This window comes from Planomonospora antibiotica, assembly GCF_014647955.1.
Taxonomy (GTDB): Bacteria; Actinomycetota; Actinomycetes; order Streptosporangiales; family Streptosporangiaceae; genus Planomonospora; species Planomonospora parontospora.
On record NZ_BMQE01000002.1, the window covers coordinates 113,871 to 171,541 of the forward strand.

The 57,671-nt window shown below is 72.5% G+C and carries 37 protein-coding genes and 1 pseudogene (2 of these 38 cut by a window edge); 13 read left to right on the forward strand and 25 right to left on the reverse strand.

From position 1 onward, the window contains the following. Together IEZ06_RS02365 and IEZ06_RS02370 are read left to right on the forward strand one after the other, a co-directional pair. Positions 1 to 2,420: the 3' portion of a bifunctional glycosyltransferase/CDP-glycerol:glycerophosphate glycerophosphotransferase gene (locus IEZ06_RS02365; protein WP_203871786.1), read on the forward strand. The gene continues 358 nt to the left of window position 1, outside the view; only the last 2,420 of its 2,778 coding nucleotides appear in the window; its start codon lies beyond the left edge, outside the window; its stop codon occupies positions 2,418 to 2,420. 97 nt (positions 2,421 to 2,517) lie between these two features. Then, positions 2,518 to 3,858, forward strand: coding sequence for a glycosyltransferase (locus IEZ06_RS02370; protein ID WP_229797727.1), 1,341 nt, complete (start codon positions 2,518 to 2,520; stop codon positions 3,856 to 3,858). Here IEZ06_RS02370 and IEZ06_RS02375 read toward each other — a convergent pair. From IEZ06_RS02375 to IEZ06_RS37440, 11 genes are all read right to left on the reverse strand, one after another. Continuing rightward, a complete protein-coding gene (locus IEZ06_RS02375) occupies positions 3,848 to 4,954 on the reverse strand; it encodes a sulfotransferase family protein (RefSeq protein WP_189234996.1) in 1,107 nt (368 codons plus the stop codon). The genes IEZ06_RS02370 and IEZ06_RS02375 overlap by 11 nt on opposite strands. Before the next feature lie 2 nt (positions 4,955 to 4,956). Next, entirely contained in the window at positions 4,957 to 5,964 is a 1,008-nt protein-coding gene (locus IEZ06_RS02380; protein WP_189234997.1) for a sulfotransferase family protein, read from the reverse strand. Positions 5,965 to 6,193: 229 nt separating this feature from the next. After that, entirely contained in the window at positions 6,194 to 7,252 is a 1,059-nt protein-coding gene (locus IEZ06_RS02385) for a sulfotransferase family protein (protein WP_189234998.1), read from the reverse strand. 64 nt (positions 7,253 to 7,316) lie between these two features. Beyond that, complete coding sequence (locus tag IEZ06_RS02390) at positions 7,317 to 8,198, reverse strand: CDP-alcohol phosphatidyltransferase family protein (protein ID WP_189234999.1); 882 nt, start codon at positions 8,196 to 8,198, stop codon at positions 7,317 to 7,319. 171 nt (positions 8,199 to 8,369) lie between these two features. Then, positions 8,370 to 11,909, reverse strand: coding sequence for a bifunctional glycosyltransferase/CDP-glycerol:glycerophosphate glycerophosphotransferase (locus IEZ06_RS02395; protein ID WP_189235000.1), 3,540 nt, complete (start codon positions 11,907 to 11,909; stop codon positions 8,370 to 8,372). A gap of 75 nt (positions 11,910 to 11,984) precedes the next feature. Continuing rightward, positions 11,985 to 14,012 carry a glycosyltransferase gene (locus tag IEZ06_RS02400; protein ID WP_189235001.1) on the reverse strand — a complete coding sequence of 676 codons (2,028 nt, stop codon included), beginning with the start codon at positions 14,010 to 14,012 and terminating at the stop codon, positions 11,985 to 11,987. Beyond that, a complete protein-coding gene (locus IEZ06_RS02405) occupies positions 14,009 to 15,004 on the reverse strand; it encodes a class I SAM-dependent methyltransferase (RefSeq protein WP_189235002.1) in 996 nt (331 codons plus the stop codon). The genes IEZ06_RS02400 and IEZ06_RS02405 overlap by 4 nt, the downstream gene beginning before the upstream one ends. 189 nt (positions 15,005 to 15,193) lie before the next feature. After that, a complete protein-coding gene (locus IEZ06_RS02410) occupies positions 15,194 to 16,723 on the reverse strand; it encodes a hypothetical protein (protein ID WP_189235003.1) in 1,530 nt (509 codons plus the stop codon). Continuing rightward, entirely contained in the window at positions 16,720 to 17,697 is a 978-nt protein-coding gene (rfbB, locus tag IEZ06_RS02415) for a dTDP-glucose 4,6-dehydratase (RefSeq protein ID WP_189235004.1), read from the reverse strand. The genes IEZ06_RS02410 and rfbB overlap by 4 nt, the downstream gene beginning before the upstream one ends. After that, positions 17,694 to 18,761, reverse strand: a complete 1,068-nt coding sequence (locus IEZ06_RS02420; RefSeq protein WP_189235005.1) for a glucose-1-phosphate thymidylyltransferase — start codon at positions 18,759 to 18,761, stop codon at positions 17,694 to 17,696. Before IEZ06_RS02420 ends, rfbB begins: the two co-directional genes overlap by 4 nt. A gap of 113 nt (positions 18,762 to 18,874) precedes the next feature. Next, a complete protein-coding gene (locus IEZ06_RS37440; protein ID WP_308427596.1) occupies positions 18,875 to 19,468 on the reverse strand; it encodes a GtrA family protein in 594 nt (197 codons plus the stop codon). Here IEZ06_RS37440 and IEZ06_RS02430 point away from each other — a divergent pair. After that, positions 19,449 to 20,414: a glycosyltransferase family 2 protein gene (locus IEZ06_RS02430; protein ID WP_189235007.1), complete on the forward strand. Its 966-nt coding sequence runs from the start codon at positions 19,449 to 19,451 to the stop codon at positions 20,412 to 20,414. The genes IEZ06_RS37440 and IEZ06_RS02430 overlap by 20 nt on opposite strands. A gap of 158 nt (positions 20,415 to 20,572) precedes the next feature. Here the strand turns inward: IEZ06_RS02430 and IEZ06_RS02435 are convergent, their stop codons facing one another. The 4 genes from IEZ06_RS02435 to IEZ06_RS02450 all read right to left on the reverse strand — a co-directional run bounded on the left by IEZ06_RS02435 (position 20,573) and on the right by IEZ06_RS02450 (position 25,914). Next, on the reverse strand, positions 20,573 to 21,340 hold the full coding sequence (locus IEZ06_RS02435; RefSeq protein ID WP_189235008.1) for a formyltransferase family protein: 768 nt from the start codon (positions 21,338 to 21,340) through the stop codon (positions 20,573 to 20,575). Between the two features lie 103 nt (positions 21,341 to 21,443). Continuing rightward, positions 21,444 to 22,598 carry a dTDP-4-amino-4,6-dideoxygalactose transaminase gene (gene rffA, locus IEZ06_RS02440; protein WP_229797728.1) on the reverse strand — a complete coding sequence of 385 codons (1,155 nt, stop codon included), beginning with the start codon at positions 22,596 to 22,598 and terminating at the stop codon, positions 21,444 to 21,446. A gap of 63 nt (positions 22,599 to 22,661) precedes the next feature. Continuing rightward, on the reverse strand, positions 22,662 to 24,902 hold the full coding sequence (locus IEZ06_RS02445) for a hypothetical protein (RefSeq protein WP_189235010.1): 2,241 nt from the start codon (positions 24,900 to 24,902) through the stop codon (positions 22,662 to 22,664). A 292-nt stretch (positions 24,903 to 25,194) separates the two neighbouring features. Next, positions 25,195 to 25,914 carry a class I SAM-dependent methyltransferase gene (locus tag IEZ06_RS02450; protein ID WP_189235011.1) on the reverse strand — a complete coding sequence of 240 codons (720 nt, stop codon included), beginning with the start codon at positions 25,912 to 25,914 and terminating at the stop codon, positions 25,195 to 25,197. Positions 25,915 to 26,197: 283 nt separating this feature from the next. On the opposite strand from IEZ06_RS02450, the gene IEZ06_RS02455 reads away from it, so the two are divergent. Then, positions 26,198 to 27,052 carry a polysaccharide deacetylase family protein gene (locus IEZ06_RS02455; RefSeq protein WP_189235012.1) on the forward strand — a complete coding sequence of 285 codons (855 nt, stop codon included), beginning with the start codon at positions 26,198 to 26,200 and terminating at the stop codon, positions 27,050 to 27,052. A gap of 148 nt (positions 27,053 to 27,200) precedes the next feature. On the opposite strand, the gene IEZ06_RS02460 is transcribed toward IEZ06_RS02455, so the two are convergent. Both IEZ06_RS02460 and guaA read right to left on the reverse strand, forming a co-directional pair. After that, positions 27,201 to 28,379, reverse strand: coding sequence for an acyltransferase family protein (locus IEZ06_RS02460; RefSeq protein ID WP_229797729.1), 1,179 nt, complete (start codon positions 28,377 to 28,379; stop codon positions 27,201 to 27,203). Between the two features lie 193 nt (positions 28,380 to 28,572). Next, positions 28,573 to 30,129 carry a glutamine-hydrolyzing GMP synthase gene (gene guaA / locus IEZ06_RS02465; protein ID WP_189235149.1) on the reverse strand — a complete coding sequence of 519 codons (1,557 nt, stop codon included), beginning with the start codon at positions 30,127 to 30,129 and terminating at the stop codon, positions 28,573 to 28,575. 383 nt (positions 30,130 to 30,512) lie between these two features. Here guaA and IEZ06_RS02470 point away from each other — a divergent pair, with 383 nt between their 5' ends. After that, positions 30,513 to 32,159 carry a glycosyltransferase family 2 protein gene (locus IEZ06_RS02470; RefSeq protein WP_189235014.1) on the forward strand — a complete coding sequence of 549 codons (1,647 nt, stop codon included), beginning with the start codon at positions 30,513 to 30,515 and terminating at the stop codon, positions 32,157 to 32,159. A gap of 141 nt (positions 32,160 to 32,300) precedes the next feature. Beyond that, positions 32,301 to 36,011: a response regulator gene (locus IEZ06_RS02475; RefSeq protein ID WP_189235015.1), complete on the forward strand. Its 3,711-nt coding sequence runs from the start codon at positions 32,301 to 32,303 to the stop codon at positions 36,009 to 36,011. 103 nt (positions 36,012 to 36,114) lie between these two features. Here IEZ06_RS02475 and IEZ06_RS02480 read toward each other — a convergent pair whose 3' ends face one another. Next, positions 36,115 to 37,632: a DUF885 family protein gene (locus tag IEZ06_RS02480; RefSeq protein WP_189235016.1), complete on the reverse strand. Its 1,518-nt coding sequence runs from the start codon at positions 37,630 to 37,632 to the stop codon at positions 36,115 to 36,117. A gap of 149 nt (positions 37,633 to 37,781) precedes the next feature. Between IEZ06_RS02480 and IEZ06_RS02485 the strand changes: the two are divergent. The 3 genes and pseudogenes from IEZ06_RS02485 to IEZ06_RS02495 all read left to right on the forward strand — a co-directional run bounded on the left by IEZ06_RS02485 (position 37,782) and on the right by IEZ06_RS02495 (position 41,486). Beyond that, a pseudogene (locus IEZ06_RS02485) lies at positions 37,782 to 39,055 on the forward strand (RNA-guided endonuclease InsQ/TnpB family protein). A gap of 121 nt (positions 39,056 to 39,176) precedes the next feature. Continuing rightward, on the forward strand, positions 39,177 to 40,247 hold the full coding sequence (locus IEZ06_RS02490; protein ID WP_189235018.1) for a DNA alkylation repair protein: 1,071 nt from the start codon (positions 39,177 to 39,179) through the stop codon (positions 40,245 to 40,247). Positions 40,248 to 40,733: 486 nt separating this feature from the next. Then, a complete protein-coding gene (locus IEZ06_RS02495) occupies positions 40,734 to 41,486 on the forward strand; it encodes an N-acetyltransferase (protein WP_189235019.1) in 753 nt (250 codons plus the stop codon). Positions 41,487 to 41,511: 25 nt separating this feature from the next. Here the strand turns inward: IEZ06_RS02495 and IEZ06_RS02500 are convergent, their stop codons facing one another. The 6 genes from IEZ06_RS02500 to IEZ06_RS02525 form a co-directional block, all read right to left on the reverse strand. Continuing rightward, complete coding sequence (locus IEZ06_RS02500) at positions 41,512 to 42,948, reverse strand: ATP-binding protein (protein ID WP_203871782.1); 1,437 nt, start codon at positions 42,946 to 42,948, stop codon at positions 41,512 to 41,514. Between the two features lie 112 nt (positions 42,949 to 43,060). Continuing rightward, on the reverse strand, positions 43,061 to 44,485 hold the full coding sequence (locus IEZ06_RS02505; RefSeq protein WP_189235020.1) for a pyridoxal phosphate-dependent decarboxylase family protein: 1,425 nt from the start codon (positions 44,483 to 44,485) through the stop codon (positions 43,061 to 43,063). A 178-nt stretch (positions 44,486 to 44,663) separates the two neighbouring features. After that, positions 44,664 to 45,848 carry an RNA-guided endonuclease InsQ/TnpB family protein gene (locus tag IEZ06_RS02510; protein ID WP_229797730.1) on the reverse strand — a complete coding sequence of 395 codons (1,185 nt, stop codon included), beginning with the start codon at positions 45,846 to 45,848 and terminating at the stop codon, positions 44,664 to 44,666. After that, the gene (tnpA, locus tag IEZ06_RS02515; protein WP_189235022.1) at positions 45,841 to 46,260 is read right to left on the reverse strand and encodes an IS200/IS605 family transposase; all 420 of its coding nucleotides are present in this window, start codon (positions 46,258 to 46,260) and stop codon (positions 45,841 to 45,843) included. The genes IEZ06_RS02510 and tnpA overlap by 8 nt, the downstream gene beginning before the upstream one ends. 123 nt (positions 46,261 to 46,383) lie before the next feature. Continuing rightward, on the reverse strand, positions 46,384 to 48,216 hold the full coding sequence (locus IEZ06_RS02520; RefSeq protein ID WP_189235023.1) for a GMC oxidoreductase: 1,833 nt from the start codon (positions 48,214 to 48,216) through the stop codon (positions 46,384 to 46,386). Between the two features lie 106 nt (positions 48,217 to 48,322). Then, positions 48,323 to 49,888 (reverse strand): succinic semialdehyde dehydrogenase, encoded by a 1,566-nt coding sequence (locus tag IEZ06_RS02525; RefSeq protein WP_189235024.1) that lies wholly within the window; start codon positions 49,886 to 49,888, stop codon positions 48,323 to 48,325. 109 nt (positions 49,889 to 49,997) lie between these two features. Here IEZ06_RS02525 and IEZ06_RS02530 point away from each other — a divergent pair, with 109 nt between their 5' ends. From IEZ06_RS02530 to IEZ06_RS36045, 4 genes are all read left to right on the forward strand, one after another. Continuing rightward, positions 49,998 to 52,088, forward strand: a complete 2,091-nt coding sequence (locus tag IEZ06_RS02530) for a beta-propeller domain-containing protein (protein ID WP_189235025.1) — start codon at positions 49,998 to 50,000, stop codon at positions 52,086 to 52,088. A gap of 284 nt (positions 52,089 to 52,372) precedes the next feature. Next, a complete protein-coding gene (locus IEZ06_RS02535; RefSeq protein ID WP_189235026.1) occupies positions 52,373 to 53,626 on the forward strand; it encodes an ATP-binding protein in 1,254 nt (417 codons plus the stop codon). 137 nt (positions 53,627 to 53,763) lie between these two features. Continuing rightward, positions 53,764 to 56,688 carry a M36 family metallopeptidase gene (locus IEZ06_RS02540; protein WP_229797731.1) on the forward strand — a complete coding sequence of 975 codons (2,925 nt, stop codon included), beginning with the start codon at positions 53,764 to 53,766 and terminating at the stop codon, positions 56,686 to 56,688. 161 nt (positions 56,689 to 56,849) lie between these two features. Next, complete coding sequence (locus tag IEZ06_RS36045; RefSeq protein WP_203871780.1) at positions 56,850 to 57,542, forward strand: thermonuclease family protein; 693 nt, start codon at positions 56,850 to 56,852, stop codon at positions 57,540 to 57,542. Between the two features lie 16 nt (positions 57,543 to 57,558). On the opposite strand, the gene IEZ06_RS02550 is transcribed toward IEZ06_RS36045, so the two are convergent. Further along, on the reverse strand, positions 57,559 to 57,671 hold the end of the coding sequence (locus tag IEZ06_RS02550; RefSeq protein WP_189235028.1) for a glycerol-3-phosphate dehydrogenase/oxidase. 1,630 nt of this gene lie beyond the right edge of the window; only the last 113 of its 1,743 coding nucleotides appear in the window; its start codon lies off the right edge, out of view — the gene reads right to left on this strand; the stop codon is at positions 57,559 to 57,561.

A 57,671-nucleotide genomic window follows, 5' to 3' on the forward strand; every position in this document is an offset into this window, starting at 1 on the left:
CCGGGCAGATCACCCGGTTCTACGAGGGGAGCCGGAAGAGCCGCCGCTACTACCCGGAGCTGTTCGCCCGGCGCAGGACCGTCGAGGGCATCGCCGCCGAGCCCGAGATGTTCCTCGACTCCTTCGCCACCAACAAGCTCTACCGGGCCGAGCTGCTCCGGCGGATCCCGTTCCGGGAGGACCTGCACTTCGAGGACCACGTCTTCACCGCCGAGCTGTACTGCGCCGCCCGCAGGTTCGCGGTGGTGCCGTGGACCGTCTACAACTGGCACCGGGCCCGCGCCTCCGCCGCGCCCGCCTCGATCTCGCTGCGCTACGCGGAGCTGGACAACGCCCGCCAGCGCGTCCGGGCGGCCCGCCTCAGCGACGAGGTGCTGCGCGCCCACGGCCACGACGCGCTGGTCCCCGAGCGGCACCGCCGCTTCCTCCGCCAGGACCTGCGCGTCTACCTCAACACGCTGCCCGCGCGGGACCCGGCCTGGATCGAGGAGTTCGTCTCCGTCGCCGGGCCGTACCTCGCGGAGATCGACCCGGCGGTGTTCGACCGGATCGACCCCGTGGCGCGGGTCTGCTGCTCGCTGATCCTCGACGGCCGCGCGGACGAGCTGGCCGTCGCCGCCCGCTCGCTCAACGGCCCGCAGGCCCCGCCGCGCGCCGCCGTACGGGAGGGCGGGCGGACCTACTGGGGCGCCGTCCCGTCCCCGGGGACGGACATCACCGCGCTGCGCCTGGCCGAGCTGCCGTTCACCGCGAGCCGGCTCCGGCACGAGGCGGCCCTCGCCGTGGACGGGACCCGGCTCACCCTGACCATCCGCACCTACGACCCGTTCGGGGTGCTGGCCGCCCACCCGGGCTGGACCGCGACGCTGAAGCTCTGGTCCGCCAGGGTACGGCTGGCGCCCCGCCGCCGGGCCGACGGCAGCCACGTCAGCTCGGCCACGGTCGACCTGGCCGCGCTGCGGCACGGCGGCCGGCCGGGCTTCGACGGCCGCTACGAGCCCAAGGTCGTCGTCGCCCGCCCCGACGGCCGGACCACCTCCGACGTGCTGCTGCTCGACCCGGCGGCCGGACCCGTCACGGTCGCCGTCCCCGGGCACACGGTGACGATCCGGCCGGACGGGCACGCGGGCGTCCTGAGGATGACCTGGCGGCGGCGGGGCGTGCTGCGCGCGGTGCCCCGGCTGGCGCGGGCGCGGGCCCGGCTCGTCAGGCGGCTGAGCACCCCGGAGCTGAAGCTCCGCGTCTACCGGGGACTGATCCGCGTCCTGCCGCAGCGCCGGGACCTGGCGCTGTTCGAGTCCGACGTCGGCGCGGGCTGCACCGGCAGCCCCCGCTACGTCTACGAGGAGCTGCGCCGGCGCGGGGCGCCGATCCGGGTGGTCTGGTCGGTCGCGCGCAACCGGCGGAACTTCCCGCCGGACGCCCGGCTGGTCCGCCGGATGAGCTGGCGCCACGTCTGGACGATGGCCAGGGCGGGTTACTGGGTGGACAGCCACGGCCTGCCGCTGGACTACCCCAAGCCGCCCCGGACCCGCTACCTGCAGACCTGGCACGGCCAGGGCATCAAGTCGATCGGCTTCAACTCGCCCGACCTGCGGGCCGACTTCCCGGGCCCGCGCGCGCGGTGGCGGGCGGCCGTGGCCCGCTGGGACGCGCTGGTCGCGCCGAGCGCGGAGTTCGAGCGCATCTTCGTGCCGTCCAACGAGTACGGCGGGCCGGTGCTCCGGTTCGGCTCGCCCCGCTGCGACGTGCTCGTCCACGGTGACCCGGCGGCGGTGGACCGGGTCCGGGACCGCCTGGAGCTCCCGCCGGACCGCCGGGTGCTGCTGTACGCGCCCACCTACCGGGACCAGGCCAAGTTCTCCGGCAGGTCGATCCGGGCCGACCTGGAGGCGATGGCCGAGGCGCTGGCCGACGAGTGGGTGGTGGTGCTCCGCCCCCACCCGGTCGAGCGCTACCGGGTCCCGCAGCGCCTGCGCCACTTCGTCCGTCCCGCCGGGTCGTATCCGGAGATCAACGACCTGATGCTGGCCTCCGACGCGCTGCTGACGGACTACTCCTCGGTGATGTGCGACTACGCGGTCACCGGCAGGCCCATGCTGTTCCTGATCGACGACTGGGACGAGTACCGCCGCGTGGAGCGGGGCGTCTACCACGACCTGCCGGCGATCGCCCCCGGACCGTGCCTGAACACCACCGGGGAGCTGATCTGCGCGCTGCGCGACCTGGACGCCGTCTCGGCCTCGTTCACCGCCAAGTACGCCGCGTTCCGCGAGCTGTGGTGCGCCGACGAGAAGGGCGAGGCGAGCGCCCGGGTGGTCGAGGCGTTCTTCGGCCTGCCCCCGGCCCCGGTGCGGACCCGCCCGCCCGCCTCCGCCCGGCCGCTGATCCGGGTGACCGTACCGGGACGGCTGCGATGAGCCCGGAGCGGACGCGGAGCGGGCCCGACGCGGTGAGCGCGGCGGCCGGCCGGGGAACGAGGCCGGCCGCGCAGCGGGTGAGGAGTGGTGAACGACCATGAGCACTGTCCTGTTCGCCTGCCTGGACGCCGACACGCTGGGCGGGATCCAGCGGGTCACGCACACCGTGGCGCAGGGCCTGGCCGAGCGCGGGCACGACGTGCACGTGGTCGGGCTGCACCGGGCCGAGCACCCGTTCCGCTACGTGGAGCGGCCCCGCTACCGGCGGCACGTGGTCCACCGCACACCGCCGGGGCCGCTCTCCCGTACGGCGGCCCGGCGCGAGCGGCGCCGGCTGGCCGAGCTGACCGGCGGGCTGGCGCCCGGCTTCGCGGTGCTGTCCTCGCCGAGCGTGGTGGCCCGGCTCAGGCCGCTGCTCCCGCGGCACCTGCTCCCGATCGGCCAGTACCACGGCTCCTACCAGCACGCCCGCGGCTCCTGGCACCTGCGCTCGGTCCGCGGCCACTACGGCCGCCTGGAGAGGGCGGTGTTCGTCAGCGAGGACGACGCCCGGCTGTTCTCCGAGCACGCGCTGCTGCCCAACACCTGGTCCGTCCCGAACCCGCTGCCCGCCTGGCCCGCCGGGACCGCCGACCTCACCGCCCGCCGGGTGCTCGGCGTCGGCCGGCTGGAGGGCGTGAAGCGGTTCGACCGGCTGATCTCGGCCTTCGCCATGGCGTGCGGGAGCGGGCCGGCCGGACGGGGTCCGGCCGGCGGGGTGCACGGCCGGGCCCCCGGGGACGGGGTGGACGGCCGGACCTCTGAGAGCGGGACGGACGGCCGGACGGCCGGAGGAGGAGTGGACGGCTGGGAGCTCCACCTGATCGGCGAGGGCGCCGAGGAGGAGCGGCTGCGGGCGCACGCCCGGGCGTGCGGGGTGGCGGACCGGGTGGTCTTCCGGGGCGCGGTGCCCGCGGCGGAGATGGGACGCGAGTACCTCGGCGGTTCCGTCCTCGGCCTCTCCAGCGAGCACGAGGGGCTGCCGCTGGTCGTCGCGGAGGCCGCGTCCTACGGCGTGCCCTCGGTGGCGTTCGACGTCTCGGGCGGCGTGCGGTCGCTGGTCCGCGACGGGGAGACCGGGATCCTGGTGCCCCCGGCCGACGTGGACGCCTTCGCCGCGGCGCTGGCCGGGCTGATGTTCCCGGCGGGAACCGCGGCTCCGCTGGGCACCGCCGGATCGGCGGACGGAACCGGCACGGCGGACCCGGCGGACGGAACCGGCACGGCGGACCCGGCGGACGGAACCGGCACGGCGGACCCGGCGGACGGAACCGGCACGGCGGACCCGGCGGGCGAGAGGCGGCGGCTGGGCGCCGCCGCCCGCGCGCGCGCCGAGGCGTACCGGCTGGAGCGGGTCCTGGACCGCTGGGAGGAGCTCTTCGAGCGCGTCACCCGGTGAGCCCGTCCTCCGGTGACGGCGGGGACGGCGGAGACGACAGGGACGGGGACGCGACCCGGCCGGCGAGGACGCGCTCGTCCTCCGGTCCCGGGAGCCCGGCCAGCCGCAGCTGGGCGGAGGTGAGCCGGGCCGCGACCGGGTTCGGCTCGCGGAGCCGTACCAGCCGGTCGAGGGCGGCCCGCTTGGTCCGGGCCAGCCTCCGCATGGTCGCGGTCCGCTCGTAGGCGAGCAGCTGCGTCCTCGACGCCTTGGCCGCCCCGCTGAGCTCGTAGCCGAGCCCCTCCAGCCGGTCGCCGAGCACGCTCTCGCACAGCGAGACCTCCCACGGCTCCAGCCGGTCCCGCCACGAGCCCGACCGCGCGGTGGTCACCTCGCCGTGGGTCCGCGCGTGCCAGGTCTTGTGCCCGGGTACGGCGATGCCCGCCACCCGCTTCGGCTCGCACATGACCGGGTCGAAGTCCTCACCGAGGAAGGCGCAGAGCCCGCGCAGCTGGGTCTCGGGGTCGCGCGTCAGATCCTCGTAGCGCAGCTCGTGGTAGCTGCCGGCGGGCAGCCTCGGCGCGCGGTTGCGGGAGAAGTCGACCGCCTCGGCCCAGACGGAGACCGAGCTGTGCACGGTCCCGGTGTGCCAGGGCATCTCCTTCAGCGACGCCACGCAGTCGCGGCCGTCCCGGATCAGGTGCACGAACTGCGCGTCCGGGAACAGCCGGAGCAGCACGTCGACGTTCTGGAAGTAGGAGGGCCGCTTGTCGCCCCAGCGCGGCTTGCCGAACCGGGCCGCGTAGGCGCGCAGCACGATGCCCAGCGCCGAGCCGAGCGTGCCCGGACCGTCGACGATCTCCCGGGTCGCCTCGGCCGCGTCCAGCCCCAGCACGTGGAAACGGGACTGGCGGCGGCCCACCAGCCACTCGGCGAACTCGCGGCGGCAGACGGGCGCGGCGAAGTCACCGAAGTGGAGCCGCCGCTGGTAGGCGGAGATCATGAAGCGGGTCTCCGGCGGCACCGCGATGCGCGGGTGCGCGTGCAGCATGAGCTGCAGCATCGTCGTCCCGGAACGCGGGCAGCCGATCACGAAAACCGGCCGGTCGGACTGCATGGTCACACCCTCGCCAACTCGCCCAGCTGCCGGACGGTGAGCTGCGCGGCCACCGGGCCCCGCTCACGGAACCGGTTGATCCGGTCCCGGACCTCCTGCCGCCGGCGGGCCCGCCGGCGGCGGGCGGCGAGCTCCTCCACCGCGGCGACGTGGGCCCGGTCCGCCGCGGGCGCGCCGGTCGGTTCGTACCCGAAGGCGGTCAGCCGCTCGCCGAGCACGGTCTCGCAGAGGGAGACCTCCCACGGCTCCAGTCGCGAGGTCCACGAACCGGGGCGCAGCGCGACCCCCTCGCCGCGGGCGTTCGGGTACGGGGACCTGGCCTGCGGGATCACCCCCCTCGCCACCAGGCACGGCTCGGCCATGGCCGGGTCGTAGTCCTCGCCGAGGAAGGCGCAGAGCTTGCCGAGCTCGATCTCCGGATCGGCCATCAGGTCCTCGTAGCGCAGCTCGTAGTAGCCGTCCGCCGGGAGCCTGCGGGCCCGGCGGCCGCAGTCGACCGCCTCGGCCCAGCTGTTCACCGCGTGGAAGACGTCCTTGGTGTACCAGGGCATCTCCTTCAGCGACGCCACGCAGTCGCGGCCGTCCCTGACCAGGTGCACGAACTGCGCGTCCGGGAACAGCCGCCGGATCACGTCCACCTGGTGGTGGTGGCCCGACCGCCGGTCGGCCCAGCGCGGCCTGCCGTGCCGCGCGGCGTAGGAGCGGAAGGCGATGCCGATCGCCGATCCCAGCGTGGGCGGCCCGACGACGACGTCCTCGACGAACCGGTCCCCGTCGAGACCGAGCTCCTCGAACCCGGTGTCGCCGTCCCGCACGATCCACCGGCCCAGCCGCCGCCGGTTGGGCTCCTCCCGCAGGTCGCCGAAGGCGAACCGGTAGTAGTAGGCGGGCACCGCGAAGCGGGTCTCCGGCGGCACCGCGATGCGCGGGTGCGCGTGCAGCATGAGCCGCAGCATCGTCGTCCCGGAACGCGGGCAGCCGATCACGAATATCGGACGGTCGGACTGCATCACAACGAACCCCCGTGAAAGTCGGCGGACGGCCCGGTCCCGCGGCGGATCCCCCGATCCGGCCGAGCAGGCCCTCGTCCTGCCAGCATGGCGACCCCGCGCCCGCCGGAACCGGTTCTCTGCGACTAGCGGAACATCTCCATACCTGCCCTTGACCTGCTTTACCCTCCGGCCCCGCGCCCTCCGGTCCCGAGCCCTCCCGCTCTGCTTCCCGCCGGCCCGCCGCGGGTCACCGGTCGACGAGAACGGGCTTGTCCTGGGCCTTCTCTGGGGCGAGGAGGGGCAGCCCGGCCAGCCGCAGCTGGGCGGAGGTGAGCCGGGCCGTGACCGGGTTCGGCTCACGGAGCCGTACCAGCCGGTCGTGAGCGGCGCGCTTGGCCCGGGTCAGCCTCCGCACGGCCGCGGCCTGCCGGTAGGCGAGCAGCTGCGTCTTCGACGGCTTCGGCGCCCCGCTGAGCTCGTAGCCGAACTCCTCCAGCCGGTCGCCGAGCACGCTCTCGCACAGCGAGGCCTCCCACGGCTTCAACCGGTCCCGCCACGAGCCCGACCGCGCGGTGGTGACCTGCTCGTGGGTGTTCACGTGCCAGGTCTTGTGCTCCGGAACGGCGACGCCCGCCACCCGGCTCGGCTCGCACATCGCCGGGTCGAAGTCCTCGCCCAGGAAGTCGCAGAGCCCGCGCAGCTCGGTCTCGGGGTCGCGCGTCAGCCGCTCGTAGCGCAGCTCGTGGTAGCTGCCGGCGGGCAGCTTCGGCGCCCGGTCGCGGGCGAAGTCCATCGCCTCGGCCCAGATCGCGATCGCGTGGGAGATGTCCTTGTTGTACCAGGGCATCTCCTTCAGCGACGCCACGCAGTCGCGGCCGTCCCTGATCAGGTGCACGAACTGCGCGTCCGGGAAGAGCCGGAGCAGCACGTCGACGCTCTTGAAGTACGACGGCCGCTTGTCGCCCCAGCGCGGCTTGCCGAACCGGGCCGCGTAGGCCCGCAGCACGATGCCCAGCGCCGAGCCGAGCGTGCCCGGACCGTCGACGATCTCCCGGGTCACCTCGGCCGCGTCCAGCCCCAGGTCCTGGAAGCGGTTCTGCCGGCGCTCGACCAGCCACTCGGCCAGCTCGTGGCGGCGCGTCGGATCGTCGAGGTCGCCGAAGTTGAGCCGGCGCTGGTAGGCGGCGAGCATGAAGCGGGTCTCCGGCGGCACCGCGATGCGCGGGTGCGCGTGCAGCATGAGCTGCAGCATCGTCGTCCCGGAACGCGGGCAGCCGATCACGAATATCGGACGGTCGGACTGCATCACAACGAACCCCCGTGAAAGATGTGGTCGAACAGGTGTGCCGGGCGGGTGCCGCCGCGGCCGGTCAGACGGGCAGGTGCTGCGGGTTGCGCGGAGCCGGTACGGCGGGCGCCGCCGTCCGGGTGAACCGCCACAGCCGGCAGATCAGATACGCCTCGTTCAGCAGGAGCATCCCGCCCGCCGCGGCCGGGATGGGCAGCAGCGCCCAGGGGCCGAGGAGCGGGGCCACCACGAAGACCGCGGCGTGGAACTCGATGCCGCTCATCAGGTGGGTGCGCACCCGGTGGCGGGCCAGGAACGGACCGATCAGGCGGTACCTCCCGATCGCCCGCCGGGCACCCCGGTACGGCCGCCGCGCGGAGGGCCGGCCGATCAGCGAGCCGGCCTCGTCCAGGACGGCGGTGATCTCCGCCCGCGGGACGGGCGCCTCCCCCTCGCCTCGGGACTCCCGGATCTCCCTGACCACCTCGCGCACCCGCCGCATCTGCGCCGCGTTCACGTAGCGGAAGAGGTCCAGCACCGTCACCCCGGCGCCGAGCAGGATGTAGGCCACCTCACCGGTCGCCGCGTACTGCCCGAACGCCAGCCCGGCCGCGCAGCAGACCTCCCGGATCCGGTCGCCCACGAAGTCGACCCAGAGCCCGAACGGCGTGCCCGTCCCCTTGAGCCGGGCGATCTTCCCGTCCATGCAGTCGACCAGGAAGCTCAGGTAGAACAGCGCGGCCCCCGCCGCGAGCCGCCCCGCCGCGAACGCGACCGCCGCACCCGCGCCGAGCACCAGCGAGAGGCCGGTGAGCCCGTTGGGCGTGACGTCCGTGCGGTTGGCGACGACCAGGGCCAGCCGGCACGCCAGCGGATCGACCAGGAAGACGGTCCACCAGGAGTCCTTCTGCTTGCACGTGGCACGGACGTCGTCCAGCGAGTAGACCCTCATGCAGATCAGCATGGCGACCTCCCGGTTACCGGAATTGACGGTCTGTAACCAACGGAAGGTCTCCATGCCACTTCTTGACCAACCCCCGGAAAGGGCATCGGCTGCTTTGACCTTCCGACAGCCGAGTGAGGAGCCGTCCGGGTACTCCCCGCCCGGGACCCCCTCCGTCACCCACCGTGCCGATCAGCGGCCGAAGACCGCCTCGACCACCCTGGCGGCGGCGCAACCGTCGTCGAGTCCGCAGTACTCCGCCGCGAAGGACGCACGGCGCTCCGCGTACTCCACGGCGACCGCGTCGAGCCCGCGCAGCGCGGCGGCCACCTCGTCGGTGGTGCGCAGCAGCGGCCCGGGGGCCTGCGCGAAGTCGAAGGAGCAGCCGGGGCCCCGGTCGCCGTGGCGCTCCAGGTCGTAGGTGTAGAAGAGGATCGGGCGGCCGGTCAGCGCGAAGTCGAAGACCGCCGAGGAGTAGTCCGTGACCAGGACGTCGGCGACCAGGTAGAGCTCCTGGACGTCCGGGTAGGCCGAGACGTCGGCGGCGAAGCCGTCACCGGCGCCGGGCACCCCGCCCACGGCGTCGGGATGCCTGCGGACCAGCACCACGTGGTCCGGCCCCAGCCGCTCCCGCATCCGCGCCAGGTCCAGCCGGAGGTCGAACCGGTAGCGGTCCCTGCCCCGGGGCCTGTCCTCGCGGAGGGCGGGGACGTAGAGGACGACCTTCCTCCCGGGCGGCAGGCCGATCCGGGTCCGGACCCGCGCGGCGAGCTCCTCCCGGCCGGGCCGCACCAGCACGTCGTTGCGCGGGCGGCCGGTCTCCAGCACCTCCCCGGTGAAGCCGGAGGCGCCGCGCAGGACGGGCGTGCACCAGGGACCCGGCGAGACCAGGTAGTCCCACTGGGCGGCCCGCCCCTGGTCGGCGGCCGCCCGTGACGGCCCCGCGGCGCCGGGACCCGGGCGCCCGGCCTCGCCGTCGTACCGGGTCTGCAGGACCGTCTGCCCGTCCCTGCGCTCGAACCACGGCGGCAGGTGCACGTCGGTGACGACGTAGCGGCAGCGGGCCAGCGCCTCGTAGTGGTCGGCGCCGCCCCTGCGGACCGGGGTCACGCCCGGCGGCAGCTCCACCTGCCCGTCGCGGACGACCCACAGCGGCTCCAGGTCGGTCCCCCGCCTCCGCATTTCCTCGTAGACGGCCTTCGGGTCGCCGGCGAACCGCCTGCCCTCCTGGCCGTCGAACAGTACGGCCTGCCGCAGCGGCTCCCCGCGCCAGGCCGGGTAGCGCCCGGTCCGCAGCCTGCGCTGGTTCTCCGCGCCCCGCTCGTCGTCGGCCAGGTCACCGTGCACCGTCAGCACGGCGTGCCCGGTGCCGTCGGCCTCGAACACGAAGCGCCGCCCCGCCCCGCCGTGCCCTGCCACTCCGTGCTCCGCCGTGCCGGGGTCCGTCTCCAAAGGCAGGTCCCGTCCGGCGGTGCGCAGGGCCAGGCCGTACCGTCCTTCGGGGAGCGGGAGCCTGCCCGCCAGGGATTCCGCCGCGGCGGGGGTGACGACGGCCTCGAAGCGGTCTCCCACGCAGCGGACCGGGAACGACCACTCGCCGTCGCGGTCGGCGGAGAGCACGACGAGCCGCTCCGGCGTCTCACCGGCGTCGGCGAAGCGCCCGGCGAGCAGCAGCCGCGCCCCCGCGGCTCCGGAGGACCATTCGGCGCGTTCCGCCGTGGCCGCCGGAGGCTGCACCCGCAGCGTGAGCTCCCCGGCCGGCGACGACCCCACGACGACCTCCCGGCCGCCCCGCACCCCGCGCCACGCGTCGAGGCCGTCCAGGACCGGCCAGGTCTCCCCCGCCTCCCCGTCGGCGATCCTGGCCCGCCACTCCACCTTCGTGTCCAGGGCCGCGGCCTCCGGACCGGCGGGGTCGAGCCGGGGCAGCCGCTCCGGGAGCACGTCCCGCAGGTCGAACTCGGCCCTGAAGGAACCACAGGAACCACAGGAACCGGAGGAACCGGAGGTGTCCGGAGCGCCGGGAGCGCCGGAGGGGCCGTCCCCGCCGAGGAGCGGGTAGGACAGGACCGTCCCACCGGGCTCCCTGACCAGCTCCAGGACGGGCGCGACCGGGGAGCCCGAGGAGCGCCCGGTCAGCCGGAGCCGGTCCCCGGACACCGTCCGGCCGGTGAGCCGGAAGCGCTCCGGTTCCAGCCGGATGGCGAAGGAGTCGTCCTCGGCCCGGCCGGTGACCATCCGCGTCCCCGGCGACACCTCGAAACCGAGCTCCGGGACGCTCTGCGGGGCGTCCCGCCTGACGTTCTCCGGCCCGCCGAAACGGAGCCGGTCGCGCCGCACCATGCCCCGGTGGACCACCAGCAGCTCGACGTGCCAGGTCGACGCCCCCGGACCGCCGGACAGCCTGCCCGGGTCGACCACGAGGCGGAAACCGCCCCAGTCGCGCCGCCGGGAACTGCCGCGCGGATGTTCGATCGGGGCGGCCCGCACCGCGGTGACCGGCACCCGGATCCGCCGGCCGTCGCCGGACCGGACCAGCGAGGCGAAGACCTGCTGGTGCACCCGCTGCTCCGGCCGGAGATACCGTACGGTGGCCCGCCCCTCGACGATCAGGCGGCCGCCCTCCCGGCGCACGTCGTCGACCCGCTGCAGCAGGGTGAGGTCGCCCCGCAGGCGGGTCACCTCGGCGGGGACGCCGTCCACCGGGGCCTGGAGGTGATAGCGACCCGCCCGGCGGACGGCGCGCGGCTCGCCCGTGCGCTCCCAGACGAGCGCTTCGAGGACGTCGGCCAGGCGGCCCTGCCGTACCAGGTGCCAGAGCACGCGGCGCGGCGCGGGCAGCGAGGCCGGCACCGCCGGACCGGCCTCGTCGAGGTAGGCCCCGGCCAGTTCCATGAAGCGCCGCCGGAAGTCGTCGCCGCCCCGGGGCAGGGCCTTCATGAAGAGGAACAGGTCACTGTCGAGGACGGTGCGGTCCCAGGCGGGCACGTGCTCGGCGAACCCCGAGGAGAGCAGGAAGCCGCGCACCGACCGCACCGCGGCGAAGCGGTCCTCGACCCCCTTGACCCGCGCGCGGTCCTGGGTGATCGACTGCTGCTCGCCCTCGCGGTCCCGCCACAGGTAGACGTCGGCGGTCAGCACGTCCACCGCCTTGGCGAGGAAGTGCGCCGGCAGCGCGACCCCGATGTCCTCGTAGAGCACCCCCTCGGGGAAGGCGAACCCCTGCTCGTCCCAGAAGGAGCGGCGCCAGAGCTTGTTGGTGACCAGCCTGTCCCGCAGCAGCGCCTCGTGCGAGGTGATGTGCGCGCGCCGCAGCGGGCGGGCGCAGACCGTCCGGTGCATCGCGGCCTGCCGCAGCCCCCGCCCGCTGAACCGCTTCACGTTCCCCGACACCAGGTCGGAGCCGGTCTCCAGCAGGCTGCCGGCCATGGTCTCCAGCGCGTGCAGGGGGAGCATGTCGTCGCCGTCGAGGAACGCCACGAACTCCCCCGAAGCCCGCCGCAGCCCCGCGTTGCGCGCGGCGCCGAGCCCGGCGTTGGGCTGGCGCAGCAGCCGGAAGCGGGGATCCCGCTCCCGGTACCCCTCGGCGATCCGGGCGCCGTCGTCGGTCGAGCCGTCGTCGACCACGACGACCTCCAGGTCGCGCCAGGTCTGCGCCGCGAGGGACTCCAGGCACGCGCCCAGGTAGGGCTCCACGTTGTAGACCGGCACTATGACGCTGAGCAGGGGCATGTCCCGTCCTTGTCCCGTCCTTGTCCGGGCCGCGGGGCGTTCGCTCCCGGCCGCTCCGCCTGCGAGCCCGCGGGGTCAGCGGCCCCCCGCGCCCGCGGCGGCGGCTCCGCCCGCGGCGAGGGGGCCCGTGACGAGGGCGTCGCCTTCCATCTCCATCAGTGCGTTCGCGTACAGCCCCCGCCACTGCTGGCGGTACTTCTGCAGGAACCTGCTGAGCGGCTCCTGCCACGTGTGCCCGGACAGGCTCCGCCGGCTGACGAGGTAGTTGAGGCCGTGGCAGCGGTAGATCCTTCCGCCCGCCGCCGAGACCGACTCCAGCAGCTGACCGTCCACGGTCCGGGAGATCGGCCGGAATCCCCCGACGCCGTCGAACACCCCCCTCGACACCAGGATGGAGCTGCCGGCCACGTGCTCGGAGTAGAGCTCCGTCCTGAACTCGCGGCGGACGGTGGTCCCGATGGGGGCCAGGTAGAAGAACTCCGGCGCGGCCCCCACCAGATCGGCGCCCGAATAGCTCTGGGCGAGCAGCAGGTCCGCCAGGTGGTCCGGGCCGTACCAGTCGTCGTCGTCCATCTTGGTGAGGTATTGGCCGGACGCGTACCGGGCCGCCCGGTTGAGCACGTCGCCGAACACGACGCCGGGGTCCTCCTCGATCACCGTGATCGCCCCCGGGTAGGACGACACGGCCTCCGCGACGCCGGACAGGTCCGCGGCGAACCCGTGCAGGGTGAGGACCACCTCGGTCTCCACCCCCCGCTGCCGTGCGATCTGTCCCAGCGCGAACCCCACCAGCTCGGGTCGGCGCGTGCACAGCAGCACGGAGACCGTCGGGGGGGCCGGCGGCCGCAGGCCCCTGGCCTCGGCGAGCCCGCGCCACCTGGCCGCCACGCTGTGCAGCCCGAGCGCCGACCGGCGCAGCCGGATGCTGAACTGCTCCCGGGTCAGCGGGTCGGACAGTCCCGCCGGATCGAACCCGTTCAGCAGCGCCGCCAGCTCCGCTCCGAGCACTCCGCTCCACCGGGGCCCCGGCCTGGCCACGACGGGCACCCCCGCCGCGGCCAGGCCGCAGACGATGCGCGCGACCCCGTACGGCTCGGCCCAGTCGCCGTCGAGGTCCACCGCGACGCCCGTGAGCTCGCGCACCCGGGCGACGTCCGGCTCCGTGAGCGCCCCGGACGGGGCGATCAGCGTGACGACCTCACCCTGGGCGGTTACCTCGTACGTCCCGCTCCCCTCGCGGAGCTCGCCGAGGGGCCCGTTCACCACGGCGGCGAACCCGATGGGGCACACGGAGAGCTCGTCCACCGGCGGGAGGTCGTCGACGGAGAGCAGCGGGCCGGGACCGCTCCGCTCGCGGACCTGCGGCGGAGTCTGCGGCGGGACCAGGTCCCGGGCCGGGCCCGGGAACGGGGTCGCGCCGAGCCCTCCGGGGCCTCCGCCGGGCACGGGCCGGTCGATCGGCGCCGGCCCCTCCTCCTCCTGCCAGTCCGGGGTCTCCGCTCCCGGCGTCCGCAGCACGAGGTCGCACCCCGGCGCGGCCCGTCTGGCGGGGACGGGACCCGTCACCGGGGCCGGCACGACGTTGGGGTCGCCCGGCCGCCAGTGGTGGGAGCCCACTCCCGCGAGGGAGACCACCGGCTTGTACAGCACGCCCCGCTGACCGCCGGCCAGGCCGCGCGAGAGCGCCTTCAGCACCCCTCCGGACGGCACCGGCCTGGCGAAGTCCGTCTCGATCCTCCAGGAGTCCCCCGGCCCTCTGCGGACCCGGAGGTCGAGGAGCCTGCGCCAGTACTGCGCGTTGTCGGCGACCGGCACGGGCGCCGGCCGCCAGCGCGGCGATTCGGAGACCACCGCGACGACCGTGCGCGCCTCGGGGAGCAGCGCCGCGAGGGGAACGGCCCGGCGCAGGTCGGCGGGCGTCCTCGCCAGGAGGACGAAGCGCTCCACCTCCGACTCCGTGATCGGGCGGTCCGTCGGTGCGCCGTCCAGATCCGTCCACACCGCGCCGACGCCCTCGCACAGCCGTGCCAGCGGCTCCGGATACCCCTCGAAGCCGATGTGGCATCCCAGGACGGGGATCGCCTTGCCCGGATCGGTGTTCACGTGCGGCTCCTCATGAATGTGTCCAGTCCCTTCTCACCCCGGTGCCGGGAACGGACGAGTTCGGGGAACTCGGCGGCCCACCGGTCGCTCACCGCCCGGTCCTGCTCCCTGGCCGCGTCGTCGAGGAAGACCGCGACCGTCTCCGCGCACAGGGGCAGGAGGAGGGGGAGGGCGGGGTACCGGGCGGTGGGTCCCGTGGCGCCGGGAGGACCGTCCACGAAGATCAGCCCGATCTCGGCCAGGCCCTCCAGGGCGTCCCGCGCGTACCACCGCCACGTCTCCCCGCCGCTCTCCCACTCCTCGAGGGGGGCGAGACGCACGTCGACGACGTCGGAGAGGCCGTGGGCGCGGACGAGCTCACGGGTCGCCCTCGCGTGGTCTGCGTCGTGTTCGAGCGCGACGACCGCCGAGCCCGTCCGTTCGGCGATGTAGCCCAGCCACACGCTGGACGATCCGCTGCCGCACTCCACGATCGTCTTGGGCCCGTTGTCGAGGATCCATCCGATCATCGGCCGCAGCACGCCGGCCGACGCGGCCCAGCCGCCCAGCGGCGGGAGGGGTGCGCGGGGCTGGACGAGCGCGCGCAGGTCGATGAACGCCTCGGTCTGCGCGTGGGTGGCGTGGACGGCGCGGTCCAGGGAGCAGAACCTCTTCTCGACGAGCCTGAACTCCTGCTCCATCCGGGCGCGGGAGTCGGACACGGCGCTGAGGTGCTCCTCGTGCCGGGCCTCCCCCGCTTCCTCCCACGAGCCCATCCTGTGCTCGACGCGGCACAGCTCCGTGTGCAGCCGCTGGATCCGGTCCGTGTTCCTGTCGATCCTTCGCAGGATCGCTCCCGTCCGGGCGAACACCGACAGCACAGCCGCTGTCGCCACCACGGAGAGCAGGGACAGGAACGGCCTCTCCTCGATGACGCCGAGGCCGTAGGCGGCGGCCAGAGCCGCCTGGACCGCACCGGCCGACAACAGGGCCGAACGGCTGGAACACCTCACCGGTGGAACTCGCACAGGGGTCTCCGAATGCCTTCAGAACGGCTCTGAAGCCGCTGCGTGCCTATTCGCTGGAGGTCGACAGGCGCCCGGGGTCCGCGACCCGGTTCTCCGACCGGGTCAGCCTGCCGCGGACCGGGTGCCTGCCGTTTCAGAAGTATCGAGACGCCGCCGGATGGATCCGGCGTCGGTTCACGGGGACGGATCGGCCCCACCGTCGCTCAGCCGGGCGTACCATCCGCTGGACGTCAGCCTGTGCTCCGGCCAGGTTGCGAGCTCGGGCGCGCTCAGGTCGGCGTCGTCCCGGTAGACCACCATGACCGAGTAGCCCTCCGCCGGTTTCGCCAGGACGGATTCCGGCGTCGCGGGCAGCGGGCTCCCGCCCGCCGTGCCCAGCGCCTCACAGCCCAGGGGGTGGGCGATCTGCGGGGCGTGCCACCCGTAGACGAGGCACGGGCGGCGGTGTCCGAGCCTGCCGAGCGCCTCCGCCACCAGGGCGTCCTGAGCACGGGAGGACGTCATCGGGCCGACGTTCACCGCCAGGTACGTCTTCTGCAGGTGGAGATGGCCGCCGACGACGAGGACGCAGAACGCCACCGCGGTCATGAGCCCGGCTCGTCGGCGGACCTCCCCGGCCAGGTACAGCAGGCCCTCCGCGGCGGCGATCGCCCACAGCCCCAGGACGGGCAGCATGTAGCGCGGTGCCGTGACGCCGCCGTAGTAGAGGTAGGCGACGGCGAAGCACGCTCCGACGGCGGCCGGGACGACGACCGCGGTCCGGTGCTCCTTCCGCCAGACCGTCAGGAGGCCCGCGACCCCCAGGAGGACGACGGCGGCCAGCCACACGGGCCCTCCGCCGGGAACCGGTCCGCAGCTCTCCGGAGCCCGGCAGAGCGTCGGCCCGTCCAGAGCCCGCAGATGGTGCTCGACGAGCCATCGGGGTGCGCCGAAGTTCTGGGTGGCTCCGTCGAGCCGCTGCGCGACGCCGCCGTATTCCAGCACCGCCTCCAGGAGCCACTGGCCCCACCCGGCGGCCAGGCCGGCGCCGAGCGCGGTGAGCGTGAGGAGCATCCGGCCCCACCGCCGTCCGCGGGCGAACAGGAGGACCGCCGCCGCCAGGGCCAGGGCGACGACCGTGGCGTCGGTGGGACGGAACAGGGTCATGGCCGCCGTGACGACCGCCACCGCGACCGGCAGTGCCCGGCCGAGCGGCCCCCCGGTGGTGGCCGCGCGGAGGACCAGCCCGGTGAGTGCGATGGAGCCGAACGCGGTGTAGAGGTTGGGCATGGCCGCGTTGCCGTAGAACACCGTCGACCAGCAGCCCGCGTAGAGCGCCGCCGCCAGGGGGACGGTGTAGCCGGGCCGTACCGCGAGCCAGATTCGGAACGAACCGAACAGCAGCAGGGCCGAGACGACCGTCAGGTAGACCCGGAGGACCGCGATCGAGTTCGTGACCATCACGACCGGCGCGACGACGAGCGATGTGCCCCAGCCCCGGGAGGGATGGAAGTCGAGCGGGGTGTCGTTGGCGGAGAACTGACTGAGGTATACCGCCTCGTCCCATCCGATCTGGAAGCCCGCCGACACCAGGACGAGCTGGGCTGCGGCGTAGCAGAGTGCGACGACCGCCAGGAGGGCCACCGGGCTGATCCGGCGCCGGCCCTCCGGTGCGGTCTCCTTCCCCGCCGGGGTTCCCCGCCCGAGTCTCTGCAGCCCGGTCATCGCACAGCCTCTCTGAGAGGGCGCCACCAGTCCTGGTGGCCCCGGTACCACCTGACGACCTCGGCCAGTCCTGCACCGAAGTCCACGCGGGGTTCGTAGCCGATCGCCCGGATCTTGCCGCTGTCCACGGAGTACCGCAGGTCGTGTCCGAGCCGGTCCGGGACGCGCACGACCATGTCCCATCCGAGGCCGAAGGCGGCGAGCAGCCGCTCGGTGAGCTCGACGTTGGTGAGCTCGACGCCTCCGCCGATGTTGTAGACCTCTCCGGGGCAGCCCTTCTCCAGCACGAGCTGGACGCCCCGGCAGTGGTCGTCCACGTGCAGCCACTCGCGGACGTTCCGGCCGTCCCCGTAGAGGGGCACCCGGCGGCCGTCGATCAGGTTGGTGACGAAGAGCGGGATGACCTTCTCGGGGTGCTGGTACGGGCCGTAGTTGTTGGAGCAGCGGGTGATCCGCACGTCGAGGCCGTGCGTCCGGTGGTACGCGCGGCACAGCAGGTCTCCGGAGGCCTTCGCCGCCGAGTAGGGCGAGTTGGGCAGGAGCGGCTCCGACTCGTCCCACGAGCCTTCGGCGATCGAGCCGTACACCTCGTCCGTGGAGATCTGCACGAAGGTGCCGACGCCGGCTTCGAGCGCGGCCTGCAGGAGCCGCTGGGTGCCGAGGACGTTCGTCGTCACGAAGTCGCCCGCTCCGGTGATCGACCGGTCGACGTGGGACTCCGCGGCGAAGTTCACCACCACGTCGTGGCCCGGCACGACGTCCGCGAGGAGCCGTGCGTCGGTGATGTCGCCCCGGACGAAGCGGTGGTTCCGGTGCTCGGCCACCGGGGCGAGGTTGGCGAGGTTGCCGGCGTAGGTGAGCTTGTCGAGGACCGTGACGCGGGCGTCCTCCCAGCCCGGGTAGGCGCCCCGCAGCAGGGACCTCACGTAGTGGGAGCCGATGAAGCCGGCCCCTCCGGTGACGAGGATCCTCATGCGCGCACCTGGATCCTGCTGTGGTCGCCGACCATGAGCCCGTACGTGTTCGGCGTGCCCTCCGCCCGGCTCACCTCGACGTTGCGGCCGATGAGGGAGTGGGCCAGCCGGGAGACGCCGTGGACGGAGGAGTCGTCGAGCACGATCGAGTACTCGACCTCGGCGTCCTGCACGACGCAGCGCGGCCCGATCGAGGTGAAGGGCCCGATGTACGAGGACTGGATCTTCGCGTCCGCCCCGACCACGATCGGGCCGCGCAGGACGGAGTTCTCCACCACGGCCCCCGGTTCGATGACGACCCGGCCGGTGATCTCGCTCAGCCCGTCGACCGTGCCCCTGTTGGCCGGTTCCACCGTCTCCAGGATCATCCGGTTGCACTCCAGCAGGTCCTGCAGGCGCCCGGTGTCCTTCCAGTAGCCGGTGACCATGTGCGAGTGGACGGAGTAGTCGTTCTCGATCAGCCACTGGATCGCGTCGGTGATCTCCAGCTCGCCGCGCGCGGACGGGGTGATCGCCCGGACCGCCTCGTGGATCGCGGGGGAGAACGAGTACACCCCCACGATGGCCAGGTCGCTGCGCGGGTGGTCGGGCTTCTCCTGCAGCCCGACGATCTCCCCCGTGGAGCCGAGCTCCGCGACCCCGTAGAACCGGGGTTCGGCGACCTTCGTCAGCAGGACCTGGGCGTCGTACCCGCCGAGGCGGAACGCGCCGACGAGGTCGGCGATCCCGCCGACCAGGAAGTTGTCCCCGAGATACATGACGAACGGCTCGTCACCGAGGAAGTCCCGTGCGATCAGGACGCAGTGCGCCAGGCCGAGCGGGGCCTCCTGCGGGATGTAGGTGATGTCGAGCCCGAACCGCGAGCCGTCGCCCACGGCCTCTCTGACCTCGGCACCCGTGTCCCCGGTGATGATCCCGACGCTGGTGATGCCCGCCGCGCGTATCGCCTCCAGCCCGTAGTAGAGCACCGGTTTGTTGGCGACGGGGACCAGCTGCTTGGCGGAAGTGTGTGTCAGCGGCCGCAGTCTGGTGCCCCTTCCACCCGCCAGGACAAGCGCTTTCACCCTTTTTCAACTCCCTATGCTCCGGACACGGCGGCCGGGTCGGCCACCGCCCTCAGATTGTGATAGGGGGGTGATTCGGCCATCCGCCGCTTTACGTCTCGGCGCCTCGGCCTTTACCAACGCTTTACGCCGGCCGGATCCCGGAAAGCCCACGACCTATTGATCAGGTAGGCGAGGACGGTGCTCACCGGAATCACCATCGACTGGGCCAGGAGAACGTGGACGCCGGCGAGTTCCACCAGCAGCGGGAGCACGGTGACGGAGGTGGCCAGAAAGCTCAGGCCGACCAGGTAGAAACGGGCGAGGCCGGCGATCCAGGAGCCCGTGGACACGCGGAAGACGACCAGCCGGTACCAGGGGTAGACGGCCGCGACGGCGAGGAGGTGGCTGACCGCGACCAGGAAAAGGTAGGGAACCCGCTCCTCAAGGATCAGCAAACCGAGGGCAAGAAGACCAAAATAGACCGCGACCGTCATGACACCTCCCATCAAATATGTGATGCGCTGTCCACGAAGACCCGATGTCAAATCCCGCGTCCGGTGGTCGGATCGGGGGTGGGGAGCGGTCCGTACGTCCAGTTCAGTCATCCGGTGACACCTCCAATGATTGTTGAGAATGGTCTCCGAAGGATGCTGAAGGATCGTACAGGGTTCATGGACATTCACGGTCGATAGTCGGGAGAATAACGTGTCCGTTTCGGTTGTCATTCCGTGTTACCGTTCGGAGATAACCCTTCCGCCGCTGGTCACCAGGCTCGTCTCGGTGCTGCGCGACATGTCCGTCCGGCACGAGGTGATCCTCGTCGTCGACGGGAGCCCGGACGACACCTGGAAGGTGGCGGAATCCCTCGCCCGCCGGATCGACGCCGTCCGCGCGATCCGCCTGTCCCGCAACTACGGTCAGCACAACGCGCTGGTCGCCGGCATCAGGGAGGCGAAGTTCGACGTGGTCGTCACGATGGACGACGACCTGCAGCACCCTCCGGAGCAGGTCCCGCTGCTGCTGGCCGCGCTCGAGGGCGACCGCCTGGATCTCGTCTACGGCGTGCCGCACAACGAGGAGCACGGATTCCTGCGCAGCCTCGCGTCACGGTCGGTGAAGACGGGGATGTCACGGGCGCTGGGCGTCCGCAACGCGCAGAAGATCAGTGCGTTCCGCGCCTTCCGCACCTGCCTGCGCGACGGGTTCGAGGAGCTGTCCGGGCCGCACGCCTCCGTCGACGTGGCCCTCTCGTGGAGCACCGTCCAGATCGGCTCGGTCGGGGTGCACATGAACGACCGCGAGGTCGGGGAGTCGAACTACAACGTGCGGATGCTGGTGCGGCACGCGGTGAACATGCTCCTCGGCTACAGCACGGCCCCGCTGCGCATGGCGAGCTACCTGGGCTTCCTCACCGGGATCATCGGGCTCCTGCTCGGCGGCCTGGTCCTGTGGCGCTTCGCCACGGGCGACACCACCGTCGCCGGATTCACCACGATCACCTCGATGATCGCGATCTTCTCGTCCGCCCAGCTGATATCCATCGGGGTCCTCGGGGAGTACATCGGCCGCATCCACGGAGGCGGGCTGGGGCGGCCGACCTACGTCGTCCGGGAGAGGGTCGGCCTGTCGGCCGCAGTGGACGTGCCGGCCCAGCCGACCGGATCGCGCTGACGCCGTCCCCTCGCGGGGCCCTCACACCGGAGGCTCCCGGCGGGTGTGCGGTTCTTCCGGACCACGCGCCCACCGGGAGCCTCCGTGCCGTTCCACCGGACCGTCGTTCCGCCGGGCAGCCGGACCGCCGCTTCGGCGGACCCCGTGCCGCCGGCCGGTCAGTCCGGGATCAGCTCCAGGAAGAGCCGGACGGTGCCGCCGTCGGGCGTGCGGAGCCGTACGCAGTCGTCCCGGTTGAAGCAGCGGGCGCGCAGGATGTCGATCAACCGGCCCACGGGCATCGACCGGTCCGGGTCGAGGTGGGCGAGCTCCTGGAACTCGGTGATCGGATGCCCGGTGGCCCTGTCGTGGTCCTGCTCCACCGGTGCCAGCGCGTCCTCGCACAGCGCCGGCCACGACCGCAGGAACAACTCGACGGCGGCCTCCTCCAGCCTCCGGTAGAGCGAACTGCCGGTGTCGTGCGGACGGACCTGCACCTCCTGCTGGGCGAGCACCGGGCCGGTGTCGATCCCCTCGTCGACCATGTGCAGGGTCACCCCGGCGGGCGTCCCGTCGATGATCGACCAGACGGCGGGCTGCCGCCCCCGGTTGTACGGCAGCAGCGAGGGGTGGAGGTTGACGATCCCCCGCGGGAACGCCTTCATCAGCGCGGGGGTGAAGATGTGCGCGAAGAACAGGGAGACGCCCATCTCGGCGCCGAGCCCTTCGATCAGGGTCTGCGTCTGCGGATGCCTGAGCGTGTCACCGGTCAGGACCAGGCCCCGGCGGTCCAGGTCGGGGAAGAGGACTCTGATCTCGTCCGCCCGGCGGGGTCGCCGGGCGGGGGCGTTGAGGACGACCGCGGCGATGTCGGCGTCAGGCCGGCCGCGGAGCCAGGTCGCGATCTCCAGGCCGCTCCGGTCGTTGCAGAACAGGACGACGCGCATGATGCTCCTTATCGGCTTGTGGGGACCCCCGGCCGTCTCCCGGCGGGATCGGGGTTCGGACGGGGAGTGCGGGAACCTGCGGACAGCCGGGCTTCCCGGTCTCTCAGATCACCTCGTACGCCCGGACGGCGTCGATCACACGCTCCACCTCCGGCAGGTCCAGATCCGCGAAGAGCGGCAGGCGCACCAGGCGGTCGGCGACCCTCTCGGTGACCGGGCAGCCCTCCACCGCCGGGCGCCCGTACCGGATCCCGGCGGGCGCGGTGTGCAGCGGCTGGTAGTGGAACGTCGCCTGCACCCCGCGCTCCGCCAGATGGGCGATCAGCGCCTGCCGGTTCCGCAGGTCGGGCAGGAGCAGGTAGTACAGGTGCGCGGGATGCGCGCACTCGTCCGGCACCACCGGCTGGGAGACCTCGCCGGCCGCCGCCCAGTCCGCCAGCCCTTCGTGGTAGGCGTTCCAGACCGCGTGGCGCCGGGCCTGGATCGCCGGGAACGACTCCAGCTGAGCGGTCAGCTGAGCGGCGAGCAGGTCGGACGGCAGGTAGCTCGACCCGATGTCGACCCAGCGGTACTTGTCGGTCTGGCCGCGGAAGAACTGGCTGCGGTTGGTCCCCTTCTCCCGGATGATCTCGGCCCGTCCGGCGAGTCCGGGGTCGTTCAGGACCAGTGCGCCGCCCTCGCCGCACTGCACGTTCTTCGTCGCGTGGAAGCTCTGGGCGGCCATCCGGCCGAACGACCCGAGCGCCCGGCCCCGGTAGGAGGCGCCCAGGCCGTGGGCATTGTCCTCGATGACGGCCAGGCCGTGCCGCCGCGCTATCTGTCCGATCTCGTCCATCCGGCAGGCGACACCGGCGTAGTGGACCACCACGATCGCCCTGGTCCGGGATGTGATCTCCGCTTCGACCAGCCGTTCGTCCAGGTTCAGGGTGTCGGGCCTGCAGTCGACGAACACCGGGACCGCTCCCCGCAGGGCGAACGCGTTCGCCGTCGACACGAACGTGAACGACGGCATGATGACCTCGTCGCCCGGCCGGAGGTCGAGCAGGAGGGCCGCCATCTCCAGCGCGTGGGTGCAGGACGTGGTCAGCTGGACCCCCCGCGCGCCGGTCAGCTCCTGAATGAGCGCGCTCGCCCTGCGGGTGAACGGGCCGTCCCCTGCGGTGAGCCCTCCCTCCAGCGCCGCAGCCAGATATCCGAGTTCATTTTGCGAAATGTAAGGACGATTGAATGGAATCGTCGCGAATTTGTTCTCGCTCACGCGTGCAGTCAACAGCGGCACTTCACCGCGTACACCGCTCTTATCTTTTTCTTTGTTCTCCCATTACCAGGGTTCTCCACCTGCCCGCGGCCTGGAGGCCCTCCTGCCCGGGACGGCGTAGACGGAGTAGTCTCCGGACCTGAAGCGGAGCTTCGCGAACTCCCCCACCTTCGCCCGGTCGGGCCTCCTCTGGCGCTCGTCCACGAAGAGCCAGCGCACGCCGTACCGATTCCGCAGGTGCCGGATCGCGGCCGCCGAAGGGCTCTGGAAGGCGTTCCTGTTGGCCTCGAACCTCGGCTGGTCCCAGAACGGCAGCTGCAGCGACTTCCCGGGAGTCCAGTTCCTGAGGTTCGTCGGCGTGTACCCCCAGCCCTCGATCAGCACGCGCCGCTCGCTGAACGCGGTCACCCAGAACTTCAGGGTCTCGCACTGGTCCTTCAGACGCCACCAGCGGCAGTGCACGGCCGTGGCGACCAGATCGTCCGGGTGCGAGTGCGCGCGCAGCCACCGCAGGGCCGCCAGGGCGTCCGCCGAGACCCGGTTGCTCACCGCCTGTTTCCGGATGATCGCCTTCGTGTTCTGGTGGCCGAGGCGGTCGCGCACGTTGCCGGGCAGGCTGAGCGCCATGAGCACGACGACCGTGACCGCCCAGGCCCGCCGCGCGCCGACCTTGAGGAGCAGGACGCAGACCATCGCCCCGGCGGCGAGCGTGAAGGCGATCTGCGGCGGGTACAGGACACCGTCCCGGCCCTCCTCCAGAGGGAGCGTCACACCGAAGAGCGCGGGGAGAGGCAGGGACGCCGCCGCCCCGGCGACCGCCGCGAGCACCGCGGCCCGGCGTGACACCCGCGCCCACCTCAGCAGCACGATGAGCCCGTACACCGCGACGACCACCACGTACGGCACCGCGCCCATGAGGAAGAAGAGCTGGCTGAAACCCGGGTGGCCGAACAGGAACGCGACGCCCAGGCCCGCCGCGCCGATGCCGAGCATGAGGCAGACCGCGGGCCGCGCCAGCAGCCTCGGCCGGGCCAGCAGGCCGAAGACGCCGGACCACGCCGCGGTCCAGCCCAGCACGTACAGCAGCATCAGGCCGAGCACGGACAGCTGGGAGGGCTCGAGCCGGTCCCCCATGCCGCTCATCCGCATCCAGCCCAGCCGGAACAGGGACAGGGGATCGATGGTCATCCCCTGCTTGGCGCCGTCGAAGAGCACGAACTGCGCGAACAGCAGGCACGCTCCCGTCGCCCCGAGCACGGTCAGCGCCGGCCAGGGGACGCGGCGCCTCCTGACCGACTCGACCGCCGCCGCCACGGCCAGTCCCGCGCCGAGCAGGGGCAGGTAGGTGGCCTTGGCCCCGGTGACCGCCACCAGGAAGATCCCGGTCAGCACCCACCGGCCGGTGTCGCGCCGCCGTTCCAGGACGTCGATCAGGAGCAGGACCAGGGGCGCGAACAGCAGTGCCCCGTAGGTCTGCGTGGGGCTGCTCCAGGTGATGTCCTGCAGTCCGCCGTAGGTGAGGACCCAGTTGTCGCCCTGGTAGAGGTTGGGCGCCTTGAGGAAGACGGTGCCCACCACGGCGAGCAGCCCGCCCAGCCAGGACCCGGTGACCCGCCGCCCCGTGCTCCCTACCAGGACCAGCAGGGCGATGAGCATCGGCAGCATCGCCAGGCGGAACAGCAGGACCATCGGCTCCAGCCCGGTCACCCAGCTCGCGGCCGCCAGGTGCGCGTAGACGAACCAGTGGTAGAGGAGCGGCTCGCCGGCGACCGCCGGCACCGTGGGAGGCATGTGGTACTTCAGCTCGGCGATCAGCGACAGGTGGTACGGCAGATCGGCCCCCGCCGCCCAGCTCCCCGGCTGCGTGACGTCGTACTTGGTGAAGAACACCACCCCGGGCCGCAGCACCATGAACGCCGCGACCAGCGCGAACGACCACGACCACCACAGCGGCGTACGCGGGCGGGGCCGCCCCCTCCAGTGCCCGCGCAGTCGGGGGACGGCGAGGAAGACCGCGTAGACGGCGACCGGCCAGGCCGCCACGAGCAGCGGCGCCCCCACCGCCCGGGCGGCGATGTAGGCGACCGACTCCACGGCGTACCCCAGTGCCGCACCGAGCGCGATCTCCTCGACCAGCGTCCTGCGGCCGCTCCACAGCGCGCGGATCACCAGGGTTCCGGGGAGCGCCACGCCCAGTACGAGGTAGAGCCCGAAGACGGTCGTGTCCCGGACGGAGACACCGTAGAGGCCGAGGACCGTCAGGACCAGGGCGGTCACGGAGACCGCTGGGAGCCATCCCGTCACCCGCGTCCGGCGCTCCGTCCGACGCCGGGCGGAGCGCCGGACACCGCTCCGGGGCCCGTCCGTCCGGACGTCCGTCGCGGGTCCGGAGAGGTCCGATGGGGAATCCGCCCCGGTGGGAGCTGTGTCCATGCCGGAGAGTCTGGTGAGGCGCCCCCCCGCTCCAGGGAAGGTGCACCCATGCTTGACCCCGGCTTTGCGGTTCCCTTACCGGGCCCGCCGGAGCGGCGGGCCGGACGAACCCTGCCCGATGGTCCGGAACAGGCCGGACCGGATGGGGCCAGACAAACCGAGCTCAGGCGCCGCCGGGCGCGGAGCCGGCCGGTTTGCGCGCGCGGAGGAAGATCGAGACACCTCTCATGGACTTCACCGGCAGATACCGCTCCAGGACGATGATGGCGGTCAGGCCCGCGTTGACGATCCAGGGCAGCGCGGTCAGGTCGTTGCCCTCGCTGTTCCTCCGGCGGCGGGCCACCACGGGCCGCAGGAGCACGTTCCAGCTCCAGACCCGTTCGACGACCAGGCCGGCCTTCTCCACCAGACCGACGAGATCCTCCCGCGAGTACCTGCGGACGTGTCCCACCGCGTCGTCGTGTGCGGACCACAGCGCCATGTCGCAGGGGACGGCGATCAGGGCCGTGCCCCCCGGCTTGAGCACCCGGGCGATCTCCGCCGCGGCGAGGTGGTCCTCCACGATGTGCTCCAGCACGTCGAAGGCGGTGACCACGTCGAACCGCCCGGATTCCAGCGGCAGGTCCCGGGCGTCGGCGTGGATGGCGTTCAGTCCCCGTTCCCTGGCGACCTGCACGGCCGCCTCGGAGTAGTCGGCCACCAGGGCCTCGTAGCCCAGTCCGGCCAGCACCCTGGTGTTGCCGCCCCCGGCCGCGCCGATGTCCAGCGCCTCTCCCCTGGTGCGCGAGCCGCGCAGCTCCCGGCGCAGGATCGCACGGCGCTCACGGAACCACCAGTGGCGGTCCTCGATCTCGACCATGAGAGAGATCTCCGTGTCCTGCATAATCGCTCATCCGTCCATCGCGGGGCCGTGTCGGCCCGGGTGGTCCCCGTGGCCCAGCCACAGTGTTCTGGGCGGGGACGGCGGAACACCGGAGCTTCAAGCTCCGGCTACCGGCCGCTGGCCGGGCTTTTACCTCGCAGAGGCGCCGGAGATCGGGAGGAGGCTGAGAGGAACCTGAGCGTCGGCTGGCAGTTGAGCCGATCCGGTCACCTTGGGGCGATTGTCTATCTACGATACGTTTTCTATACCGACAGCCTCATCCGCAACTCTCGGAGTCCCCCTCATGAAGTCCTCCACCCGAATCGTCCTAGCGGGCAGCTGCGCCCTGGGCCTGCTGTCCGCACCGACCGCCGCGTGGAGCGCGGAGCAGCACAAGCCGTCCCCCACCCCCAAGCCGACGGCCACGGCCAAGCCGACGGCGAAGCCCACCCCCGCGCCCAAGCCGGTGGACTGCACGAAGGTCAAGTGCATCGCGCTGACCTTCGACGACGGTCCCGGCAAGTACGCCGACAAGCTGCTCGCCACCCTGAAGAAGCACAACGCCAAGGCGACGTTCTTCCTCGAGGGCCAGTACGTGAAGTCGCGTCCCGCGTTCGCCAAGCTGATGGTCACCGAGGGCCACGACATCGGCAACCACAGCTACACCCACCCGAAGTTCACCGAGAGCTCCGTCGAGGAGATCCGCGAGGAGCTCAAGAAGACCCAGGACATCGTCAAGAAGGTCACCGGCAAGTACCCGACGACGATCCGCCCGCCGTACGGCCTGCTCGACGACGACACCAAGGCCGTCGCCGCCGAGATGAAGATGCCGATCGTCCTGTGGAACGGCGGTTCCCGCGACTGGGCGACCAAGAACGAGAAGGCCATCTACGACGAGGTGCTCAAGAACGCCAAGCGTGACGGCGTCATCCTCATGCACGACTGGGTCGCCCAGACCGTCACGGTCATGCCCAAGCTCCTCACCGAGCTGAAGAAGCAGGGCTACCACGTCGTGGCGGTCTCCTCGCTGCCCGGTTTCAAGACCCTGAAGCCGGCCGACGTCTTCCCCGCCACCGCCGCCGAGGACAAGGACCTGTCCGCCGACTCGCCCACCGGCGACCCGGACGACTTCGCCGAGTCCCCCGCCGACGGCAACTGAGCCGCCACCGACCGCCCGCGGCCCGGCGCCCTCTCCGGAGCGCCGGGCCGCGGGCGTTCTCCGGGATCCCCGCGGCCCGCGCGGGTCCCCACGGCCCGGAGACGGGCCGCCTACGGGCCGGACGGATCGCCTGCGGCCCACGGGATCGCTACGGCCTGCGGGCGAGCCGCCTGCCCAGGTTCTGCATCGGCAGTTCGATCCAGCGGTAGGTCGACCAGCTCAGACCCAGCACCGCCGCGACGAACCCCGCCGTCACCGCCGCCTGTACGGCGGGCGGCATGGACCGCACGTCCCCCACCACGGCGTGCGTCAGCCGGAGCAGCGGGTGGTGCAGCAGGTAGACCGAGTAGCTGACCAGGCCGAGCCAGACCAGGAAGCGCGGCAGGCGGCGCCCGCGCAGGGCCATCGCGCCCGCGAACGTCGCCCCGGCCAGGGCGATCGTGGTCGTCCACACCCCCGGCCGGACCCACCACCAGCCCGCCTGCTCCGCCCAGACCGGGGCCAGAACCACCAGCACGGTGGCGGCGGCCACCGGCCAGAGGCCGCCGGCGCCCTGCTCCCAGCGGCGGATCGCGGTCCCGGTGAACATCACCGCGAGGATCGCCGCCCCGAACCACGGTACGAAGCCGGCGAAGAGCAGCAGCACCACGGCCATCACCCCGAGCACGCAGGCGGCCGTCCTGCGCAGCCTCCCGGTGACCAGGCAGACCATGCCCGCGGCGAACACCACCCCTGAGACGTAGGCGGGCCAGAAGCCCATCAGCAGCGGCGCGGTGAGCACCAGCCCCGTCCCGACCGCGACCGCGCCGAACCCCACGGCGAGCGTCCCGCTCCTGCGGTGCAGGCCGTACACGAACAGGGCGGTGACCAGCAGGTAGAAGACCATCTCGTAGGAGAGCGTCCACATGGTGTCGGCCAGGCCGCCCAGGTGGACCACGTCCAGCAGCATCGTCAGGTGCGCGGAGACCGAGGCGACGTCGCGCGGCACCTCCTGGCGGACCGGCAGCCAGAAGGCCATCACCAGGACCCCGGCCGCGACCAGCAGGTAGATCGGGTAGAGGCGGAAGAACCGGCTGATCCAGAAGGCCCGGACGTCCCCGCGGCCCTCCAGGGAGACCGGGATGATGTACCCGCTCACCAGGAAGAACACCAGGATTCCGTACAGCCCCAGGCTGAACCAGTAGGGTCGCAGCTGCGGCATGAACCAGGGCAGCGTGTGCTCCAGCAGCACCGCCGTCGCGCCGATCCCGCGCAGCGCGTCCAGCCAGGCGAGCCGGGTGGATGCGCCGGGACGGGCGGTCCGGGTGCTGGCAGCGGTCGTCGACACCCGCCCCAACATACCGGGCATCTCATCCGGTAAAGGGAGTTATCCCCATTTAGTGACGGACGATCGCCCCTGCACCGCCCCCGGTACGGCGAGCCGTTCGGTCCAGCCGTACGTGCCGGACGATCGCCTCCAGGTCACCCGGACACGGCGGCGGCCCCGGAGGGGATCCTCCGGGGCCGCCGCCGCCCGCCGGCTACTCCCACTCGATGGTGCCCGGCGGCTTGCTCGTCACATCCAGCACCACGCGGTTGACCTCGCGGACCTCGTTGGTGATCCGGGTGGAGATGCGGGCCAGCACGTCGTACGGCACGCGGGACCAGTCGGCGGTCATCGCGTCCTCGCTGGAGACCGGGCGCAGCACGACCGGATGCCCGTAGGTGCGGCCGTCGCCCTGGACGCCCACCGAGCGCACGTCGGCGAGCAGCACCACCGGGCACTGCCAGATCTCCCGGTCGAGACCGGCCCGGGAGAGCTCCTCGCGGGCGATGGCGTCGGCCTCGCGCAGGATCTCCAGGCGCTCGCGGCTGACCGCGCCCACGATGCGGATGCCGAGCCCGGGACCGGGGAACGGCTGGCGCCAGACCATCGCGGCGGGCAGGCCGAGCTCCTCGCCCGCGCGGCGGACCTCGTCCTTGAAGAGCGCGCGGAGCGGCTCGACCAGCTGGAACTGCAGGTCGTCGGGGAGCCCGCCGACGTTGTGGTGGGACTTGATGTTGGCGGTGCCGGTGCCGCCGCCCGACTCGACCACGTCCGGGTAGAGGGTGCCCTGCACCAGGAAGTCGACCGGGCCGTCGGCGATGATGGCGCGCTGCTCGTCCTCGAAGACCCGGATGAACTCGCGACCGATGATCTTGCGCTTCTCCTCGGGGTCGGTGACCCCGTCGAGCGCCTTGAGGAAGCGGTCGGCGGCGTCGACGACACGGAGCTTGACGCCGGTGACGGCGACGAAGTCGCGCTCGACCTGCTCGGCCTCACCCTTGCGCAGCAGGCCGTGGTCGACGAACACGCAGGTCAGCCGGTCGCCGATGGCCCGCTGCACGATCGCCGCGGCGACCGCGGAGTCCACGCCGCCGGACAGGCCGCAGATGGCGCGGCCCTCGGGGCCGATCTGGGCGCGGACCGCCTCCACGGCCTCCTCGACGATGTTGAGCATCGTCCAGGAGGGGCGGCAGCCGGCCGCGTCGAGGAAGTGCTTGAGCACGCTCTGGCCGTGCTCGGAGTGGAGCACCTCGGGGTGGAACTGCACGCCGTACAGGCCCTTGACCGGGTGCTCGAAGGCCGCGACCGGGGTCTCGGGGGTGAACGCGGTGACGTCGAAGCCCTCGGGGGCCGCGGAGACGCTGTCGCCGTGGGACATCCAGACCGACTGCTCGGCGGGCAGGCCCGCGAAGAGCACGCCCTCCTGCGACACCTCCAGCCGGGTCCCGCCGTACTCCGCGACGCCGGTCCTGGCCACGGTGCCGCCGAGCGCCTGCGCCATGGCCTGGAAGCCGTAGCAGATGCCGAAGGTCGGCACGCCGGTCTCGAACAGGCCCCGGGGGACCGGGGGGGCGCCTTCGGCGTAGACCGACGAGGGCCCGCCGGACAGGATGATGGCCTTGGGCTTCTTGGCCATCATCTCCTCCACCGGCATCGTCGAGGGGACGACCTCGGAGTAGACGTGGCACTCGCGCACCCGCCGCGCGATCAGCTGCGCGTACTGCGCGCCGAAGTCGACGACCAGGACGGTGTCGAACAACGGGTCGGACAACGGGTCGAACTCTGACACCAAGACCCCCAAAGGAAACCACAGCGGTGGGTCCAGTCTATCGGCGACCGGTCCTGCGCCGGGGACCGGGAGCGGTCGGCCGGGCGGGCGGACGCCGTCCCGCGGTCCCCCTGGTTAAACACGGGCCCGGCCCCGGTAAAGGCGGCGCCAACGAGCGGTTTCCGGGTGAGGGCGTGGCTAGATTCCAACCGAGGTGATCCCCGTCGCGTCTCCGACGTTCCTTCGCAGCGATCCGGGGGGCCGCCGTCTACGGGCGTCGACAGGGCGGGGAGTCCCACGCGCTCGCTGACGGAGCAGGAGGGCCCTCTCCTCACGCGAAGCGTCGCACCGCGAACGACAACGCCGCCGCGAGAAAAGGACGAGTGATGGATGTGTACGCTGCGAGCGCACTGACGACCGGGATACCGAGACCGCGGATCCGGCTGAACGACTTCGGCTGCCTGACCCCCCCGGAACTGGGCGCGTGGACGCCCCGGCGCAGCGTGAGCGTCGTGATCCCGGCGTACCGGTGCGAGGAGACCCTGTCCCTCACCCTCGCCAGCCTCGCCGGCCAGAGCTACCCGGGTCACCTGCTCGAAGTCGTCGTCGTCGACGACGGCGAGGGGGAGACGCCGTTGCGCCTGCCCGATCTGGCTCCGGAGAACACCCGGGTCGTCCGGCCCGAACCCGGCTGGGGCATCGCCAACGCCTTCCACAGCGGGGTCAAGGTCGCGGACGGCGAGATCGTGCACCGGGTCGACGCCGACCTGGTGCTGTTCCCCGAGCACGTCGAGGCCCAGATGCGCTGGCACCACCTCGCCGACTACCTGGTGCTCCTGGGCAACCTGCGGTTCAACGAGTACACCCCGGGCGGCATCAGCCCTCTGGAGGTGCACGCGGCCGTGACCGCGGGGACCGTGGACGAGCTCTTCGGCGACGACGGCGTGCCCCAGTGGACCGAGGCGAAGTGGGACCGCACCGGCGACCTGCGCCAAGCCGGTCTGGCCGCCTGGCGCCTGCTCGTGAGCGCCACGGCGTCCATGCCGAAGGAGCTGTACCTGCGGGCGGGCGGCATGGACACCTCGCTGCGCCGGGGGTCGGACACCGAGGTCGGCTACCGGCTCGCCCAGGCCGGCGCGGTCTTCGTCGGCGACCGGGAGTCGCGCTGCCGCCATCTCGGCGAGTCCACCGTGATGCGCCGCCGGGACGAGGTCACGCGGTACACCCGGCCGTACATGAACGAGCGGATCCCGGGCTTCCTGGAGCGGAAGTCGAAGACCTCCGGCCGGCAGTACCTCGTGCCGACGGTCGAGGCGGTGGTCGACGCCGAGGGCCGCACGCTGGAGGAGGTCCGGGCGACCGTCAACGGCCTCCTGTCGGGGTGGATGGCCGACGTGTCCGTCGTCCTGACCGGCTCCTGGCACCTGCTCACCGACGAGCGCCGCCCCCCGCTGGACGACCCGATGCTCGACCTCCGGCTGATCAGGGAGACCTTCCGGGGGGAGAACCGTGTCCGGTTCCTGCGCAGGGCCGCGGAGAGCGCCTTCCCCGCGCCGTTCCGGTTCGAGTGCCCGGCCGGCTGGGTACCCGCCCCCGACTCCCTGGTGCGGCTGGTGAAGTTCGCCGATGACAGGGAGGCGGGACTGGTCTCGCTGGTACTGGACGAGCGCGAGGAGCTGACGACGGCCAGGCTGGAGCGGACGGCCGCGGTCAACCGCGCGCGGTTGCTCGTCGAGCCGGGAGACAGCCTGGAGGAGGCGGTCCACCAGGTTTCCGGCACGGTCTGGGAGGACGGCCGCAAGTGGGGGATCCTCCCCCCCGGGGACGAGACCTCCGCATCCGCGGCCACACTCGCCTCCCAGGTGGAGTACTGGCGGAGCAGGGCGGAGAAGTGGGAGAACCAGGCGCGGCGCTGGAAGCGCAAGGCACGCGAACACCGGGTGGAGCGGGTCGAACGCGCGTCGGCGCAGCGCCTGCGCCGGGCCGTCGGGAAGGGGCTGCGGATGGTCGGGGTGACCCGCGCCCGCCGGTGAGCAGCCCGCCCCGGTGAGCCGCCTCCCGGCTTCCCTCAAGGTCGGCCCGTCCCCGCCGATGGGAACGCGATGACAGCCGACGAGCGCAGGGGGCCCTGGCCGATGAGGCGTTTTCTCCGACTGCCGTTGATCCTCGTTCTGGTGGCACTGGGGACGCTGCCCGTGGTGCGCGCGGTGCAGTCCTCCTCCGACCACCTCCTCCCGGTCGCCGTGGTCTCGCTCGCGCTCACCGCGCTCGCGCTGACGCACGTCGTCGTCTCGGCCGGGCGCACCCTCACCCACGCCCCCGCCCGGACGGCGCTGCGCAACTCGATCCTGTCGCTCACCGCCGCCGTCGTGCTGCTGGCGCTGCTGCCCCTGGCCGGGCTGGCGTACCTGTCGGTGCAGGAGAACACCGGCGCGGTGCGCGCCGAGGTCGAGCGGCGGCTGGTGACCGGCGCCGACGTCAGCGCCGGCTACATCGGCAGCCGGATGAACGCGACGCGGGAGCTGGTCTCCTCCTACGCCCAGCGTCCGTCGCTGCGGAGGGCCATGACCACCGGCGGCGACCTCGACCGGCACCTGACGGAGCTGCAGGCGCACGACCCGTCGCTCTTCGGCGCGTGGGCGCTGGACGGCTCCGGCACGTTGCTGGCGATCAGCCCCTCCTCCCCCGCCGTGGGGACGGACTTCTCCGGCCGCGACTACTTCCAGGGCGTGCTGCGCACCGGGAGGGCGTACGTGTCGGAGGCGTTCGCCACCCCGGTGGCGGGCAACCACCGCGTGGTGGCGGTCGCCGCGCCGGTGAAGGACGGCGAGGGCCGGATCGTCGGGGTCGTCGCCGCGGGCTACCACGTGCAGGTCCTGACCGCGTTCACCGACCGGCTCGCCGGCGTGCAGCAGGTACGGCTGACGCTGGCCGACCAGAAGGGCACCGTGCTGTCCGGCGGCGACGACGGGTCGGGGCTGCTCACCAGCACCCGCGACGAGCACGTCTGGGCCGCGCTGGCCGGAGGCAGCGGGACCGGGCGGCGGCTGGAGGGCGGCGCCGCCCGGGAGGTGGCCTACCGGCCCCTGCCCGAGCTCGGCTGGGCGGTGAACGCCGAGATCCCGACCGCCGAGGCCTTCGCCCCCGCGGACGCCTTCGCCGGCCGGGTGATGGCCGCCGCCCTGGCGCTGACGCAGATGCTGATGGGCGGGCTGGTGCTGACGGCGTACGCCGAGCGCCGCCGCCGGTCCGCCGAGGCCGACCTGGTCCGGCGGGAGGAGCAGGTCGGCGCCATCCTCGACGCGGCCGGCGAGGCGTTCCTCGTCGTCGACCGCAACAGCCGGATCATCCGGTGGAACCGCCGGGCGGAGGAGACCTTCGGCTGGTCGGCCGAGGAGGCGCTGGGCCGGAACCCGGTCGAGCTCACGATCCCCCCGGCGCAGCGCGCCTACCACTCCGCGAACCTCGCGCGGGCGCTCGCCGGCGGCGCGCTGCCCTCGACGGGCAGCTACGTGCAGATCGAGGCCCTCCGCCACGACGGCACGGTCTTCCCCGCCGAGATGACCGTGTGGTCGTCCTCCACCGACGACGGCGTGACCTTCAACGCGTTCATCCGCGACGTCACCGAGGACCGGCGCGCCGACGCCGAACTGGCCGCGGCCCGCGACGAGGCGCTGACGGCCTCGCGGATGAAGTCGGAGTTCGTGGCCAACATGAGCCACGAGATCCGCACCCCGCTGAACGGCGTCATCGGCATGACCACCCTGCTGCTGGACACCGGCCTCGACGACCGGCAGCGCGACTACCTGAACACGGTGCAGAGCTCCGCCGACGCGCTGCTCAACGTGATCAACGACATCCTCGACTTCTCCAAGATCGAGGCGGGCAAGCTCGACATCGACCCCGTCGACTTCGACGCGCGGCTGCTGGTCGAGGACGTGGTCAGCCTGATGGCAGCCTCGGCGCAGGCCAAGGGACTGGAGATCGCCGCGGTCGTGAACCCGGCCATCCCACCGGCGCTCCGCGGCGACGTGCACCGCATCCGGCAGGTGCTGACCAACCTGGTCTCCAACGCCGTCAAGTTCACCGAGCGCGGCGAGGTCGTCGTCGAGGTCGGGGTCGGCCCCGCCGAGGCGGGCTCCGGGATCCGGCAGGTGCTCTTCGCCGTCACCGACACCGGGATCGGCATCCCCGCCGACCGGCAGGACGGCCTGTTCGACGCCTTCACCCAGGCCGACACCTCCACCACCCGCCGCTACGGCGGCACCGGCCTGGGCCTGACCATCAGCCGCCAGCTCGTCGAGCTGATGGACGGCACGATCGGCCTGTCCAGCACGGCCGGCGAGGGCAGCCGCTTCTACTTCACCCTGCCGCTGCCCGGCGCGGCCGCGCTGCCGGCCGTGCCGCAGCACCCCGCCGCGGACCTGGCGGGGGTGCGCGTGCTGGTGGTCGACGACAACCTCACCAACCGCCGGGTGGTCAGGGACCTGCTCGCCGGCTGGGGCGTGCGGGCGCACAGCGCGCCGGACGCCCGCAGCGCCCTGGCCGTCCTGCGCGAGGCCGCCGAAGCGGGCGACCCGTTCACCGTCGCCCTGCTCGACATGCACATGCCCGACCTCGACGGCCTGCGGCTGGCCCGCGCCATCGTCGCCGACCCCGTCCTGGACGGCACCCGGCTGGCCATGCTGACCTCCACCAACCAGGCCGGCGAGGCGCAGGCCGCCCGGGAGTGCGGCATCGAGGTGTACCTGACGAAGCCGGTGCGCGCCGCCCAGCTGCGCGGTGGGCTGCTGCAGCTGCTCGGCCGCGGGCCCGCCCCCACGGGTACGGCCGGCGCCGCGGGCGCGGTCCCGGGCCCGGCTCCGGACGCCGCTCCGTCCGCTCCGTCCGCTCCGTCCGCTCCGTCCGCTCCGTCCGCTCCGTCCGCTCCGTCCGCTCCGTCCGCGGTGGGCGTGCCGTCCGCGGTGGACCGCGCACGCGGAAACGGCCTCCGGATCCTGGTGGCCGAGGACAACGAGGTCAACCAGCAGGTCGTCGTGGAGATGCTCGCGGGCCTCGGCTACGCCGCCGACGTCGCCGGAGATGGAGAGGATGCTCTGCGCCTGCTGCAGGCGGGCCGGTACGACGCCGTGCTCATGGACTGCCAGATGCCGCGTCTCGACGGCTACCAGGCCACCGAGCGGATCCGGTCGCTGCCGGCCCCGTTGAGCGCCGTCCCGGTCATCGCGCTGACCGCCTCCGCCCTGGCCTCCGACGAACAGCGCTGCCTGGCGGCCGGCATGGACGCGTTCCTCACCAAGCCGCTGCGCAAGGAGCAGCTCGACGCCGTACTGCGCACGGCCCTGGCCGGCCGTACCGGCGACGTCGGCCGTATCGGCGGCGGTGCGGGTGCCGACGGCGGCGGTGCCGGTGTCGATGCCGGTGTCGGTGCCGGTGCCGGTGCCGGTGAGCCGGGGCACCCGATCGTCCCGGCCGCACGCCCCGGCGGCACCCGCAGGGTCCCGGAGGCGCCGGTCGCCGACCGCTCCGCCGACGCCGAGGAACTGCTCGACCCGGACGTGCTCGACGAGCTGCGCGACATCGGGCCCAAGCTCACCGAGAAGTTCCTCCCGTCCTACCTGCACAACGCCTCGGCGGCCACCGCCGCCATCGTCGACGCGGCCGACCGCAGGGACCTGCGGGAGCTGGCCCGGCTCGCCCACAAGCTCCGGGGCAGCAGCGCCGCCTTCGCCGGGCGGCGGCTCTCGGCGACCTGCACCACCCTGGAGGAGGCCGCCAACGCCGGCGACGCCGACACCGCCGCGGTACTGGCCGGCGCCGTGGCGCGCCAGGCCGACGCCACCTCCCGCGCGCTGGTCGCCACACTGGTGCCGTCGGGACGCTGAGCGGCCGTCGTCCGGGCCCCGGGGATCCCGGAGCCCGGACGACGAGGCCCGGCAGAGGCGGGGAGCCTGGAGCGCGTGGCCGAGGAGGCCCAGGGCGGGGAGCCTAGAGCGCGCGGCCGAGGAGGCCCAGGGGCGGGGAGCCGAGGTCCAGCATCGCGGTGTGGAAGCGCTTGAGCGTGAAGCCCGCGCCCCACTCCGCCCTGGCCCGCTCACGCAGGTCGAGGATCTCCAGCTTGCCCCAGGTGTAGCGGCCGTAGGTCGGGTCGAAGGTGGCCCGGCGGGCCTCCGAGAGCGCGGCCGGGCCGGCCAGGTGGGTGTCGGCCTCGAAGCGGCGCGCGCCCTCCTCGACCGTCATCGCCCCGGTGTGCACGCCGATCGCGCAGGCCAGCCGGGTCACCCGGATCAGCGCCTCCAGCCACACGCCGATCTCGAAGCGCGGGTCGTCCGGGGCGAAGCCCTCCTCGACGCAGAGCTCCTCGGCGTAGTGCGCCCAGCCCTCGCAGAACGCCAGCGACATCAGCGTCCGGCGCACGTCGGAGGACGCGTGGCGCAGGGCCCGGCCGTGCGAGAAGTGTCCGGGGGCGACCTCGTGCACGTTGATCGCGGGCAGCGTGGTGGCGCTGAAGACCTCCAGCCACTCCTCGATCTCCTGCTCCGGCCAGGAGGGGTCGGGCGGGGTGATGTGGTACCACGACGGGCTCTCGGGCTCGCCGGGCGCGGCCCAGCTGATCATCGCCATGGCCCAGCGGCGCGACTCGGGCGCCAGGCCGACCAGGCACTCGCCGTCGTGGTAGGGGACGAGGTCCTTCTCCCGGGTGAAGGCGATCGCCCGCTCGGTGCCCTCCCGGGCGGCGTCGATCACGCCGTCGATGCCCGGATGGTCGCGGACCAGCTCGCGGCAGACGTCCAGCGGCGGCCGGTCCCCGCGGCCCAGCTTCGCGCACGATTCGGCCAGCCGCGCCATCAGCCGGTCGCGCTCGGCGTCGGCCCGCGCGGCGAGCCTGCCCAGGTCCACCGTGAGACCCTCGCCCGCGCCCATCAGCCGGGCCAGGCCGCCGGCCCCGAGGGAGGCGTCGGGGTCTCCGGCGCGCGCGGCCTCCTCGACGTGCTCGGCCAGGCGGGCGTGCGCCTTGAGCGCCGCCTCCCGCACGGCGTCGTCGACACCGTGCCGCGGCACCCCGGCGGCCAGGCCCCGGACGGTGCCGAGCAGCGCGGTGGCGACCGGCGCGCTCAGCCGGTCGAGCGCGGCGATCGCGTTGTCCACCGCCTCGGGCCAGCGGGCCAGGTGGGCCAGCCGGGCCGCGGCCCGCTCCTCCGCCGGGGCGTACTCCCGGTCGTAGCAGGCCAGATCGAGGTTCTCCAGGTGCTCCATGGGGCTGCGCCGGTACAGCTCCAGCTCGCCGTACGCGACCCGGGCGTGCTCCTCGAAGATCTCCAGGTGGGCGGCGTCGTAGGGGTCGTCCGGGAGCGGTCCCCGGCCCAGCGCGGCCAGCCCCGCGCGCACGCCCTCGGGCGAGAGGTCCTGGATCCGCCCGTCGTACTCGTGCCGGCCTGCCATCTCCCGGACACCGGCCACGGACAGGTCGCACACCGCCCGCAGGCGGGGGTCGAGTTCACTCATCAGAAACCTCCGAGGAAACCCCCGCCTTCAGGCGGGGAAGGAATCGGACCCCTGCGGAGCAGGGCAGGAGCAGGCGATTCACCGCCAGGAGAACCGCCGTATCGAACGAACATACGATTCTTAACCGATCGCATGGCATGATGTGAAGCATGGCGCAGATCGTGAAGCGGGCCTACAAGTACCGCTTCCACCCGACCCCCGAGCAGGCGAACGAGCTTGCCCGGACGTTCGGCTGCGTCCGCCTCGTCTACAACAAGGCCCTGGAGGAACGCACCCGCGCCTACACCCTGCAAGGCCGCCGCGTCTCCTACGTGGAGTCGTCGGCACGCCTGACGGAGTGGAAGCGCAGCGGCGACCACGACTTCCTGTCCGAGGTGTCGTCGGTCCCGTTGCAGCAGGCGTTGCGCCACCTTCAAGCGGCGTTCTCCAACTTCTTCGCCAAACGCGCGAAGTACCCGACGTTCAAGTCCCGCAAGAAGTCGCGTGCGTCGGCAGAGTACACCCGAAGCGCGTTCCGCTGGCGCGACGGGCGGCTCACCCTGGCGAAGATGGATCAACCGCTGGACATCGTCTGGTCGCGTCCGCTTCCGGAGGGTGCGGAGCCGTCCACGGTGACCGTGTCGAAGGACGCGGCCGGGCGCTGGTTCGTGTCCATCCTGGTCGAGGAGACGATCCGCCCGCTCGATCCCGTAGAGCGGTCGGTGGGCGTGGACGCCGGGATCACGTCCCTGCTCACGCTGTCGACCGGCGAGAAGATCACCAACCCGAAGCACGAACGGGCCGACCGGCGCCGCCTCGCCAAAGCCCAGCGCAACCTCGCCCGCACGGCGAACGGGTCGGCCAACCGGGCCAAGGCGCGGGTGAAGGTCGCCCGCGTCCACGCCCGGATCACCGACCGCCGCCGCGACTTCCTGCACAAGCTCACCACTCGGCTCGTCCGTGAGAACCAAACGGTCGTGATCGAGGACCTGACCGTCCGCAACCTGGTCAAGAACCATTCGCTGGCCCGCGCGATCTCGGATGCCTCCTGGCGGGAGCTGCGCTCGATGCTGGAGTACAAGGCCGCCTGGTACGGGCGCACCGTGGTGACGGTGGACCGCTGGTTCCCGTCCTCCAAGCTGTGCTCGGCCTGCGGCGCGCTGCGGGAGGCCATGCCGTTGGGCGTCCGGACCTGGGCGTGCGCCTGCGGCGCGGTCCACGACCGGGACGTCAACGCCGCGAAGAACATCCTCGCCGCCGGGCTGGCGGAGAGGTAAAACGCCTGTGGAGCCGGTGTAAGACCTCAACGAGAGTCCTCTCGGGAAGGCGATCGGCAGTGAAGCAGGAAGACCGACCGGCGACGGTTGGAATCCTCGCCTTCAGGCTGGGGAGGATGTCAAGCGGCCGACGCTATCCCACGATCTCCCCGGCGGCCCCATCCTGACGGGACGGGCGGCGAGAGGCCCGGCGCCTCCCCGCCGCGTCCGGCCCCCGGTCCCGGCGGGTCGGCCGCGGGGTCCGCACGCCGCCGGTGGAATGTCGGTGGGCTCTGGCACCGTACCGCCATGGCGCAACCTCTCAAGGAGATGATCAATCCTGCTTCGGCGGGCGTGCTCGCCGACGGCGTGACGGCGGTCTGGGCGGCCTTCCCCCGGGACCGGTTCGTCGCGGAGGCGTCCGCCGGGCTGGACGGCCTGGAGCTCAAGGACCGCGTCCGGCACGTCGCTCGGGCGCTCGGCGCCGCGCTGCCGTCGGGGTTCCCCCGCGCCGCGGAGATCCTGCGGGAGAGCGCGGTCCGCGTCCGGCTGGACATGTGGAGCGGCTGGCCCGCGACCGAGTACATCGCGGCGCGCGGCCACGAACACCTCGGCGAGGCGATGACCGCGCTCGCCGCGCTCACGCCGTACGCCACCGGGGAGTTCGCCGTCCGGCCCTACCTCGACCGGCACCGCGACGACGCCATGAAGATCATGTACGGCTGGGCGGAGTCGGACGACGAGCACCTGCGCCGGCTGGCGTCGGAGGGCTCGCGGCCCCGGCTGCCCTGGGGCTCGCGGGTGCGGTGGCTGATGGAGCCCGGACCGGCGCTGCCGATCCTCGACCGGCTCCGCGACGATCCCAGCGAATACGTCCGCCGCTCGGTGGCCAACCACGTCAACGACATCGCCAAGGACCACCCGGAGACCGCGGTCGGGTTGCTCGCCCGCTGGCGCTCCGAGGGCGGCTCGCACGTCGAGAAGGTCCTGCGCCACGCCGTGCGCGGCCTGCTGCGCACCGGCCACCCCGGCGCGCTGGAGCTGATGGGAGCCGCCCCGGGCGGCGGCTCGGTCGGGGCACTGGTCCTGGACGCCGACCGGGTGGCCGTCGGCGACCGGCTGCGCTTCACGGTCACCGTCTCGGCGGACTCCCCCGGCCCGCTCGTGCTCAGGTACGCCGTCCGCCGCGACGGCTCGCGCCGCGTCTTCCACCTCGGTGAGCGCACGGTCGCCGCCACCGGCCAGGAGATCACCGTGGTCAAGTCGCACTCGTTCCGGCCGGTGACGACCCGGACCGAGCCGCCCGGCCCGCGCGTCCTGGAGATCGTCGTCAACGGCGCCGTCCGGGCGAGCGCCCCCTTCACCCTGACCGGCTCGTGACCCGTCCCCGCCGCCCCGACCGATCCGGCGGTCACTCGTCCCCGCCGCCCGACCGGACGCAACCCGTCCCCACCGCTCGATCGGGCCGTGAGCCGCGCTCCTCCCCACCGCCGTCCCCGTCAGCCGGGCTGGGACGCGGCGGCGATCTCCAGTGCGGAGCGCGGGGCACGGCCGAGCAGGGCGCGAGCGCGTAGGGCAGGTGGTCCCCGGCGGCGGTGAGGCTCGTGTAGACGATGTGCCCGACCCCGGGGCCTTCTCCGCGGCGTCGATCGCGGCGCCGTGCCGGGCGATTGAGAGGCTCCCGGACGGCCCCGGCCTCCGGCCTCCGCGGTGGACGACGCCCCGCGAAGGACCCTGGAAGGGACCCTCGAAAGACCCGGGGAGGGACCCGCGAAGGACGGCGAGGATCGCGGAGGACACCGTCCGGCCGGGACATCCTCACTAAAACTGTCACACCTGGAGGAATCAGACTGAGAGGATTCCCGGATGACCCTGCGGATCACCACCCTCGCCGAACGCCCGGAACTCGCCGACGCCATGTGGTCGATGGAGAACTCCTGGCCGGAGTTCATGATGCGCGACCCGATGGCGAACCTCTACTACGAGGTCTGCACGAGCCGCTACCCGGAGTTCGTCCTGGTCGCCGACGACGACGCCGAGCCCGGGCGGATCGTGGCCAAGGCGTTCAGCGTGCCCTTCGTCCCCCGCCGGGAGGAGCTGCCGGACGGGGGCTGGGACTCCGTGATCCTGTGGGCCTGGCACACCCGGAGGCTGGGCGAGGTGGCCACCGCGGTCTCCGCGCTGGAGATCACCGTCCGCAGGGACCTGCTCGGCACCGGCCTGTCCCCGATCATGCTGGGCGCGCTCCGGGACAACGCCGCCGGCCGGGGCTTCACCGAGCTGCTCGCCCCGGTGCGGCCGAACGCCAAGCACCTGGAGCCGCGTACCCCGATGGCGGAGTACGCCGCGCGGACCCGGCCCGACGGGCTCCCTGCCGATCCGTGGCTGCGGGTGCACGTCCGGGCGGGCGGCGAGATCGTCAAGGTGGCGCCCCGGTCGATGACGGTCTCCGGCACGCTGGCCGAGTGGCGCCAGTGGACCGGCCTGCCCTTCGAGGCGGCCGGCCCCGTCGATGTGCCCGGCGCCCTGGTCCCGGTCCACTGCGACACCAAGCAGGACCACGCCGTCTACGTCGAGCCGAACGTCTGGGTACGGCACACGCTGACACCGACGGCATGACCTCCAAGGCGCACACCCCGGAAGATCATTCGCCGACACGCTGGTAGGCAGTGAACTGGCCTCTTCCTCCTATCTGCTGGACAAGCCCATCGGACCGCAGAGCCCGGAGGGCCTTGCGGATGTTGGGCGCCGTGAGCCCGAGGGCCGCTTGTAGATCCTTGACAGTCTGCTGCCCTGTGGCCAGAGCGTCGTAGACCCGCAACTCGACCGCATTCAGGGATGAGAGGAGCGCCGTGGATGTCGGTCGATACAGGACCACGGTGAACCTGACACCTGCATCGATGTAGTGAGCGGGGGGAAGCCCGGCATCGATCAGAGCGGCGTTGACCGTTGGGATCCCGGTTGCCAAGGCCTCGATGACTCGAGCCCCGGTTTCCGGGGAGCGAACGTATTGGCAGATCGTCACGAGTCGCGCGTTCCTCGCCGAGGTCACCGCGTCATGCCCGAGCCTGTCGGCAGTGATGCCGTACAGCCCCCCAGGATTGGTGATGACGAGCCGGTCACGGCGCTGCCTCACCTCTACGGCCAGACCGGCCGACCAGTGGTCGAGATCGCGGTGGACAAGAGCATTTGCGATCAATTCACGGAAGGCCACCAGAGGATACGAGTAGCGATCGTGCACAGTCCCGTCAGGTTTCGCAACGATCGAGACATCGAAGGTCTGCCGGGCCCAGAGCATCGCCTGGTCGAGCATCCTGGGTATCGGACCGGTGAACGTCGCCTGATTGCGGGCGCGGGATCCAGCGGGATCCTCCGGCAGAGGTTCGGCTGCGGCTTGGACGGCATACCGGGGAAACCACTGCTGAGGGTAGAAGCCGAGAGCGAGAAGCCCGGCGACCGTGGGCCGGCGATCGGCGTCGATGACACCGGCACGGCGCAGAAGCTCGGTGTCGTCCGTGAAGCGCCCCAGACCATGAGCGTCTTGTCCGCGGACCGTGGAGGTGAACGCCATGATCAGCTCGGGGTCGAGGTCGTCAAAAGTGGCGTCCTCTACCGGTTCCCGGTCGAACATCGGAGCCTGTCGTCCACTGAGGAATGCCTGTTCCTCAAGGGCAGAGAGCCTGAAATCCCCGTCATATCCCCTTAGATAGGACGCTCCTGTCGCCGTCACCCTGCACGGCTTGGCCGAACGATCACACTCATGCACCTTCGCCACGATGACCGGCGAACCGTCGACGAGTGCGTCCTCGATCGTCAGGCGGACCGGAGGAGTGAAGGACCGGGCCTTGAGGGCGAGTCCCTGCTTCAATGCCTGCGGGTCGGCCAAGGGAACCGGCCGGAACCCGGTCCGTTCGTCGAGACCGAGGATTATCGTGCCGCCGCCCGGCAGGTTCGCCAGAGCGCTGAGTGTCGGCGTCAGGGATGCCGGCAGACCGCCCGCCGCCGACTTCACCTCTACCGCGGCACCGTCTCCACCAGCGGCACGCAGCTCCGCGATCAGATGTGGCAAGTTCTCGACCATGAGCCAAATGTAACGGAAGGCTAGTTACATTTCCTGGGCTTCTGGTTACATTTGACGAGCGATTGGTTACATTTAGCGTCTCAACGGACGGTGCAGAGGACAGGAGTGCCTGTCAGACAGTGATCTCATCCAGCAGTGACTCCAGGGTCTTGTCGTCGGTGGCGGGGGCCATGACGGTCGCGCGCAGGTGGCGGACGCCGCCGATCTCGGCGGAGGTCAGGTGGAAGGAGCCCTGGGCCATCAGCCGCTCTCGGATCTCCAGCTGGTCGCCGGTGCCGTACCGGAAGCAGACGATGTTGCTCTCCGGCTCGTACGGGAACGTGAAGCCGGGCCGCTCCCGACCCAGTTCCCACAGGCGGCGGGCGGTGGCGTACTGCCGTGCGACGTGGTCGCCGAGGCCGCGCTCCCCCCGCCAGGCGAGGTTGAGGAAGACCTTCAGGCCCAGCTCGGCCTTGCTGCACTCCACGGTCCTGCCGATCGAGTCGATGCCCCGGCCGCCGCGGGCGGCGGAGTCGTCGGGATCGCCGGAGCCACGGTCACCGTGGGGATCCCCGTAGAACAGGTAGCTCGCCTCCTGGCGGAAGGCCGCGTCCAGGTCGCTCCCCCGCCGGGTCAGTACGGCGGCGGCCAGGCTGGAGGTGCGCAGCATCTTGTGCGCGTCCCAGATCAGCGAGTCGGCCAGTTCCACCCCGTCGAGCCGGTGCCGGTGCTCGTCGCTGAGCAGCGCCGACATCCCGTGGGCGCCGTCCACGTGGAACCGGACGCCGTGCTCGGCGCAGAACTCCCCGATCCCGCGCAGGTCGTCGTGGAGGCCGGTCCCGGTCGCGCAGGCGCTCGCCACCAGGGCCATCGGCCGCCGCCCGGCCCGGCGCACCCGGTCGAAGGCGTCGGGCAGCCGCGCGACGTCGATCCGGCCGAGCGGGTCGGTCTCCAGCGGCACGACCGCCCGCTCGCCGAGGCCGAGGATCGCCGCGGCCCGGGTGAGCGAGTAGTGCGCCGACGCGGGGGCGAGCAGGGCGAGGTCGCCGGGCACGCCCTCGGTCCAGGCGTCCGGCGCGACGGCCGCCCGCGCGGCCAGCAGCGCGGTGAGGTTGGCCAGCGACCCGCCGTGGGTGAGCACGCCGCCGCCCGCCGCGCCGTACCCGGTCTTCTCCAGCATCCAGCGCACGACCTCGTGCTCGACGACCGCCGCCGAGGCGCCCATCTCGTAGACCGCCATCGGGTTGTTGGCGGCGCCGTGGACCAGGTCGGCGAGGGCGGCGGGGAAGTCGGGCGAGGCCACCTGGTGGCCGAGGGAGGCCGGGTGGTGCAGCCGGGTCCCCTCCTCCAGGTAGGCGGCCAGGAACTCGGCGTGGTCGTCCGGGGTCATCCCGCCCTCGCGGATCCACCGGGCCAGGCCGAGCTTCTCGGCCAGCTCGCGCGGCGGGCGGCGGGCGATGACAGGCGGCAGTCCGCGCTGGCTCTCGTCCACGTAGGCGGCCAGCCGCTCGACGGTCGCGCCCGCGGCCCGGGTGAACTCCTCGACGTTCCAGATCACACGGGGATTCTGCCGGACCGCCGTCCGGCGTCCCGGGGCGGGACGGCGCTCGAGACTCCGGGCTCCTCACTCGAGACTCCGGGCTCCACACTCGGGCGAGCGGGCGGGGGCCGCTTCGCCGGGCGGTCAGGTGATGCCGACGGTGACTCCTCCGCTCCCTGAAGGGAGCGGCTTCTCGCTAAGCCGCTTCCGCAGCCTCACGAAGGGCAAGCCCTGCCCTGAGGATGTTGACCGCCGCGTTGACGTCGGCGTGCGCGGCATGCCCGCACGCCGTACAGACGAACGCGGCTTGGGTGACGCGGTTCTCCTTCGCGCAGTGCCCACAGCGGGCGCACGCGCGGGAGGTGTCGGCAGGGTTCACCGCGATCAGCTCTCGACCGGCGCTTTCAGCCTTGTACGCGAGGACCTGCAGGAACACCCCCCAACCCGCATCCAGAATCGAACGGTTGAGACCGGCCTTGGCGGCGACGTTGCGGCCGGGGGCCTCGATCGTGCCGGACGCCGAGCGGGTCATGTTCGCGATCCGCAGATCCTCGTGCACGATCATGTCGTAGTCGCGGACCAGGGCGAGCGCGGCCTTGTGGGCGTGGTCGAGGCGCTGGCGGCGGACCTTGGCGTGCAGCGCGGCGACACGGGCCACCGCCTTGCGACGACGCTGGGAGCCCCGCTTCTTGCGTGCGAGGTCGCGCTGCGCCGTCGCGAGACGATCGGCGGTCGCGGCGAGGTGACGCGGGTTGGCCACGTGTGTGCCGTCGCTGGTGGTGACCAGGGAGACGACGCCCAGGTCGATCCCGGCCACCGCGCCCGTGGCGGGCAGCGGCTCGGCGGGCACATCGTCACACGACAGCACCACGTACCAGCGGCGGCCCTCCCGTTTCACGCTGATCGTCTTCACCCGGCCCCTGACCGGCCGGTGCTGGTTCACCCGGACATGTCCGATGTCCTGCAACCGCACGAACGTGGCGGTCGGATGCTGCGGCTGGGAGTCCCACCGGCAGCCGTCGCCGTCCTTGGGCCACTCCACAGTGTCGAACCGGCCCCGCCCCTTGAAACGCGGGAAGCCCGGCGTGCGCCCGGCCTTGACCCGGTCGAAGAAGGCGCGGAACGCCTTGTCGAGGCGGCGCAGGGTGGCCTGCTGGGAGGAGAAGCTCCAGCGGCCCTGCCCGTCCGGGTCGTCGCCGCGAATGTGCTTCAACTCGGCCGACTGGTCGCCGTAGCGGATCGTGACCCCGGCTTTGCGATAGGCGGTGCGGCGGTGCTCCAGGGCGGCGTTGTAGAGCTGCCGGTGGTCCTCCAGGCAGGCCGCGAGCGCGGCGGCCTGCTTGCTCGTGGGACGGAGCAGGAACTTGTACGACCTACGCACGGCCACCGCCTTTGGGCCGCTCGTACTGCGTCTCGATATAGCGCTGCACCGTCTCGGCCGACACCGTGCCGACCGTGGCCACGAAGTAGGACCGTGACCACAGGGTGGGCAGTTGGGAGCGCAGGTGTGGAAACTCGGCGCGCAGGTGGTGGGAGGTGAAGCCCTTGAACTGGTTGGCCACGTACGACGGCGAGTTCTTCGGGTGGGGCTTGACGAACAGGTGCACGTGGTCGGGCATCACCTCGAGCGCCACGATCTCCCAGTCGTGCTCGTCGGCCTTGGCGCGGATCAGTTCCTCCAGGCGGTCCTTCACGCGGCCGCCCAGGACCGGGCGGCGGTACTTCGGGCACCACACCACGTGGTACCCGAGGTCGTACGCCGCACCGGGGGAGGTGCGTACCCGACGAGTCACGCGATCATTATAACAGTGTCGTCTATCTAATATGCGGCGAACAGGGATCTCGGATGCGCAGATCAAGCGGGTCACTGCACGCTCGGGCCTTGGCGGCCCTCCCGCTCCCGATTCCCCCGTCGCCTAAAGGCGGCGGTCTCCTCGGGAGACGCTGATGGGCAGGCGCAGGGCGCCGGGGGCGGCGGCGGGGACGACGGGGTTCTCCGGCGCGACGGGGGCCAGCCGTACGTAGGCGGAGCCCGGGGCGGGACGCGGGTCGGGTTCACCCTTGTTGGGCCACAGGGCCATGGCGCGCTCGGCCTGCGCGGTGATGGTCAGCGAGGGGTTGACGCCCGGGTTGGCGGAGACCGCGGAGCCGTCCACGACGTGCAGGCCCTCGTAGCCGTGGACGCGGTGGTAGGGGTCGATCACCCCGGAGGCCGGCGAGTCGCCGATGGCGCAGCCGCCGAGGAAGTGCGCGGTGGCGGGGATGTCGAACAGGTCGAGCCAGGAGCCGCCGGGCATGCCGCCGATCTCCTCGGCCGCGTGCCGGACGAACTCGTGCCCGGCCGGGATCCAGGTGGGGTTGGGCTCGCCGTGGCCCGGCCGGGAGCGGAGCCGCCACCCTCCGAACGGTCCGCGGCTCGGGGACAGGGTGATCGAGTTGTCCTTGGCCTGCATGACGAGGGCGATGAGCGCGCGCTCGGACCACCTGCGGTGGTTGAACAGCCTGGGCAGCAGGTGCGGGCGCCGGGCCGCCTCGCCCAGGAACCTCAGCCAGCGCGGCGTGCCACCGCCGGCCCCACCGTCGGTCCCGCCACCCGCCGCGCCCTCGGTTCCGCCACCGGGCATGCCACCGGGCATGCCGCCGGTCCCGCCGTCGATCAGCAGGGTGCGGAGCATCGCCATCGCATTGGAGCCGTCGCCGTAGCGGACGGGCTCGATGTGGGTGTGCGCGTCGAGGTGGACGGAGGAGGTGATCGCCAGGCCGCGGTTGAGCTTGTCGCCCTTGACGGACAGGCGCTCGAAGCCGAGCAGCGCCTCGGAGTTCGTCCTGGTCAGTGCGCCGAGCCGGCCGGACAGGCGGGGCAGCGCCCCGGTGGCCCGCATCCGGTGGAGCAGGCGCTGCGTGCCGTACGTCCCGGCGGCGAAGACCACCTGCCCGGCGGTGAGCCTCCGGCGCCGCCACGGCGCGCCCGTCTTCCGCACCTCGACCGCGTAACCGCCCCCGGACCCGCCGCCGTCACCGTTGCCGTCACCGCCGTCCGCCCGGAGGGGACGGACCGAGGTGACCGTGGTCTCCGGGTGGACCCTGGCCCCGGCCTTCTCCGCGAGGTACAGGTAGTTCTTGGTCAGCATGTTCTTGGCGCCGTGGCGGCAGCCGGTCATGCACTCGCCGCACTCGGTGCAGCCCCGGCGGCGCGGCCCGGCGCCGCCGAAGTACGGGTCGTCGGCCTCCGCGCCGGGCGTGCCGAAGAAGACGCCGACCGGGGCCCGGTGGAAGCTGTCGCCCACGCCCATCCGCTCGGCGACCTTCTTCATGATCTCGTCGGCGCGGGTGACGGTCGGGTTCTCCACCACGCCCAGCATCCGCCGGGCCTGGTCGTAGTACGGCCCCAGCTCGGCCTTCCAGTCGGTGATGCCCGCCCACTGGGGGTCGGCGAAGAACGGGTCCAGGGGCTCGTAGAGGGTGTTGGCGTAGACCAGGGAGCCGCCGCCGACCCCGGCGCCGGCCAGCACCATGACGCCGGTGCCCTTCTCGCCGCGCAGCACGTGGATGCGCTGGATGCCCTTCATGCCCAGGGCGGGCGCCCACAGGAAGTCGCGGACCCGCCAGGAGGTCTTCGGCAGCGTGCTCTCGTCGAAGCGCCGTCCGGCCTCCAGGACCCCGACCCGGTAGCCCTTCTCCGTCAGGCGGAGCGCGGTGACGCTGCCGCCGAACCCCGATCCGATCACCAGCACGTCGTAGTCGAACACCCGGGCCCTCCCTCCACTCACCGGCCTCCCGCCCCGCGCCGGGCGCTCTGACCGCTCCGGCGCCGGGGGAGGAGACGCCTCTCGCCGTCCCGCCCGCGCCGGGCGCTCACTTCAGGTGCAGCGCCTTCATGACCTTGAGCAGGTTCACGACCACGTCGGTGTACCTGTCGTAGGCCATCCCGGGCAGCGGTTCCAGGCCGAGCCAGGTGGCCTGGGAGGCGATGGTCTGCGCCTCGGTGTACTTCAGCAGCCCCTCGGAGCCGTGGCGGCGGCCCAGGCCGGAGGACTTCATGCCGCCCATGGGGGCGTCGTAGGAGGCGAAGGCCGCGCCGTACCCCTCGTTGACGTTGACGGTCCCGGCCTTGATCCGGGCGGCCAGCGCGCGGCCGCGCGGCAGGTTCCGGGTCCAGACGGAGGCGTTGAGGCCGTAGACGGTGTCGTTGGCCATCGCCACGGCCTCGTCCTCGTCCGTGAAGCGGTAGAGCGACACGACGGGGCCGAAGGTCTCCTCGCGGCACAGGTCCATGGTCTCGTCCACGTCCGCCAGGACGGTGGGCTCGTAGAACAGCGGGCCGGCGTCGGGTCGGGCCCGGCCCCCGGCCAGCACGCGGGCGCCCTTGGCGACGGCGTCGTCCACGTGGGCGCCGACCGCCTCCAGCTGCCGCCGCGAGGTGAGCGAGCCCATCTGCACGTCCCAGTCGAGGCCCGCGCCGAGCTTCATGTTCTTCACCAGGCGGACGAACTTCTCGGTGAACGCGTCGTAGACGGCGTCGTGGACGTAGAGCCGCTCGATGGAGATGCACAGCTGCCCGGCGTTGGTGAAGCAGGCGCGCAGCGCGCCCTGGGCGGCCACGTCGAGGTCGGCGTCGTCGAGGACGATCATCGGGTTCTTGCCGCCGAGCTCCAGGGAGCAGCCGATCAGCCGCTTGGCGGCCTCCTCGGCGATCTTCCGGCCGGTCCGGGTGGAGCCGGTGAACGCCACGTAGTCGGCGTCGTCGAGGAGCGGGTCGCCGATCTCGGCGGGATCGCCGAGCACGACCTGCCAGATCTCGCGGGGCATGCCCAGGGAGACCAGCAGGTCGATCGTCCACAGCGTGGACAGGGCGGTCTGGGTGTCGGGCTTGTGGACCACCGCGTTCCCGGCGAGCAGGGCGGGGACGACGTCGGTCACGCCGAGCGAGAGCGGGTAGTTCCAGGGCGAGACCAGCGCCACGACGCCCTTGGGCCGACGGGCCTCGACGACCTTCGTCGCGAGCGGGAACAGGCCCGCGCGCCGCTTGGTCTCCAGCAGCCCGGGGGCCCGCCGCGCGTAGTAGAGGCTGCAGCCCGCGACGTCGGCGACCTCCTCGAAGGCGTGCCGCCGAGCCTTGCCGGTCTCCCACTGGACGACGTCGAGGATCTCCTCGCGGCGCTCCAGGATCGCGTCGTGCAGGCGGAGGAAGGGCAGGGCGCGCGCCCGGGCGGGCAGCGCCGCCCACGCCGCCTGCGCCTCGCGGGCCCGGGCGTGGGCGGCGCGGACGTCGTCGGCGGTGGAGAGCGGCAGCTCGGCGAGGGGTTCCCCGGTGAAGGGGGCGGAGACCTCGCGGGTCTTCCCGCTGGAGGTCACCTGCCGGACGACGCGCTCGATCATGTCCCGGTCGAGGGTCCGGATCGCTCCGAGAGTGGCAGCCATGCCGGAAGGGTATTCGGTAGAACGGCGTACGGCTACCGGTCGGTAGGAGGCCGGGCCCGCCGATCGGCGGACGGCTGAACCGGACGCGCCGCCGATCCGTCGTAGGGGCATGAGGACATCGATTCGCACGGCCGGCGCGACCCTGGCCGCCGCCGCCCTGCTCGCCACGGCGTGCACCGCCGCCCCGGGAGGATCGGGCGCGGGCCGTACGGCGCCGGTGGAGCTGGGGGACGTGCGACTGGTCGCCTACAGCGGCTGCGACGACCTGCTCGCCGGGCTGCGCGCCGCCACGGCGGAGCACGTGGGGCCGTGGGGCCTGGGCGGGCCGGTCACGTACGCGCTCGCCGAGGACTCGGCCGCCAGGAGCGCCAAGCAGGAGGCTCCCGAGCACTCCACCACGAACACGCACGAGGCCGGGGTCGACGAGCCCGACCTGGTGAAGACCGACGGCAAGCGGGTGATCACCGTCAACCGGGGCGTGCTCCGGGTGGTCGACGCCGCCGGCCGGAAGGTCACCGGCACGCTCCGGCTGGTCGAGGCCGAGCAGGCGTGGGCCCCGGCCGACCTGCTGGTCAGCGGCGACCGGGCGCTGGTGCTGTTCTCCGGGGGCGGGATCATCCCGTACGGCGCGACGGCCAAGATCGCCCCGAGCCCGGGGCCGCGCTACGTGCTCGTCGACCTGTCCGGTGAGCCGGAGGTGATCGGCTCGATCACCCCGGACGGCTCGCACGTGGACGCGCGCATGGTCGGTTCGACGGTGCGGCTCGTGGTCCGCAGCCAGCCCGCCCTCACCTTCCCCGACGCCGGGCCCGACGCCACGGACGCCGAGCGGACCCGCAGGAACGTCGAGGCGGTGAAGACCGCGCCCGTCGAGGCGTGGCTGCCGACCTACCAGGTGACCGGCGCGGACGGCCGGACCGAGAAGCGCACGGTCGACTGCGGGCGGATCAGCCACCCGCGCGAGTACACCGGCACCTCGATGCTGACCGTGCACAGCCTCGACCTGGCCGGCGGTGAGCGGGCGCTCGCGGAGACCGCCCCGATCGGCGTGGCCGCCGACGGCGACACCGTCTACGGCACCGGGTCCAGCCTGTACGTCACCAGCAACCCGCGCTCGTGGTGGGCCAGGCCGATCGACAACGTGATCGTCGACGAGGAGCCCGCGCCCCGCCCGAGCCCCACGATCGTGGAGCAGGAGCCCAAGCCGCTGCCCGACTCCACCGCCCAGAGCCCCGCCCCGCCCGGCGGCGCCGCCCCGGAGGTCGAGCCGACCCCGGCCGAGGAGACCGTCACGCTGCCCCCGCGGACGGAGACGTCCGCCCCGGCGACCACCCCGGTCCTGCCGCCGGAGGAGACCGAGATCCACCGGTTCGACGTCACCGCGCCGGGCGCGCCGCGCTACGCCGCCTCCGGCAGGGTCCCCGGGAGGCTGCTCAACCAGTACTCCCTGTCCGAGCACGAGGGGCACCTGCGGGTGGCGACCACCCTGGAGACCGGGAAGACGAGCTCCAGCACCGTGTACGCGCTCAAGTCCGACACCCTGGCCGAGGTCGGCCGGGTCGGCGGCCTGGGCGAGGGCGAGCGGATCTACTCGGTCCGGTTCATCGGCCCGACCGGCTACGTGGTGACGTTCCGGCAGGTGGACCCGCTCTACGTGCTCGACCTGCGCGACCCCGCCGCGCCGAGGAGGACCGGCGAGCTGAAGATCACCGGCTACTCGGCCTACCTGCACCCGGCGGGCGACGGGCGGCTGATCGGCATCGGCCAGGAGGCCAGCGAGCAGGGCCGCACGCTCGGCACCCAGGTCTCCCTCTTCGACGTCCGCGACCCGGCGAACCCGCGCCGGCTGGCGCGGTTCTTCCAGAAGGACTCCGGCTCGGAGGCCGAGTGGGACCCGCACGCCTTCCTGTACTGGGCGCCGACGGGCACCGCCGTACTGCCGCTGAGCACCTGGAACGGCACCGAGCAGACCAACGGCGCCGCCCTGGTCCTGACGGTCGGCGACGCCGCCGTCACCCGGGCCGGGACCGTCGTCCACCCCGCGCCCAAGCCGGTGGAGAACACCCGGATCGCCCCCTACGACCCCGGCATCCGCCGCTCGGTCGTGATCGGCGACGCGCTGTGGACCGTCTCCGACCTCGGCCTGGCGGTCAACGCCCTGGACGGCCTGGACAAGCGGGCCTGGATCCCGTTCGACTGACCCGCCGCGGCCGGGCCCGGGCCGTACGGCCTGGCCATCGGAGACGTCCACCCGCGCCCCGAGCCCTCGGCAGCCCGCTGCCGAGGGCTCGGCCGTTCCCTGACGGATCAGGCTCTTTCTCCCGGCGGATCCTCGATAACTTCCCGCCAAATCATCGATACGATGGCGACAAATCCTCGATAGAACCCTGGCCGATCCTCGATTTGAGGGCGACGAATCCTCAATGAGACCTTGGCGGATCCTCGATGCGGAGCCGTCGGCTCCTCACCGGAAGGTTCGGAAGCATGCCCGATCTCGTCCCTCGCCTGGCAGAGGCCGAACTCGAAGACCTGATGCGCTCATTCCGCATCGTGATCGTCAACGGTCCGCGCCAATCAGGGAAGATCACCCTTCTGGAGCAGTTCCAGCGACGCCATGGCGGTGTCTACCGGACACTCGATGACGAAGCCATCCTCAACGCCGCACTCGACGATCCCGCGACCTTCGCCCGGCAGGAGCCCGCGCCGGTTCTGATCGACGAGATTCAGCGCGGCGGCGACTCGCTTCTCCGGGCGATCAAGCGAGTTGTGGACCAGAACCGCGATCGCGGGCAGTTCATCCTGTCCGGATCGGCGCGGTTCCTCACCGTCCCGACTCTCTCCGAGTCACTCGCCGGGAGGGCCGCGCTCATCGAACTCTGGCCGCTCGCCGTCAGTGAGCGCGTCGCAGCCTCACCGGATTTCCTTCTCCGCGCCTTCACCGAACCACGCAGCCTTCTCGTCGCCGACTCCCGGTGGAGCCGGGCCGACTATCTGCGCGTGACGGTGGAGGGCGGCTATCCCGAGCTGCTGTTCAGCACCGCCCCCAGCAGGCGGGCGCGCTGGTTCCGAAGCTATGTCACGATGATCGCCACCCGTGACATCCGTGAGTTCGCCACCATCCGGCACCAGAATGCGATCCCCCGTCTGCTGTCCCTGCTGGCCGCGTCCCTCGGCTGCACGATCGTGAACACCCACCTCTCCCAGGCCATGGAGCAGAGCTGGGAGACGACACGGAACTACCTCTCCTACGTGGAGACGGTCTTCCTCACCGCGCGGCTGAGCCCCTGGTCCACCAACCTCACATCACGCATCGTCAAGTCGCCCAAGATCTATCTGACCGACCCCGGCCTCGCCGCCCATCTCCTGGACGCCGATCCGGCGGGGCTGCTCGACGACGACGGCGCCAGGCGCGGCCAGCTGGTCGAGACGTTCGTGGTGAACGAGCTCCGCAAGCAGCTCGGCTGGTCCCGGGCCAGAGCCGAACTGTTCCACTTCCGCGACCGCGACGGCGGAGAGGTCGACATCATCGTCGAGCGGCCCGACGGCCGGATCGTCGGGATCGAGGTCAAGTCCGGTCTGACCGTGACCGGGAGGAGCTTCACCCATCTGAGCAGACTGCGCGACCGGCTGGGCGACGCCTTCGTCCACGGCTACGTTCTCAGCTTCAGCCCGGATCCGCTGCCCTTCGGGGACAGGCTGACCGCGCTGCCCATCTCCTACCTGTGGCAGGCCGGGTAGCAGCAAGACCTATTACACCGATATATCATCCTTTACAAGATCTTGTCAGAGTTCATGAACCGGTGTTACCTCTTGCGCAGCGCACGTGATCCACGCGTGGCATGGCCAACGACGGCCAGCTCCCCGCAGGAGGCCCGGTGTCGACCAAGACCTGGTCACGCATCACCGTCATCGCCGCCGCTACGGCGTCCCTCGCACTCCCGTCCCTCGCACTCCCCCTCCCCGGCGCCGCCCAGAGCGGGCCCGCCGGGCAGTCCCCCGACGTCCACGACTTCCAGGCCGAACAGCACGCCAAGCCCGACGTCGACAACCGGCGCGGCGCCGTCGCGCCCCCGGCCGCCGCGCTCGCCAAGCAGGCCGGCGCGGCCACGGTCCGCTGGAACGCCCTCGGCACCCCGGCCGTCGTCACCGGCTCCGCCCCGCTCGCCGAAGGGCTCGGCGACGACCCCGAGCAGGCCGCCCGCGCCTACCTCAAGGCCAACGAGAACCTCTTCGGGCTGAGCCCCGAGGCCGTCGACGCGCTGGAGAAGGTCGCGGCCAACCCGATCGGGGACGGCCATGCCGTACTGCTCCGGCAGAGGTTCGGCGACCTGCCTGCGGGCGTGGACGGGCAGGTGGTGGTGGGCGTGACCGGCGGGAAGGTCGTGCACGTCACCTCGACGCTCTCCCGGTCCGGCGCCGCCCCGCCCGCGGCCGCGCTCACCGGCCGGCAGGCGCTGGAGGCCGCGGCCCGCGACGGCGGGATCGATCTGGCCACCGCGACCGTCAAGCAGGCCACCGAGGTGGCCGTGCCCGCGCCCGACGGCACGCACCGGGCCTACCAGGTGGTCCTGATCGGCGGGAGCGAGGGTGAACCCGCCGCCTACACCACCCACGTGGACGCGGTCAGCGGCGAGATCCTGACCCGCGAGAACCTGGTGGACCACCACCACGAGCCGGAGAACCCGCAGTGGGAGGCCTTCCCGGCCAACCCTCCGGCCGACTACTCCTCCGCCGACACCCGCGCCCGCTGGTGCTTCGCGGCCGGACCCGGCTGCGACCTGGTGGCGGGCGGCGACCCGGCCACCGGCAAGGCGTGGGACACCGACCACGCCACGGGCGCGCCGACGAACACCAGCCTCGGCAACGCGGCCCGGACGTTCGAGAACCGCGCCAGCGGCGACCCCTTCACGGTCGGCACCCGGAGCAACACGCCCGCCCCGGACCGGAACCACGCCCACCCGTGGAAGAACACGTGGTACACCGCCAAGTGCGACCCGGCCGTCTTCGACCAGCCCGGCGAGGCCGACCTGGAAGCGGCGATCACCAACCTGCACGCGATGCACAACCGCATGCACGACTGGTCCTACCGGCTCGGCTTCACCGAGAGCGCCTGGAACATGCAGGCCGAGAACGGTGAGCGCGGCGGCCTCGGCGGCGACCCCGAGCAGGGCAACGCCCAGGCGGGCGCACGGGTGCCGAACGTGCGCGACAACGCCAACCAGATCACCGGCCCCGACGGGGTCGCCCCGATCACGAACATGTATCTCTGGCAGCCGGTCGCGGGCTCGTTCTACGCCCCGTGCGTGGACGGCGACTACGACATGTCGGTGATCGGCCACGAGTACAGCCACGCGATCTCCGGCCGCATGGTCGGCGGTCCGAACGCCGGATGGAGCGGCGCCCAGCCCGGCGCGATGAACGAGAGCACCTCCGACCTGCTCGCCATGGAGTACCTGGCCGAGTACGGCTTCCGTCCCGCGGGCGACACGCCATACGTGACCGGCGGCTACGTCACCGGCGACAAGAAGGCGGGCATCCGCAACTACGACATGTCGAGGTCCCCGCTGAACTACGGCGACGTCGCCTACGACATCGTCGGCCAGCAGGTCCACGCCGACGGCGAGATCTGGAGCGCCGTCCAGTTCGACGTGCGCGAGGCGTTCGTCAGGCGGTACGGCAAGGGCACGCCGGCCCTCCAGCGGGCGTGCGCCGACGGGAAGGTCCCGGTGGGCAGGTGTCCCGGCAACCGCCGCTGGGCGCAGCTCTCCTTCGACGCCCTGCTGCTGATGGCCTCCGGCGCGGTCAGCTACGTCGACCACCGCGACGCGCTGCTCGCGGCCGATGCCCTCCGCTTCGGCGGGAGGAACCGGGACATCATGTGGCGGGCCTTCGCCTCCCGCGGTCTCGGTGAGGGTGCGGCCAGCCTGAACCAGAACGACCCCGACCCGACGCCGAACTTCGTCGACCCCGAGGGGAAGAACGGCAGGCTCCGGCTCAAGCCGCTCGGCGACGCCGAGGATGCCGCGCTCCGGCTCTACGTCGGCCACTACGAGGGCCGCGCCGTACCGGTCGCCGACACCGACCCCGCCACCGAGCTCGGCGACACCGTGGAGATGACCCCGGGCCTGTACGACTTCGTCGTCGCCGGGAACGGCTACGGCCACACCCGGGTCAGATTCGCGGTGCTGCCCGGCGTGACGCTCCCCCTCCCGCTGCCTCCGGCGAAGAACCTCGCCTCGGCGGCGCTGGGCGCGACGGCCTCCGGCGACGGCGTCAACCACGCCAAGCTGATCGACGAGACCGAGGCCACGAACTGGGCCTCGCTCACCGGTCCGGTCCAGGGCAAGGCCGTGACCGTGGACCTGGCCGGGTCCGACCCGGTGAAGGTCCGCCGGGTCCAGGTCAGCGCCATGCTCCGGCCGAACGTCAACGACCCGGCCGACCCCGGCGGCCAGAACCGCTTCAGCGCCCTGCGCGCCTTCGAGGTCCTGGCCTGCGACGCCACGAAGAAGGACTGCTCGCAGCCCGCCTCCTTCTCCGTGGTCTACACCAGTCCCGCCGACGCCTTCGACACCCGGCTGCCCCGCCCCCGGGGCGCCGACCTGCTGATCCGGTCATTCAAGATCCCCACGACGACGGCCACCCACCTGTCCCTGCGCGCGGTCTCCACCCAGTGCACCGGCAACCCGCGCTACGCCGGCGAGCAGGACGCCGACCCCGGCTCCGCCACCGACTGCGCCACCGCGAGCCCGGCCCGCGACCATCTCCGCGCCGCCGAGTTCCAGGCCTTCACCCGATGATCCCGCCCGGTACGGCTCCCACCCCGGCCCGGGGCGGGAGCCGTACCGTTCTCCACCGAAGTGAGCAATCCTCGCGAATTCCGAATCAATCACCATCCGTATCGAATCGGATTCTCTTTGCTACGTTCGGCTCCTCCGCATCACCGGCGAAGGAGTCTCCCGTGACACCTGTCTTCCGCACGTCCCTGCTGGCCTGTGCCGCCGCCGTGGCCGTGCCCCTGACGACGGGACCCGCCGCGGCGGCGGCCCCGCAGGGCGTGCCGAAGGGAGTGCAGAAGGTCGTCGTCATGAAGATCGTGGACGGCGACACGATCGACGTCCGCGCCGGCCGTACCGGCCCAGTCTTCCGCGTCCAGCTCCTGGAGGTCGACACCCCCGAACGCGGCCGGTGCTGGTTCAGGACCTCCTCCGCCCGCACCGCGACGCTCCTGCCCGTCGGCAAAAGCGCCTACCTGCTGAAGGACAGGGACCCGAAGGACCGCTACGGCCGCCACCTGCGCTACGCGTGGGGCGCGACCGGCACCTTCGTCAACCGTGACCTCGTGCGCTTCGGGTACGGCAGAGCCGTGCTCCACAAGCCGAACGACCGGTACATCGGCCTCATGCGGGCCGAGCAGGCCAAGGCGCGGCGGGACGGGCTCCGGATCTGGTCGGGCGGCTGCGACGGCACGGGCTCGACACCCGCACCGGCCCCAACCCGGACCCCGGATCCGCCGTCCACCGGGACCGACCCGCGCTTTCCCACCTGCGGCGCGGCCAACGCCGCGGGCTACGGACCGTACCGGCGGGGCACCGATCCGGAGTACGGCTGGTATCAGGACCGCGACGGCGACGGCCTCGTCTGCGAACGCTGACCCTCTGACCGCCGGATCAGGCCAGGTTGGTCTCCGGGGCGGCGAAGGGGACGATGTCGGGGGCGCCGAGGCGGATGGCGTCGGCCTCGTGGTCGGTGTCCTGCTCCTGGGAGAGCCGCTCCGCCTCGA

Coding starts and splice junctions, on each gene's coding strand:
- IEZ06_RS02410 (WP_189235003.1), bottom strand. CDS start 16,723: ATGACCGGGCTGCAGAGACTCGGGCGGGGAACCCCGGCGGGGAAGGAG.
- IEZ06_RS02500 (WP_203871782.1), bottom strand. CDS start 42,948: ATGGTCGAGAACTTGCCACATCTGATCGCGGAGCTGCGTGCCGCTGGT.
- IEZ06_RS02525 (WP_189235024.1), bottom strand. CDS start 49,888: ATGGCTGCCACTCTCGGAGCGATCCGGACCCTCGACCGGGACATGATC.
- IEZ06_RS02480 (WP_189235016.1), bottom strand. CDS start 37,632: ATGAGTGAACTCGACCCCCGCCTGCGGGCGGTGTGCGACCTGTCCGTG.
- IEZ06_RS02530 (WP_189235025.1), top strand. CDS start 49,998: ATGAGGACATCGATTCGCACGGCCGGCGCGACCCTGGCCGCCGCCGCC.
- IEZ06_RS02450 (WP_189235011.1), bottom strand. CDS start 25,914: ATGCAGGACACGGAGATCTCTCTCATGGTCGAGATCGAGGACCGCCAC.
- IEZ06_RS02390 (WP_189234999.1), bottom strand. CDS start 8,198: ATGCTGATCTGCATGAGGGTCTACTCGCTGGACGACGTCCGTGCCACG.
- IEZ06_RS02535 (WP_189235026.1), top strand. CDS start 52,373: ATGCCCGATCTCGTCCCTCGCCTGGCAGAGGCCGAACTCGAAGACCTG.
- IEZ06_RS02395 (WP_189235000.1), bottom strand. CDS start 11,909: ATGCCCCTGCTCAGCGTCATAGTGCCGGTCTACAACGTGGAGCCCTAC.
- IEZ06_RS02495 (WP_189235019.1), top strand. CDS start 40,734: ATGACCCTGCGGATCACCACCCTCGCCGAACGCCCGGAACTCGCCGAC.
- IEZ06_RS02385 (WP_189234998.1), bottom strand. CDS start 7,252: ATGCAGTCCGACCGTCCGATATTCGTGATCGGCTGCCCGCGTTCCGGG.
- IEZ06_RS02470 (WP_189235014.1), top strand. CDS start 30,513: ATGGATGTGTACGCTGCGAGCGCACTGACGACCGGGATACCGAGACCG.
- rfbB (WP_189235004.1), bottom strand. CDS start 17,697: ATGAGGATCCTCGTCACCGGAGGGGCCGGCTTCATCGGCTCCCACTAC.
- IEZ06_RS02370 (WP_229797727.1), top strand. CDS start 2,518: ATGAGCACTGTCCTGTTCGCCTGCCTGGACGCCGACACGCTGGGCGGG.
- IEZ06_RS02435 (WP_189235008.1), bottom strand. CDS start 21,340: ATGCGCGTCGTCCTGTTCTGCAACGACCGGAGCGGCCTGGAGATCGCG.
- IEZ06_RS02455 (WP_189235012.1), top strand. CDS start 26,198: ATGAAGTCCTCCACCCGAATCGTCCTAGCGGGCAGCTGCGCCCTGGGC.
- IEZ06_RS02375 (WP_189234996.1), bottom strand. CDS start 4,954: ATGCAGTCCGACCGGCCGGTTTTCGTGATCGGCTGCCCGCGTTCCGGG.
- IEZ06_RS02490 (WP_189235018.1), top strand. CDS start 39,177: ATGGCGCAACCTCTCAAGGAGATGATCAATCCTGCTTCGGCGGGCGTG.
- IEZ06_RS37440 (WP_308427596.1), bottom strand. CDS start 19,468: ATGACAACCGAAACGGACACGTTATTCTCCCGACTATCGACCGTGAAT.
- IEZ06_RS02380 (WP_189234997.1), bottom strand. CDS start 5,964: ATGCAGTCCGACCGTCCGATATTCGTGATCGGCTGCCCGCGTTCCGGG.